49 protein-coding genes (1 of these 49 running past the window's edge) are annotated in these 57,671 nt (G+C 56.1%); 26 read left to right on the plus strand and 23 right to left on the minus strand.

Annotated features, from left to right (window positions below; translation table 11 throughout):
- Positions 1 to 57: 57 nt before the first annotated feature.
- The 3 genes from J3351_RS09365 to J3351_RS09375 all read right to left on the minus strand — a co-directional run bounded on the left by J3351_RS09365 (position 58) and on the right by J3351_RS09375 (position 2,818).
- Complete coding sequence (locus J3351_RS09365) at positions 58 to 1,395, minus strand: FMN-binding protein (RefSeq protein WP_156070467.1); 1,338 nt, start codon at positions 1,393 to 1,395, stop codon at positions 58 to 60.
- Positions 1,396 to 1,860: 465 nt separating this feature from the next.
- On the minus strand, positions 1,861 to 2,373 hold the full coding sequence (locus J3351_RS09370; protein ID WP_156070466.1) for a hypothetical protein: 513 nt from the start codon (positions 2,371 to 2,373) through the stop codon (positions 1,861 to 1,863).
- A 112-nt stretch (positions 2,374 to 2,485) separates the two neighbouring features.
- Complete coding sequence (locus tag J3351_RS09375; protein WP_005921759.1) at positions 2,486 to 2,818, minus strand: helix-turn-helix domain-containing protein; 333 nt, start codon at positions 2,816 to 2,818, stop codon at positions 2,486 to 2,488.
- Between the two features lie 232 nt (positions 2,819 to 3,050).
- Between J3351_RS09375 and J3351_RS09380 the strand changes: the two genes are divergently transcribed.
- Positions 3,051 to 3,245: a DUF3873 family protein gene (locus tag J3351_RS09380; protein ID WP_044959886.1), complete on the plus strand. Its 195-nt coding sequence runs from the start codon at positions 3,051 to 3,053 to the stop codon at positions 3,243 to 3,245.
- A gap of 52 nt (positions 3,246 to 3,297) precedes the next feature.
- Here J3351_RS09380 and J3351_RS09385 read toward each other — a convergent pair whose 3' ends face one another.
- The 11 genes from J3351_RS09385 to J3351_RS14315 all read right to left on the minus strand — a co-directional run bounded on the left by J3351_RS09385 (position 3,298) and on the right by J3351_RS14315 (position 12,588).
- Positions 3,298 to 4,680, minus strand: coding sequence for a relaxase/mobilization nuclease domain-containing protein (locus J3351_RS09385; protein ID WP_207697622.1), 1,383 nt, complete (start codon positions 4,678 to 4,680; stop codon positions 3,298 to 3,300).
- A gap of 53 nt (positions 4,681 to 4,733) precedes the next feature.
- Positions 4,734 to 4,991: a hypothetical protein gene (locus J3351_RS09390; protein ID WP_113993230.1), complete on the minus strand. Its 258-nt coding sequence runs from the start codon at positions 4,989 to 4,991 to the stop codon at positions 4,734 to 4,736.
- An 8-nt stretch (positions 4,992 to 4,999) separates the two neighbouring features.
- Positions 5,000 to 5,278 carry a hypothetical protein gene (locus tag J3351_RS09395; protein WP_055187087.1) on the minus strand — a complete coding sequence of 93 codons (279 nt, stop codon included), beginning with the start codon at positions 5,276 to 5,278 and terminating at the stop codon, positions 5,000 to 5,002.
- A 108-nt stretch (positions 5,279 to 5,386) separates the two neighbouring features.
- Positions 5,387 to 5,719 (minus strand): plasmid mobilization relaxosome protein MobC, encoded by a 333-nt coding sequence (mobC, locus tag J3351_RS09400; protein ID WP_207697591.1) that lies wholly within the window; start codon positions 5,717 to 5,719, stop codon positions 5,387 to 5,389.
- Entirely contained in the window at positions 5,716 to 6,570 is an 855-nt protein-coding gene (locus J3351_RS09405) for a hypothetical protein (RefSeq protein WP_227622980.1), read from the minus strand. Before J3351_RS09405 ends, mobC begins: the two co-directional genes overlap by 4 nt.
- A gap of 139 nt (positions 6,571 to 6,709) precedes the next feature.
- The gene (ltrA, locus tag J3351_RS09410) at positions 6,710 to 8,404 is read right to left on the minus strand and encodes a group II intron reverse transcriptase/maturase (protein WP_207697592.1); all 1,695 of its coding nucleotides are present in this window, start codon (positions 8,402 to 8,404) and stop codon (positions 6,710 to 6,712) included.
- Between the two features lie 589 nt (positions 8,405 to 8,993).
- Positions 8,994 to 9,362: a hypothetical protein gene (locus J3351_RS09415; RefSeq protein WP_207697593.1), complete on the minus strand. Its 369-nt coding sequence runs from the start codon at positions 9,360 to 9,362 to the stop codon at positions 8,994 to 8,996.
- A gap of 68 nt (positions 9,363 to 9,430) precedes the next feature.
- Positions 9,431 to 10,375, minus strand: coding sequence for a ParB/RepB/Spo0J family partition protein (locus J3351_RS09420; protein ID WP_207697594.1), 945 nt, complete (start codon positions 10,373 to 10,375; stop codon positions 9,431 to 9,433).
- Positions 10,332 to 11,165 carry a ParA family protein gene (locus J3351_RS09425; RefSeq protein WP_207697595.1) on the minus strand — a complete coding sequence of 278 codons (834 nt, stop codon included), beginning with the start codon at positions 11,163 to 11,165 and terminating at the stop codon, positions 10,332 to 10,334. Before J3351_RS09425 ends, J3351_RS09420 begins: the two co-directional genes overlap by 44 nt.
- A complete protein-coding gene (locus J3351_RS09430; RefSeq protein ID WP_207697596.1) occupies positions 11,165 to 12,034 on the minus strand; it encodes a DUF6017 domain-containing protein in 870 nt (289 codons plus the stop codon). Before J3351_RS09430 ends, J3351_RS09425 begins: the two co-directional genes overlap by 1 nt.
- A gap of 125 nt (positions 12,035 to 12,159) precedes the next feature.
- On the minus strand, positions 12,160 to 12,588 hold the full coding sequence (locus J3351_RS14315; RefSeq protein ID WP_207697597.1) for a helix-turn-helix domain-containing protein: 429 nt from the start codon (positions 12,586 to 12,588) through the stop codon (positions 12,160 to 12,162).
- Positions 12,589 to 12,851: 263 nt separating this feature from the next.
- On the opposite strand from J3351_RS14315, the gene J3351_RS09440 reads away from it, so the two are divergent.
- Together J3351_RS09440 and J3351_RS09445 are read left to right on the plus strand one after the other, a co-directional pair.
- Positions 12,852 to 13,121: a transposase gene (locus J3351_RS09440; protein ID WP_263286040.1), complete on the plus strand. Its 270-nt coding sequence runs from the start codon at positions 12,852 to 12,854 to the stop codon at positions 13,119 to 13,121.
- A gap of 159 nt (positions 13,122 to 13,280) precedes the next feature.
- Complete coding sequence (locus J3351_RS09445; RefSeq protein ID WP_156060499.1) at positions 13,281 to 16,310, plus strand: glycoside hydrolase family 2 TIM barrel-domain containing protein; 3,030 nt, start codon at positions 13,281 to 13,283, stop codon at positions 16,308 to 16,310.
- A 125-nt stretch (positions 16,311 to 16,435) separates the two neighbouring features.
- Here J3351_RS09445 and J3351_RS09450 read toward each other — a convergent pair whose 3' ends face one another.
- The 7 genes from J3351_RS09450 to J3351_RS09480 form a co-directional block, all read right to left on the minus strand.
- Positions 16,436 to 17,818 (minus strand): leucine-rich repeat domain-containing protein, encoded by a 1,383-nt coding sequence (locus J3351_RS09450; protein WP_242699367.1) that lies wholly within the window; start codon positions 17,816 to 17,818, stop codon positions 16,436 to 16,438.
- 1 nt (position 17,819) lies between these two features.
- Positions 17,820 to 19,295: an ATP-binding protein gene (locus J3351_RS09455; protein WP_156075883.1), complete on the minus strand. Its 1,476-nt coding sequence runs from the start codon at positions 19,293 to 19,295 to the stop codon at positions 17,820 to 17,822.
- Positions 19,286 to 20,764: a VWA-like domain-containing protein gene (locus J3351_RS09460; RefSeq protein ID WP_207697598.1), complete on the minus strand. Its 1,479-nt coding sequence runs from the start codon at positions 20,762 to 20,764 to the stop codon at positions 19,286 to 19,288. The genes J3351_RS09455 and J3351_RS09460 overlap by 10 nt, the downstream gene beginning before the upstream one ends.
- A 206-nt stretch (positions 20,765 to 20,970) precedes the next feature.
- Complete coding sequence (locus J3351_RS09465) at positions 20,971 to 22,404, minus strand: CitMHS family transporter (protein ID WP_207697599.1); 1,434 nt, start codon at positions 22,402 to 22,404, stop codon at positions 20,971 to 20,973.
- A gap of 40 nt (positions 22,405 to 22,444) precedes the next feature.
- Entirely contained in the window at positions 22,445 to 23,659 is a 1,215-nt protein-coding gene (locus J3351_RS09470) for a CaiB/BaiF CoA-transferase family protein (RefSeq protein WP_197036424.1), read from the minus strand.
- A 1-nt stretch (position 23,660) separates the two neighbouring features.
- A complete protein-coding gene (locus J3351_RS09475; protein WP_005931688.1) occupies positions 23,661 to 23,990 on the minus strand; it encodes a hypothetical protein in 330 nt (109 codons plus the stop codon).
- A 1-nt stretch (position 23,991) separates the two neighbouring features.
- Positions 23,992 to 25,362: an acyclic terpene utilization AtuA family protein gene (locus J3351_RS09480; RefSeq protein WP_005931685.1), complete on the minus strand. Its 1,371-nt coding sequence runs from the start codon at positions 25,360 to 25,362 to the stop codon at positions 23,992 to 23,994.
- A gap of 287 nt (positions 25,363 to 25,649) precedes the next feature.
- On the opposite strand from J3351_RS09480, the gene J3351_RS09485 reads away from it, so the two are divergent.
- Positions 25,650 to 26,690: a LacI family DNA-binding transcriptional regulator gene (locus J3351_RS09485; protein WP_156071060.1), complete on the plus strand. Its 1,041-nt coding sequence runs from the start codon at positions 25,650 to 25,652 to the stop codon at positions 26,688 to 26,690.
- Between the two features lie 54 nt (positions 26,691 to 26,744).
- Here J3351_RS09485 and J3351_RS09490 read toward each other — a convergent pair whose 3' ends face one another.
- A complete protein-coding gene (locus J3351_RS09490) occupies positions 26,745 to 27,140 on the minus strand; it encodes a PaaI family thioesterase (protein WP_005931675.1) in 396 nt (131 codons plus the stop codon).
- Between the two features lie 111 nt (positions 27,141 to 27,251).
- Between J3351_RS09490 and J3351_RS09495 the strand changes: the two genes are divergently transcribed.
- The 20 genes from J3351_RS09495 (at position 27,252) to J3351_RS09585 (ending at position 53,497) form a co-directional block, all read left to right on the plus strand.
- Positions 27,252 to 28,973, plus strand: coding sequence for a sensor histidine kinase (locus J3351_RS09495; protein ID WP_242699368.1), 1,722 nt, complete (start codon positions 27,252 to 27,254; stop codon positions 28,971 to 28,973).
- Complete coding sequence (locus J3351_RS09500) at positions 28,970 to 30,541, plus strand: response regulator (protein ID WP_207697600.1); 1,572 nt, start codon at positions 28,970 to 28,972, stop codon at positions 30,539 to 30,541. The genes J3351_RS09495 and J3351_RS09500 overlap by 4 nt, the downstream gene beginning before the upstream one ends.
- The gene (locus J3351_RS09505; RefSeq protein WP_207697601.1) at positions 30,538 to 31,917 is read left to right on the plus strand and encodes an ABC transporter substrate-binding protein; all 1,380 of its coding nucleotides are present in this window, start codon (positions 30,538 to 30,540) and stop codon (positions 31,915 to 31,917) included. Before J3351_RS09500 ends, J3351_RS09505 begins: the two co-directional genes overlap by 4 nt.
- A 257-nt stretch (positions 31,918 to 32,174) precedes the next feature.
- Positions 32,175 to 33,785 carry an ABC transporter substrate-binding protein gene (locus J3351_RS09510; RefSeq protein ID WP_207697602.1) on the plus strand — a complete coding sequence of 537 codons (1,611 nt, stop codon included), beginning with the start codon at positions 32,175 to 32,177 and terminating at the stop codon, positions 33,783 to 33,785.
- 126 nt (positions 33,786 to 33,911) lie between these two features.
- Positions 33,912 to 34,865, plus strand: a complete 954-nt coding sequence (locus J3351_RS09515) for an ABC transporter permease (RefSeq protein WP_238077394.1) — start codon at positions 33,912 to 33,914, stop codon at positions 34,863 to 34,865.
- A 15-nt stretch (positions 34,866 to 34,880) separates the two neighbouring features.
- Entirely contained in the window at positions 34,881 to 35,819 is a 939-nt protein-coding gene (locus J3351_RS09520) for an ABC transporter permease (RefSeq protein ID WP_005931660.1), read from the plus strand.
- A 1-nt stretch (position 35,820) separates the two neighbouring features.
- On the plus strand, positions 35,821 to 36,804 hold the full coding sequence (locus tag J3351_RS09525) for an ABC transporter ATP-binding protein (protein WP_005931657.1): 984 nt from the start codon (positions 35,821 to 35,823) through the stop codon (positions 36,802 to 36,804).
- Positions 36,805 to 36,821: 17 nt separating this feature from the next.
- A complete protein-coding gene (locus J3351_RS09530; RefSeq protein ID WP_015565765.1) occupies positions 36,822 to 37,778 on the plus strand; it encodes an ABC transporter ATP-binding protein in 957 nt (318 codons plus the stop codon).
- A gap of 24 nt (positions 37,779 to 37,802) precedes the next feature.
- Positions 37,803 to 39,503, plus strand: a complete 1,701-nt coding sequence (locus J3351_RS09535) for a CocE/NonD family hydrolase (RefSeq protein WP_156060513.1) — start codon at positions 37,803 to 37,805, stop codon at positions 39,501 to 39,503.
- 18 nt (positions 39,504 to 39,521) lie between these two features.
- Positions 39,522 to 40,229: a GDSL-type esterase/lipase family protein gene (locus J3351_RS09540; protein ID WP_207697603.1), complete on the plus strand. Its 708-nt coding sequence runs from the start codon at positions 39,522 to 39,524 to the stop codon at positions 40,227 to 40,229.
- Positions 40,226 to 41,146 (plus strand): AEC family transporter, encoded by a 921-nt coding sequence (locus J3351_RS09545; protein ID WP_207697604.1) that lies wholly within the window; start codon positions 40,226 to 40,228, stop codon positions 41,144 to 41,146. The genes J3351_RS09540 and J3351_RS09545 overlap by 4 nt, the downstream gene beginning before the upstream one ends.
- Before the next feature lie 34 nt (positions 41,147 to 41,180).
- Positions 41,181 to 42,128, plus strand: coding sequence for an ROK family protein (locus tag J3351_RS09550; protein ID WP_207697605.1), 948 nt, complete (start codon positions 41,181 to 41,183; stop codon positions 42,126 to 42,128).
- A 32-nt stretch (positions 42,129 to 42,160) separates the two neighbouring features.
- Positions 42,161 to 43,600, plus strand: a complete 1,440-nt coding sequence (locus tag J3351_RS09555; protein ID WP_207697606.1) for a glycoside hydrolase family 1 protein — start codon at positions 42,161 to 42,163, stop codon at positions 43,598 to 43,600.
- A gap of 70 nt (positions 43,601 to 43,670) precedes the next feature.
- Positions 43,671 to 45,182, plus strand: coding sequence for a carboxylesterase/lipase family protein (locus J3351_RS09560; protein WP_207697607.1), 1,512 nt, complete (start codon positions 43,671 to 43,673; stop codon positions 45,180 to 45,182).
- Positions 45,183 to 45,195: 13 nt separating this feature from the next.
- Positions 45,196 to 45,321 (plus strand): hypothetical protein, encoded by a 126-nt coding sequence (locus J3351_RS14265; RefSeq protein ID WP_256466565.1) that lies wholly within the window; start codon positions 45,196 to 45,198, stop codon positions 45,319 to 45,321.
- Between the two features lie 216 nt (positions 45,322 to 45,537).
- Complete coding sequence (locus J3351_RS09565; protein WP_207697608.1) at positions 45,538 to 48,453, plus strand: DNA translocase FtsK; 2,916 nt, start codon at positions 45,538 to 45,540, stop codon at positions 48,451 to 48,453.
- Positions 48,454 to 48,479: 26 nt separating this feature from the next.
- Positions 48,480 to 49,427: a DNA cytosine methyltransferase gene (locus J3351_RS09570; RefSeq protein ID WP_156060527.1), complete on the plus strand. Its 948-nt coding sequence runs from the start codon at positions 48,480 to 48,482 to the stop codon at positions 49,425 to 49,427.
- Positions 49,414 to 50,280 (plus strand): NgoMIV family type II restriction endonuclease, encoded by an 867-nt coding sequence (locus J3351_RS09575; RefSeq protein ID WP_005931608.1) that lies wholly within the window; start codon positions 49,414 to 49,416, stop codon positions 50,278 to 50,280. The genes J3351_RS09570 and J3351_RS09575 overlap by 14 nt, the downstream gene beginning before the upstream one ends.
- Positions 50,281 to 50,336: 56 nt before the next feature.
- Positions 50,337 to 52,403, plus strand: coding sequence for a YgiQ family radical SAM protein (locus J3351_RS09580; protein ID WP_156060529.1), 2,067 nt, complete (start codon positions 50,337 to 50,339; stop codon positions 52,401 to 52,403).
- Positions 52,376 to 53,497, plus strand: coding sequence for an MBL fold metallo-hydrolase (locus J3351_RS09585; RefSeq protein WP_207697609.1), 1,122 nt, complete (start codon positions 52,376 to 52,378; stop codon positions 53,495 to 53,497). Before J3351_RS09580 ends, J3351_RS09585 begins: the two co-directional genes overlap by 28 nt.
- Before the next feature lie 63 nt (positions 53,498 to 53,560).
- On the opposite strand, the gene uidA is transcribed toward J3351_RS09585, so the two are convergent.
- Positions 53,561 to 55,387: a beta-glucuronidase gene (gene uidA / locus J3351_RS09590; RefSeq protein ID WP_207697610.1), complete on the minus strand. Its 1,827-nt coding sequence runs from the start codon at positions 55,385 to 55,387 to the stop codon at positions 53,561 to 53,563.
- A 415-nt stretch (positions 55,388 to 55,802) separates the two neighbouring features.
- On the opposite strand from uidA, the gene J3351_RS09595 reads away from it, so the two are divergent.
- Positions 55,803 to 57,191 carry an MFS transporter gene (locus J3351_RS09595; RefSeq protein WP_207697611.1) on the plus strand — a complete coding sequence of 463 codons (1,389 nt, stop codon included), beginning with the start codon at positions 55,803 to 55,805 and terminating at the stop codon, positions 57,189 to 57,191.
- A gap of 131 nt (positions 57,192 to 57,322) precedes the next feature.
- Positions 57,323 to 57,671, plus strand: the 5' portion of a protein-coding gene (locus tag J3351_RS09600; RefSeq protein WP_156058488.1) for an AraC family transcriptional regulator. It continues 854 nt past the right edge of the window; 349 of the gene's 1,203 nt are visible here — the first part of the coding sequence; its start codon is at positions 57,323 to 57,325; its stop codon lies beyond the right edge, outside the window.

The raw sequence follows: 57,671 nt of genomic DNA on the forward strand, positions 1-57,671 counted from the left end.
GCCGGGAAATCTCCCGGCGGGCGCTGCTGTGTTCAGAGGAACGTTATTTTTCTTGCCTTACTTTGCGGCATCCACCAGCACACCAACGTAGCCGGCAGTATCCACCAGCGTGGCACCGGAAACGGCGTCCACAGCCTTTTCATCTTTGCTCAGAGCCTCGGCGTCGGCAATGCTCATGCCGTTCACGTGGTTCTGGATGGCGTCGTAGTTGGCATCCAGCGAAACGGTGGAACCAGCCTTTTCGGCCATCATCTTGCTGTAGTAATCGGCGTTGACCCGCTTGGACATCAGCACCTTGCCCTCGGCGTAGCCTGCGCCGAAGTCAGAATCGGAGTTGGGCACACCGACGACCCCGGCGTCCGAACCGGCAAACTGGAACTCGTCAATGTAGCTCAGCACGATGGTGTCCCCGGCGGTGGCGACAGCGCCGGAGGTGAAGCACTTGGTGCCGTGTGCGGCCCCATAGACCACATTCAGCTTCAGGTCCTCGGAGCTGCCGTTGAACTCCACGGCCTGCGTGGTCTGGGCGTTTTTGGCGGCATCCACGATGGCAGAGAGATAACCGGCGGTATCCACCAGCGTTGCGCCGGAGACGGCGTCCACAGCCTCGGCACCCTTGGCGGCCACATCCTCCAGCTCGGAGATGGTCTTGCCGACGGCAAAGTTCTGGATGGCGTCGAAGTTTGCATCCAGAGCGACCGTGGAGCCGCCCTTTTCAGCCATCATCTTGCTGTAATAATCGGCGTTGGCCCGCTTGGACATCAGCACCTTGCCCTCGGCGTAGCCTGCGGCAAAGTCGGAGTCGGAGTTGGGCACGGCGGTCACGCCTGCATCGGTGCTGGCGAACTGGAAATCGTCGAGGTAGGCGGCGAGGATGACGTCATCCTTCACCACAGCCACCGCTTCGGTGAAGCACTTGGTGCCGTGGGCGGCAGCATAGGCCTGACCGATCTGGATGCCGCCTTCCACCGGGACGATGGCGGTGGGCTCAGCGGGGGCTGCGGCAGCAGAGTCGGCGGGGGTTTCTTCGGCCAGCTCCACACCCAGTGCGGCGGCAACGGCCTTCCGGACGGCCTTGGTGGTCACCGTGGCACCGGCAACGCCGTCGATGGCGGGGCCGTTGGCGGCCACGACCTGCTTGGACAGCTCTTCCAGTGCAGCGCCGCCGATGCTCTCGGTCTCCTGTGCGCCTTCCAGCTTGCAGTCGGTAACGGTGCCGTTGGCATCCACGGTCAGGGTGGCGGTGACAGCACCGCCAAAGCCTTCGGCAGAGCCGGTCTTAGTCACACCGGCAGCGGTGGAGCTGCTGCTGCCGCCGCAGGCGGCCAGAGAGACGCCAACAACGAGGCTCATGGCCACGGCAGCGCTCAGTTTGCGGATGATCTCCTGTTTCATGGGTCTTTCCTCCAGAGAAAAATCGGTTTGTGTTCGGCCCCCAGAAAAGGTCATACCTTTTCAAGGATGTTTACAAAAGATAACATATTTTGTGAGGTGCTGTCAAGAGATTTTGTCACATACTTCGTGAAGAATGATAAATTGGTGTCAATTGTGACGCTGACGATATACGAAGCGAACGGACGGTCTACGCTGTTAGTAATTCCTGAATGGAAACCAAGCAAGCAGTTTTGCCACTTTCAGCCCCAGTTAGTACTTCAATATTACTATGTTTTGGAAATCGGCACAACCATATAACCGTCCTTGATGAAACTATTTTTGTTTCATCGATGACATTGTACCAGCAAGCAGTGCAGACGTATATACATCTGCTTATTTTGCGTTGCAAAACGCTGTTGGGGAATGCCCCAAGCCCCTTTAATCTGCATTTTCCAATGCAGGCTGCGCATCCCTTCGGGACGCTTTTTACCCGGTGATGTGCTCTGGGTCGTTCAAAACTTGCATGAGGTGAGAAGCGGCTTCTGCAAGAGAATCGTACTTCATCTGTTCAGGAACAGGCGCATCCAGAAGCGAAACGCCCCACACCTGCATACAGTCCGCAAGTTCTTTCTGTGCCTGCAATGCCGCCACCTTACGCACATCCGGGGTGGTTTCTGTATCCAGAACGTAGGCTGCGGAGTATTTTCCGTTGCGATCTTCCGTCAACTGCACCATGGAGTAGTGCTCATCCCAAAAGTGACAGAAGCGAACCCTGCCACCGATGTTCTCCATTTCGATACACAGTTCTTCTTCGCTGCTCCATTGTGGAGTCTCGGACAAAATGCAATTCAGTTCCGAAAGAGCCGGCCGTTCTTCATCCGATAACTTCCTATGCAGGCATTCACGTTTGAGATCGTTCTGCCAATACGGACTCAGCTTTCCATTCCGGGCATCTTCCATTGCTTCTTCGATATTGGGTAGGATTGTCATGTCGTTCACCTCAAATACTCCCTATTAGTGTTATATGCACGCTTATAGTGTTGATTATAGACTATTTGAGGGCAAAAAGAAAGAGCGTCAGCACGTTTGCTGGCGTTCTTTGACATAGGTGTTATTTTGTAATATAGGGAATGTTGTCGGTGTATGCATTCAGAATGTCAATGGCAGCTTTCTTCTGCCCCGGTGTGAGCTGGCTCAGCTTTCTGCTCAGTTCGTCATCTGCCACATGGGATGCGGATGGAACGGAATCCCGGATCAGCACATCAGCAGATACGTCCAACACCTCTACGATTCGGATAAAGGTTTCCAGTTTGGGGATTTTTACTCCGCGCTCTAAATCTCCAACATAATTTGCTGACAAATCGACCCGTTCTGCAAACTGTTCAATCGTCCAGCCTTTTTCCTTGCGCTGCTCTCGTATTCGTTGACCCAAAAGCGTATTCATAGAGACCTCACACTCTAATTGTGTTTGTTGCACACCAATAGCATACCTGTCGCAATTTTTGTTATACACAATCCAATAGCGTTTGTTCAACGCCAGTTGGACGCTTTTGGAACGAAAAATTTTTGTGCGTATCTTTGGTCAAAAAAGCAATGGTCTTTTGGGACGGTACATGGTACAATAGCAAACGTTGTGCCCCTTGGCACATGAACGAAGGTAAAAGGAGCTGCTGAACGTGGATACGATCTATCTGCTGCCCGGTGAGGAACGCTGCGTTGATTTTCGAGATGCCAATGGAGTCCCGAAGGTACACTACACTTACTGTTCCATCCGTGGCAAACTTTTCAACTGCACCTGCTGCACAAAGGACGAAGCCCAGCGGCTGTGTGAAGATTGGCTTATAAAACAGGACCGCTGCTACATAAACTAAAAAAGCCGCCGAGGACGCTTCCCAAGTAGGAAAGCACCTCGGCGGTATTCGTTTATCGAGTCTGGGTTTTCTCGGCGGGGTCCTTTTCCTCTGCAAAAAAGCGTTCTACGTTTTTCTGCGCACGAACCAGTTCTTGCATCTCGTTCCGTGCCTTGCGGTAGTCCGGGTAAGCGGCTTTCTTCTTGGTCAGCAGTTCTGAGAACTCCGCATCCAACTCCTTGACCTTCGGCAGCTTTTGCAATCCTGCCTCGTCAAAGACAGCCTTCGCCGCCTTGTGCAGGGTGATCTCCTCCCGGTGAGCTTCCAAAAACTTTTTACTGTACCCCGACTTGCGATAGGCATCATAGACCGGGCGAGTCTTGGCATAGTTGATAATGTGGGTTTTCAGGACGGCGATTTCGGCCAACCTCGTTTCCGCCGCCTTGATGGAATCGCCCATGGCATGATACCGTTCCGTTGCCGCCGCTGCACGTTCCCGCAGTTCCTCGGCGCTGCCGATTTTCTGCTCCTGTAAAAATAGCAGCGTCTTGGACATCTCCTTCAGGTTGAATTTGGTTGCCCACTTTTTGTAGCCAACGCTTTTACCCTCTGCCATTTTCCCCTGAATGTCCACCAGCAACTGGAAGGGCTGCTCTTTGGGCTGCTTTTTCTGGTACGGCTGGTGCTTCGCCTTTCCCTCCAGCACCGCCTTGATTTCATCCTCACTGTACCCGTTGCCCAGCGTTCGGAACCGAATAAAGCGTTTCTGCCCCTTGCCCTTCACCGCTGTATGCTTGTCACGCTTCACCTCGTAGCCCTGCTGCTCCAGCTTTTGCAAAAATGCTTCGTAGTCCCCCGGCTTTTCTGCAAGGATGGTGTCGATGATTCCGCACAGGCGGTCACGGTTGCTCTCCTTAGGCGGGTAGACGATGCGCTTCTGCCGTTCCCGGTAGGGCTTCTTTTCAATGACGGACAACTGGTGTTCTAAGCAAATCAGGTCGCTCAACCGCTGCACTGCCAACGCCGAAAAGAAAAAATCCCGGAACTTTCTGCTGCCATCCAGTGCTGTAGAGTTGAAAATCACATGGTTGTGGATGTGCTGCCGGTCCGTGTGCGTTGCCACTACAAAGGCGTACTTGCCCTTGGTAAAGCGCATGGCCAGTTCGTAGCCCACCTTGTTAGCCTCCTCTGCGGTGATTTCCCCCGGACGGAAGGACTGCCGTATCTGATAAGCGATTACATCACTTTTCTGCCTGCGTCCGTTTACGAGATCGTACTGCCGCTTGGTAAGCATAAATTCTTCATCTGCTGTCAGGGCGCTGCAAGCATAGCTGCTGACAAACTGCCCCTGCTCGGTCTTGTCCGGGTTTTCAATATAGTCCGTGCGATTTTTCAGACAGGCCGCAACGGTCATGCCCTTGTTTTTGTGCAGCGCAATCAACCGTGTTGCTGCCAGCATCATCACCCCCTATTGCAAAGAAAAAATGCCGCCCGGAGGCGGCATTGAGATCATTTGGATATTTTTTCGTAATCGGCAGCACCCGCCAGATACATTGCCTTGTATCTGGCGCATTCCAACTCGTTGCAGATCTCATCTAAGGCGAGATATTGCTTCCACGCTTCTTTGCTGATAACGCTCTGCAAGGCTTCCTCAGCTGCTCTTTTGGCTTTTTTCAGTCGCAGATACTCTTCATCCTCACCCAGCATCTCAGAAAAAATCGTGCTGTTGTGTTCAAAATAACAATCCTCTATCCTCTGTTTGCTCATAGCATCCCTCACAGTTCTGCAAGCCACTCACTGAAACGCCCGATGCCCTCGGTGATGGCAGTTGCACCGAAAAAGAGGATGAAGCAGATGAACTCGGCCACCAGCAGGATGAAGAACTGGTTCCAAGTCTGACGGTAAGCAGTGTAGATGCCGCAGCCGAAGATGTAGAGCATCAGCGGAGCAACCACATAGCTGGACAGGGTTAGCAGCCACCTTGCCATCAGAGCTAGAAACGCCACAAAGAGAGAAATCGGGAAAAGAACAATTTTCTTCAGCATAGACATCATATCAAGCACTTCCTTTCTGTTCGCCCTTATTATAAAGGTATCGACTACTACGTTGCAAGGATGTCAAGCATTATATGTACACCCGCAGTCCTCCAACTGCGGGAATTTTTATAGCTCTGCTAGCTTGGAAAGAATTTGCTTGCCAATGTCGATCAGTTCATCCAGACGCTGCCGCAGATCTTCCATGTCGGCGGCGTAGACCTTGCCGCACTCGTTGGCACGCTTGGCGTACTGATTCAGATTGTTGCTGCACATCTGCAAGAGATATGCCATGCGTTGCAGTTCTTTCAAGTCGAGGTGCAGGCAATAGCCGTCCAGTGCCATCTTGCGGATATAGGCACTCAGGCTTCGGATGCCCATGCTGAACATCTTTTCATAGATGCGGTTCTTTTCTGTTTTGGTCAGGCGCAGGATGATGATTTCATCCCGCTTCTCTTTCATCGTGCATCACTATCCTTATCATAGTAGCTGCGGAACGGTTTGACAGGCTCCGGCTGATTGGTCTTTTCCACCAGTGCAGCCAGCACAGACGGACGAGTTGCGGGTGCTTCGGTTTCCTCGGATTCTTCGGGAACATCCTGTGAGGAACTGCGGTCACGGTCGATGTTCAGCAAGGCGTTCAATTCAGCAAGGCGGGCAGACTTTTCGGCCAGTTCTTCCTCCTGTGCAAAGGGCTTTGCCACTTCGACCTCTGCGGCCTGCTTCTGCTGTTCAAGGTTTTGCAGAGCATTTTCAGCGTCTGCAATTCGGTCAGCGAAATTGTCGATGGCATTGTCCAGACGAGTGATATTGCCGCGCGCATCATCGCCCAGCGATACCGGATAGCTCAACTCTGCCCGGAGAACGGCTTGATGCTCATTCTTGAAGCTGTCGAATCGAATGTTCAGTTCAAAGCCACGGTAGGTGCCCAGCAGCATCATATCGGCATTGGGCATCTCCTGCCGAGCCAGCAGCAGCCGTTCGCCCGCAGCCTTTTTGTCATCGTACACCATGCCCTTGATGGTCATGCCGCAGAAGTTTTCTTTGTCCTGCGGGTGTGCTGCTGCAATCTGTGAATCCTGCTGCAAAGCAGCAATGCGGGTTTTCTGTTTCTGGATTTCTTCTGGGAATGTTTTGAGCAGCTTATCTTCCAGACGATATTTCTGATTCTGGAAGTCACCGCGCAGAACTTTCAATTTTGCCACCTGCACGTCCAAATCCATCTTTTCCCGGATACGAGGGTCGCCTGCACACAGAGCCTTGATTTCTGCGTAAGATAAAGCCTGTTCGTCAATATCATCGCAAGATCGCATAGGCGATTTGCTCGTCATGATCTGCGAGATAAACTTCTGTTTATTCTCAAGGGTCTGATCGGGTAAGAGGATGGCATTACTGCCAGCCCCTCCCCTAAGAACCGTACGTGAGAGTTTCCCCTCATACGGCTCAAGCCTTTCAGAAAGTTCCCGTTAGGGAACCCGGCGCAACAAAACAAGCATCGTTTTTGTGCAATACGGTATGGCATTCGGGATGCACCATTTCCAGCCATGGTGACTTTCCATGTCGGAACACCTTGTGAACCTTGAAACCTGTGTCAGAAGTTATCGGTTCTCCACACACAGGGCAGCAGCGGTGCTGATTTCTCCATACTTTCAAGAGCTTTTCGCGTCCGTTGGTGCTGTTCAGCGTTTTCTCACCATCACGCTCTTCATAATAACCATTCCACCGCGCATCGAACGGATTTGCTTCGGCAACGATTTTCTTAAAGCAGATGATTTTGGTGTCCGTTGCATATTCGAGGGCAAAATAGGAAAGCTCTTTGTTTTTCTTCTTGGAGCGTTCTTCTGCGGCAAAAGTCCAGTTCCGAGAGCCGATGCAGTGCCAATATTTTTTGGCAATCCACCGTCTGCTCTTTTTCTTGTGCCTGCGCTTTGCCCATTGCCAGAGACAATTATAAATCTGATAGTCGATTTTGCTGAATGCTTCAGCGGATACAACAAATCGCTGGTTATTGACCCAGCCACGGATAATCGGGTTGAGCTGGCGAATCAGGGAATCCTGCTTTGCCGATTTGTTACTCTTGACGATTTCGCGCACCTCTTTCAGCAGAGAACTGACTGATTGCTTCGAGGGTTTGATAAGGAGTTTTCCGTTGTATTTTCGGATATTCTTGCCCAAGAAGTCAAATCCATCTTCGATGTGGGTGATAACCGTCTTTTCTTCGGACAACTGCAATCCACGTTCAGCCATAAACTCTCTAATAATAGGAAGGACTTCTTCGCGCAGAAATTCCGGGCTTTCTCCGGTTACGATAAAGTCGTCAGCATAGCGCACGAAGTTCATCTTATTAAAGTGAGTCTTTCCATTGAAGTGCTGTCTGGTCGGCAGTCGTTCTTTTAAGAGCCGTTCCAGCCCATCCAGTGTCATATTCATCAGAGTGGGCGAGATAGCCCCGCCCTGCGGCGTACCTTCTTCGGTGGGGAACAGCCGTTTCATATCGACAAATCCACACTTTAGCCATTTCTGTAAAACCTGTGTGTCCATCGGAATGTTTTCCATGAGCCATTCGTGGCTGATATGGTCGAAGCATCCCTTGATGTCACCTTCAAGAATCCATTCGGGTGATTTTCCTTTGTTCAGGTCGGTAAAGCACTGCTCGATTGCATCGTGCGTACTTCTACCGATTCGGAATCCATAGGAGTTCGGGTCACCGTAGGTTTCAGCAAGCGGTTCCAGTGCAAACTTGTACAAAGTCTGCATGGCTCGGTCTGTCATTGTCGGAATACTCAATGGCCGCAGTTTGCCGTTTTTCTTCGGAATATAAACACGTTTCAGAGGCTGAGGACGGTATCCTCGCCGTTTCAGTTTATTGATTGCCTTGAATTTTGCCTCTGGGGTCAGCCACAGTTCATGGTCAACCCCAGCCGTATTTTTACCACGATTGCTTGTTACTCGCTTCACAGCTAAGGCTTTGGCGTAAAACGAGTGAGTTAACAGCCATTGCAGCGTTTTCACTTTGCTGTAATGACCTTCTTGTTGAGCCTTTACGATACGCATTTGCAGCTTTTTAACATAAGCGCGAGCCTTGTTCCAGTCGATGCTGGCCCAATCTTCCGCTTTGCAAGTCGGTGCACACGATTTCTCGTTCATTTGCAATTCCTCCTTTTTGAAAAGTTCTGTAAATTCTCTCGTAAAGAAAGACCATAGATGGAAGTCTGCCTGCTTTCGCATGAGGTGATGTTACAACCTCTATCCATCCCCATTACAGGGTCGGCATTCGCTTTTTCCATCGTTCTTCTACCCGCATTTCATAAAGTCTCCTTACGGTTTCCGTCCGATTGCTCGGAGAAATACGGGCTTACCACGTTCCGCTTATTCAACAGTATGGGTTAGGTCTCACTTCTCCGCCGGCAGCTTTGTGTCCATGTATTCCCACTATACAGGGGAATAACCAGCTGCATTACCATTTTGGTTCAGGCTTGTCAGCAACTTTAGCCTGTTCGGCCTTAACGACGTTTATCAGTGATTCACATTACATTAACCATACCATACAAGTCAGGCTCCCCAACCGCATTGTTGCTTGCAGCTTATCGCTTTCACCTCGCAGTTTCAGCTTGAACCCTTTCGGGTGGGGCTACCCTTGTCCTGTCACGCTTCCTCACAGCCGTTACCAGCCGCTTTGTTGACAGTAGACTACTGCTAATGGAATAACAGGTCCGGTCATTGCCAGACAGTTGAATTAAGCGACTTCGTGTCGCACGAACAGGTAGACCTCATCAATGGTCAGCGAGATGACCTCGCCATCCATGTTGGTGCGAACAAGAATCACCGGGCCGGTCAGGTAGTGCTTTCCGCCCATCTTCAGCGCCTGCGCCGGGTTGTAGCAGAGCAGCAGCGAGGTGTTGGGAAGGTTCAGGCAGGCATCATCCTCCTCAAAGCAGGGCAGGATGCCGGGAGCCTCGTCCAGCGTGATGATGGTCAGCTCCATATCCGGGGCAATGGCAGCGAGATAGACTTCACCAGGCTTTTTTCTGCCGTTCAGAATCGTGTAGATGCGAGTATCAATGGTGACTTTCTCGGAACGGATGTGAGTGGTAGTAAAGTTCATAGACGTTTCCTCCAAAATTTTTGCAAAAATAAAAGACCCGGAACTGGGTCTTTTGGTTCAGTCTGCGATCAGCGCGCTTCTTCCTGCTTCTTCTGTTTTGCCTGTTGCTTTTTTAGTTGCCACTGGTCGAGCAGCTTGATGATGATGCTTTCCATCTGCCGGGGCGTGTAATTGCGTGGAAAGTATTTCCGCAGGGTTTCGTTTTTGATGGTCACGGTGTCTAGTTCGCTTTTCTTTTCCTCATTCATAATGTTGTAGACTGCATCATAGTCAAACTCACCCTGCTGCGCCAGCTTTTTTATCCGAATGGCTTGTGAAAGAGATGGCGCGTTCTGGGAAGCATCCATTGCTTCTAAAAAATCCTGTTGCTGTTTTTCGTCCAGATAGGACAGTTCTACCGCAGGGTTAAAAGAGATTTTTTTCTCGTCCACCATGTCGAGCAATTCAGGGACAAGGTTCGTCAGGCGCACAAAACGCTGGACTTGATTGCGACTTTCGCCTGAATCTTTTGCTACTTTTTCATCGGCTCTCAACTTTGTCCCAACTTGGGACGAAGTTAAATCTGACCTAGCACCTTGATTTTTTATTGCATCCAGCTTCATCTTGTACGCAAATGCCCGCTCGCTGGGCAGGATGTGTTCTCTCTGCAAATTGGAATCGACCATCAATATCGTGGCGGCATCATCCTCCATATTTCGCACAATGACAGGCACGGTGTCCAGATTTGCAAGCTCTGCGGCGTGTTTCCGACGGTGCCCGGAGATGATTTCATAGCCACCCTCCGGGCGTGGGCGGGCGATCAGCGGAGACAACACGCCGTACTGCTCTACGCTTTCCACCGTGCGCTGCATGGACTCATCATCCAAAACCTTAAAGGGGTGGTTCTTAAAAGGGAACAGCTCCCCGATGGGGATTTGCTGAACCTGTTCCCGCTGCTGTTCCTGTCGGGATTCTTCGGTGGAGAAGATGTCATCTGCCCCTTTCAGCGACACGTTTAAGCTGTTTTTCGGCATTCGCCATCACCTCCCTAGTCAGAGATTTATAGGCTTCTGCCACCTTGCCTTTGGGGTCATGCTGGTAGATGCTCTTGCCTACGGCACTGATCTCCGCAGCACGGACAGACCGGGGAATGGTCTGGTCGAACACTTTGATCTTGCTGCCGTAAGCACCCCGAATCAGATTGTCGATCTGCTGCCCATAGTTGGTGCGGCTGTCGGTCATGGTGAGCAGGATGCCCTCGATTTTCAGTTTGGGGTTGATCTGCCGTCGGACCTTCTGCACGGTCTGCAAAAGCTGTTCCAGGCCCTTTGCAGACAGGTACTGCGCCTGTACGGGAATCAGGGTGGTGTCTGCCGCTGCCAGTGCATTCACGGTCAGCATCCCAAGGGAAGGGGTGCAGTCCAACAGAATGAAATCGTATTCATGCTTTGCACCTTCCAACACCTGTTTGAGCATCTTTTCCCGGTTCAGGCAATTGACAAGGGAAACTTCCAGCCCTGCCAGTTCGATGTTTGCCGGAATCAGATCAACGCCCTCTGCATGGTGCAGGATGCCTTCACCGGGCGGAATACTCTGATCGTTCATGGCTTTTGCCATCAAGGTGGAAAGGGTCGTGGGCAGTTCATCGGGCTGCTGCCAACCCATGCTGATGGTCAAGCTGCCCTGTGGGTCAGCGTCCACCAACAGGACTTTTTTGCCCTCCATCGCCAGCCCGATGCCCAGATTTTCACAGGTGGTGGTTTTGCCGGTACCGCCTTTCTGGTTGACGATGGCAATCGTGGCTGCTTTCTTTGAAATTCTCATCACCTCCGATTCGCTAAGTCGTGGTTGGTTTGGTTCTGGTAGGAAAGCTGCATGGTGGTGGGTGCGTTGTACAGAGAAGCCAGCAGGTATTGTTTCATGTTACGGATCGGATTGCTGTTCTCTGCAAGGCACTTCAGCACAAAGCGGATATGGTCGGCGTTCAGCTTCATAAAGCGGCTGCGTACCACCTCGGCGGGCTTATCGTCCCCGGCAATATGCAGCAGCTTGCGGTTGGTGGCGCAGGTGTCCACCAGCAAATCTACGATTTGGTAGATGGTGTCCTCATCGTCCGGGCAGAGCCGGAGCAGAAGGTCTATCTCCAAAGACTGAGAAAAATATTCTTCCAGTTGGGTGCGTTTGCTCATCCCATCCGCTTCTTCAGAATAGAATGAATCAGTCTCACTCATTTCAGTATCATTCTCTTTAGTCTTATTACATCGTGATTTTGAAGGGTCTTGACTTGCGTTTTTGAAGCCTCCAGAATCGTGAAAATCACGATTCTGGAATATTGATTTTGACGATTCTGCTGAAAAGTTCTTCACATACACCAAACTTGGCTTTCCCAGACCTCTGCGTTTTCGTTCAATCAGACCAAACTTTTCGAGTTCCCGGAGCAGCTTGGTCGCTTTGTTGTCTGCGCAACACAACGCCCTCTTGACATCCTCTATCGTGAAGATAATGAACACTCGGTTCTGCTCATCCAGCCAGCCGTTTTTCACGGACAGGCTCATGCGGTCCAGCAGGATACCGTACAGGGTCTTGGCATCGGTTGACAGGCTCTGGAACCGTGGCTCCTGAAACAGAGCCTTTGGAATGCGGTAGAAGGAGAACGGCTCTCCGGCTTGTCCGTAAAAGTAGTCAAGGGTCATGTGGCTTTTTCAACGTTTTGCTCCAGCTTGTGTTCAAAAAATCGACCGCCTTTCGTTTGAAAATAAAAAGCGCACTCTTTTCTTATTGAAAAGTGGTGCGCTATGTAATATAATGGCTGTATAATTTAGCTATCCAAAAGATAGTCGATGAGATATTCTTTCGGAATCATGAAAGATCGTCCGACTTTCAGGCAGCGAATTCTATGTTGATGGATTCTTCTGATGATGGCAGTCTGGCTTTTGAAACCGAGTAAAGTTGTTGCTTCTTCGACAGACAGCACATCAGGATAGTTCACAAATAATTTTTCATAATACTCTTTTGCTTGATTTTGATTCATTATCCTTGACTTTCCTTTCGTTTTGTGCCTAAGCAGAGGAGCGTTTTGCCCTGCATCCCTCCTGAACATCCCTCCAATTTCCATTTGGGCGGTCCAAACCGAAAAAACAGAGTAGAGGAAAAACGCATCGAAAAATCGTGGATATTTCAAATTATTATTCGTTGAGGCGTGAATTTTGCCTTTGCACAGTGGGAACCAGATATCACTAGATATCACTGGATGACACCAGATGGAAGATGCGGATAAAAACTCAAAATCCCTTGTGCTAATAACACGTGTGGGTTCGACCCCCACCACCGGCATTGAAAAGTAGCTTAGAATCGTAAGATTTTAGGCTGTTTTCTTCATATAGAAAACCACAAGCTATGCTTGTGGAAGAATAGAGCCGTAGCGTTGAAACGGTAGAAAAAGAACCTCCTTTTGCTATAATTAGAAGCGGGTAACGCCAACCGCATACTAAAGCAAAAGGAGGTTCATCCATATGGACGAGAAAAGTTTATCACATACGAGCTGGAATTGCAAACCTAAAATACAAATACGGAAGGAGAGTGTTCTGGGCGAAAGGATATTACGTAAATACAGTAGGTGGAAATGAAACCAAGATCCGCAAATACATTCAGGAACAAGAGTTCAACGATCAGATGTGCGACCAGTTGAGCTTCAAGGAATACGAAGATCCATTCAAGAATGTAGCTGACTTCGATGACGACGATTCGCCAGAAGTGCCTGCAGATAGTATGAGAAAGTAAAAGCGACGTCAGTGTGCGGTTGACATCGCTCATTGTGCGCCTTTAGGCGCGGCTGGTATTATGGCCCCTATGGGGCCGTTCTGCAAACCCCGCGTTTTCACGCGGGGTTATGATATCCTGTGTTATAATGAAAGCAGAAAATGCTGCGAGGTGACATTTATGCCTTTGAACGATCCCATTACCCCGGCCCTTCTGGCCGACCCAGAAATTTTTCAGCAGAACCGCCTGCCTTTCCATGCCCATTTTGCGGACCAGACAAGCCCGGAAATGCCCTTGACTGTCAGCTTGGACGGCAAATGGGCTTTCCGCTATGCGGAGAACCTGACTGCACCCTTTACGGATTGGGATACCCTGACTGTGCCCGGCTTCATCCAGATGCAGAGCCTGCAAAAGCCCGGCCATCCCTATGGCACGCCCCATTATGTCAACACCCAGTACCCGTGGGACGGCCACGAAAAGCTGCACCCCGGCGAGATTCCGCAGGACTATAACCCCATCGGGGAGTATCAGCGCAATTTTACCCTGCCGGAAAACTGGGCAAGCTGCTACCTGCGCCTGAACGGTGCCGACAGTGCCGCCGCCGTCTGGTGCAACGGCGTTTACATCGGCTACACCGAGGATACCTTTACCCCGGCGGAATTTGATATGACCGCCGCTGTCCATCCCGGCGAAAATACCCTGACCGTGCAGGTGTACCGCTTTTCCTCCGGCAGCTGGCTGGAAGATCAGGATTTCTGGCGCATGAGCGGCTTATTCCGCTCGGTGGAGCTGTTTACGAAGCCTGAACTGCATCTGGAAGATGCCTTTGTGAAGCAGGAGTTTGCCCCGGACTTTTCCAGCGCTACTGTCACCTTTGATTGCAGGGTCAGCGGCGCGGGCACCATCTCGGTGGTGTTTGACGGGCAGCAGCAGTCTGCTGAGGTGGGCGAGCCTGCCGAGTACGACAGCGGCGTGGTGTTCGGCAAGGGCGAGGCTGACCCGGACGTGGAAGAGGACGTGCAGGATGTCTCCTTCACCTTTACGGTGGAGCATCCCGCTCTGTGGAGCGCCGAGCAGCCGAACCTGTACGAGGCAGAAATTGCCCTGCTGCGCGAGGGTGATTTGGCAGAGCGCACCAGCCTGAAAGTCGGTCTGCGCAAATTTGAACTGAAGGATCGCCAGATGCTTTTGAACGGCAAGCGCATCGTGTTCAAGGGCGTCAACCGCCACGAGTGGAGCTGCCGCACCGGCCGCACCGTTAGCCGGGAAGAGATGCTGTGGGACGTGAAAAACCTGAAAGCCCACAACGTGAACGCCGTGCGCACCAGCCACTACCCGGACGACCCGTATTTTTTGCAGCTCTGCGATGAATACGGCCTGTATGTCATCGGGGAGACCAATCTGGAGACCCACGGCACATGGCAGAAGCTGGGCGCAGATGGCTCGGACGAGTGGACCCTGCCCGGTGCCCGCCCGGAGTGGCGGGAGAATGTGCTGGCCCGTGCCGAAGCCATGCTGGAGCGGGACAAAAATCATCCTGCCATCCTGATTTGGTCTTGCGGCAACGAGAGCTACGGCGGCAAGACCCTGTGGGAGATGAGCGAATATTTCCGCCGCACCGACCCCAGCCGCCTTGTGCACTATGAGGGCATTTTCTGGAACCGGGAATACCCCGCCACCTCCGATATGGAAAGCCAGATGTACACCCCGGTGGCAGATATCAAAAAGTTTCTGGCAGAGCACCCGGAAAAGCCTTTTATTATGTGTGAGTACAGCCACGCTATGGGTAACTCCAACGGCGGCATTACCGACTACACCGAGTATGCCTACGAAGAGCCGCTGTATCAGGGCGGGTTTATCTGGGAGTACATGGACCACGGCATCGCGGTGACTGACCCGGATGGCAAGCCCGGCTTTGCCTACGGCGGTGACTTTGGCGACCGCCCCACCGACCGGGAATTCTGCGTGGACGGCCTTGTGCTGCCCGACCGCCGCAACACCCCCAAAATGGACGCAGTCAAGGCGGCCTACGCACCCCTGAAGATCACCCTGACCGACACCGAAGCCGTCATCGAGAACCGGAACCTCTTTACCGACCTGAACGCCTATGACCTTGTGTTTGCGTCCTCGGTCAACGGCAAACCGGAACGCCGTGCGGTGCTGCGGGCAGACTGCAAGCCGGGTGAGACGGTGCACATCGCGTTCCCGTTTGCTCTGCCGGAAGCAGGGCTTGCCTGCATGACTGTTGCCGCTGTGCAGCGGGCTGTGCTGCCCGGCATCCCGGCGGGCTATGAAGCCGCTTTTGGGCAGGTATGGCACAACCACGTCGCCGCCCAGCTGACCCTGCCCGCTCCGCAGCTGGTAGAGATGGACTGCAACATCGGCGTAAAGGGCAAAGGCTTCGAGTATATTTTCGGCCGCGGCAAGGGGCTTGTGTCCATCCGGTATAATGGTGTGCAGCTGCTGGATGATACCGTGCGCCCCAACTTCTGGCGTGCTCCCACCAACAACGACGAGGGCTGCGCAGAACCTTTTGCATTTGCCTTCTGGAAAACCGCCGGACTGTATGCCCGCTGTGATCACCTGACCGCCGAAACCAGGGGAGAATTTGTCACAGTTCGTGCCGTCTACACCCTGCCGGACGGGCAGACGCTGCCCATTGATTTTGCCATCGACTGCGCAGGCCGCTGCGACATCACCATGACATGGCAGGGCGAAAGGGCAGAAGTACCGGAGTTCGGGTTGCTCTTCCCGCTGCGCCGGGAGCTGACCGAGGTCTCCTATCAGGGTCTTGGCCCCCGGGAGACCACCGCCGACCGCACCGCAGGCGGCAAGATGGGGGTGTGGAACTACAATGTCCGGCAGGATTTTGCCCAGAACAGCCCGGTCTACCCGCAGGAATGCGGCAGCCGCACCGGCGTGTACCGCGCAGCGCTCACCGGCCGGGATACTGAGGTGCCCGGCATCCGCTTTGCCAGCGATGACGGTATGACCTTCTCGGCCCTGCCCTACACGCCCCATGAGCTGGAAAATGCCCGCCATCTCTACGAACTGCCCCGCGATGACAATAAGACCATCGTGCGCTGCGCTGCCTTCCAGCGCGGCGTGGGCGGCGACAACAGCTGGGGCGCAAAGCCCCATGCGGATGCCTGCTTTGCGGTGGAGAAGGGCATGACGTTCTCGTTCTCCATCCAAAAGCAGAATGGATAATTTATAAAGACCAGAGTGGAGGCGCTTATCAACGTCTCCACTCTGGTCTTTCTTTTTCCGTTGGCGCTGTTTTGCAACAGCCTGTACTAACTGAGCATCTTTCTACGCAATGTCTGTTGTTCTGATCAATCCAACTCCAGATCCTCAAAGCCGGTGACTGTTTCAAACCAACGGGTGCGCACCTCCATCATCTCGCTGATGAGTTCGGCGGGAAGGGCGAGTGCTCCGGCCATCCGAAGCAGAGTGCTGACATCAGATGCAGTGAGCAGGTCTGTGCGGCAGAGAAAACGGAACAATGCTGCATACGCCTGCTCTGCCGGGCAGGGCATGAACTGTGGAGCCCGGTCGAAATACTGCACCAATACCGCACAATACCACTGGCGGTCGGCGGGGGAAAGCCCCGCAGAGGCTTCCAGCCGGGCCAGCGCCATGCGAGCTGAAAAATCCAGCCGGAACGCGTCCCGGGCCAGTTGGTCAAAGTAAGGCATCGGCTGGGTGAAGAACAGCACCGGTACCCGTAGGATGGCTCCGAATCTGGCATCGCCTGCCAGAATTTTATCCCGGGCCACGGGTAGACCCAGCCGTGCCGCCACATGGCCGGAAACGTCAGCCTTTTCCAGCCAGAGCAGTGCGGCAGTGTGGTCAAATGCAGACACAGCCACAGTGACAGTACGGCTCCAATTTTCACACCCAGCATCCCGGGCGGTCAGGCTCGTCAGACCGGAACTGTTGAAGCTGTGAGCGCCCAGCATTTTAAGCTGTGGAGGCAGCGTCAGCTGTTTCAGGGCATGACACCCGGCAAACGTGCCCACATCCGGCATGACCTGATCCGTGGGGCGGGGCAGATAGCCCAGAGCCTGCAGCTGCTCTGGCAGATGGACGCTGGTAAGGCGGCTGCAGTCACCGAATACACCGGCAGGCAGGGCGGAAATGGCATCCGGCAGGGTGATGGAAGTCAGATTTGTGCAGTGGTAGAACGCGTAGGGACCAATGTGAGTGATGCTGTCCGGCAGTGTGACGGAAGTCGGCCCGCCTTCGTCCAGCGTTTCGGTGGTGACTGCGCGGCCCATTCGCATACAAAATATGCTGAAACTGATAGGCGATTGCCCGAACTGCGCAAAGCAGCTCTCATCCAGATGGCTGGCAGCAAAGGCGGTAGCGGCAATGGCGGTGACAGTGCGGCCTTCTACAGTGTCGGGTACCACAGCGGGCCGTGCCAGCCGGGGCCAGCGCACCAGCGCCAAAGAGCTGTCCGGCAGAGGGGCAAAATCGGCTGTCAGGGGCAGGGCATCGGTGTCGGACTCTTCGTTCAGATGGCCGAGCCGTGCAAACTCTGCGCTCATGTCGGGAGCATCGCCGCCCCAATCATCCTCGTCATCCTCCTCCTGCAAGAGAGCTGCCAGCGCGGCTCCGGGCAGGGAAGAGGCCTTTTTTGTTTCCGGGGCGGGGGGTGTCCAGCGGCCGCCCAGCGTTCCGGCGTTGGTTATTTCAAATTGCAGCAGTTCCATTTTACACCAGTCCTGTCAGATCGATCTGGTGCAGCAGCTGCTCCGACTGCCGGTGCAGCAGCAGATCCCGGCTGGCTGCAAAGTAATCGGTGCTGAGAAACTGCCCCAGAAATGCGGTGGCTACGGGGGCTACGGTCAGATCATTTACCGCCATGCTCAGCTCCGTTCCCTTACCGAAGGCTTCCTGTAAAAAACGGAGCAGATCGCCAAGCTTCTTCTGCGTTTCAGCGACCTCAGCCTGCAGGTCGGCGACCGAGCGCTGATAGCAGGCCTTGAGGGCGGAAAAAGGGGTGGAGCCGGAAAGTTCTCCGTGCCATTGGGCAGTCAGCGACAGCAGATCGAGATAGACCTTCTGCCGGGCAGAGGGGGCTTTGTTGGCTTCGGCGCGCCAGCTGTCCTCCAGCCCGGCGAGGGCGGTCAGGGCATCGCCGGGAACATCCAGCGTCCCGCGCTGGGCTTTGAGGGCGGCCACGATAAGACGCAGCGCATCGTGGCGCAGGGTACAGCGTTCCATCTGCAGGAACACGGCTTCCAGCAGCAGGCTGACAAGGCTCATCCGCTCGTCCATCTTGGCGCTGCGTGCCTGCGTGAGGACATCCTCATCCCACACACCCTGCAGGATGGCATCAATATTGTAGGCCTGACGATACTTCTGATAGAGTTCGTAGTAGATGGCAAAATCCCGGGCGACCTGCTTGTTTTGCAGATACTGGGTAGTCAGCTCCTCGCCGACTGCAAGGCCCAGCTCCTCGTGATACTGCAGGATCTCGGAAAGGTCCTCCCAGGCACGGGGCGTTACCACGGTCAGACCGTCCACAGTGGTCTCGACCTTGTAAAAATCTTCGGGACGGATATCCAGATAGCTGATGACGCTGCGGCTGACACCGTGTTCCAGCGCATAGGCCTTCCATGCTTCATAACTTGGCTCAACTTCGATCACCTTCAGGCGATCACGGGTGGCAGCGTCGAACTCCCGGACGCTTTTGTTGAAGCGGGGCGGGTTGCCGGCGGTGACCACCACCCAGCCCTCGGGGATCTGATGCCCACCAAAGACTTTGTATTGCAGGAACAGCAGCATGGCAGGGGAGAGGGTCTCGGAGACACAGTTGATCTCGTCCAGAAACAGGATGCCCTGCGTTTTGCCGGTGGTGCGCATACAGTCGTAGACGCTGGCGATGATCTCGCTCATGGTGTATTCGCTGACCTGATAGTGCTTGCCGCCGTATTCCTTTTCTACGATCACAGGCAGACCCAGTGCGCTCTGGCGGGTGTGGTGGGTCATGGAATAGCTCACAAGGCCAAGCCCCATCTCATCAGCGACCTGCTGCATAATGGCAGTCTTGCCCAGGCCCGGCGCGCCCAGCAGGAAGATGGGCCGCTGGTGCACCAGCGGAAGTCGGTAGCGGCCCAGAGCGTCCTTCTGCAGGTAGATCTGCACGGTGTTTTTGATCTGTTGCTTTGCACTTGCTATATCCATGATTCGGTGTCCTCCTCGGTTCGGGTCTTCTGCGGTTCAAGCAGGCGGATGTTGTCAGTGGTAAGTACAGCCCGGATGGCCCAGCTGGGAACGTGAGGGCTGATGTGGTCGTCACGGTTAAAGATGAAGGCAGTCTTGTAGGCAGGGGATTTTTCCGGGTAGGTGCCCACGCCGTCGGTAAAATAGAGCAGGCCGTTGAGGTTCGTCAGCTTTTTCTCTTCCAGCAGCCTGTCTACATAGGCGAACACCGGCCGGAAGTCGGTACCGCCGAAGCCCCGGAGCTTCAGCCGGGGGATCAGCTCATGCAGCTGGTCCAGACTGGTCAGCCGCTCCACGCTCTGCACCTCGGCATCGCATTGGATGAGATAGATCTCTACCCGCTCGGTGAAGGAACCGCTCTGCCGCAGAACATCGCAGGTGCGCTGCAAAAAGCTCTGAACGATATCGCCCTGAACACTGCCGGAGGTATCGATGGCAATCACGAATTCCCGGATGCGCTTGTCGTCCCGGTATTCCAGCGGCTCGACCAGGGGAACGTTGCCGTAGGTGCGCAGACCGTAAGTGTAATAGATGAGATCAAATTCGTCCTCGGAAAGCTGCAGCACCTCGTTTTGTGCCCCGAACCGGCGAAGAAAGTCGGTATAGTCGCATTCCTCAAAGGTCACGGGCTCTAACCCATCCATCAATGCTCCGGCACGCTTGCCGTGACGGCGGCTGAAGGTCTCCAGATCAGTCTTGGCCTGGCGGGCCAGCTGCTTCCATTGTCTGCGCAGGGCTTCCTTCTGCCGCTGCTGCATCTGCTGCAGCGTTTCGTCCCGGGTGTCGGTTTTGCGCAGTTCGGTCTCGTTGGTGATATCCTCATCCTCCCCGGCGGGCAGCAGCTGTCCGTTGGGGGCCGGACGAGAGCCGGGCCGTGGTGCAGCATACCAGAGTGCATGGCTGTCCCGGGCAAACAGCCGGGTCAATTCCGCCAGAACATCGGCGGGGTACTGCCGTTCCAGCAGAAAATTATAGATGGCTTCTGCCGTCAGGTGAGGGCAGGCATCCCGCAGGCGGCTGCGCCAGCTGTCCTGCATAGCATCATCCGGCAGGGCGCAGGAGGGAATCTCCAGTTCCCGGATGACTTCCTCTGCGGCAATGTCGCAGGCAAGGTTCCATAGGCGGTGATCCATTTCCTGCCGTTGAAAGGGATGCCCCAGAAGAAAGTGCAGGGTGACATGCAGCAGGGCACGGGTGGGCACAGACTGCTGTGCCCGGAATGTGCGGAGCAGCGTTTCGGGGCAATAGTATAAGCAGCGGCCATCCCCGGCAAACAGGGTGTCCAGCGCAGGGACGGGGATCGGCTTCAGCTGTTCCAGAGCGGAGGATAAAAAACGCAGGTCGGCAGTCAACCGACTCTGTGCCAGCAGCAGCACCTGTGCGGCCAGTTCGTCCGCCGCAGGAACAGGAGTCTGGATGGGCTCGGGCATAAGAGAAAACTCCTTTCTGCCCCAAGGGCAGGGTGGTATCCTTCAAAAACGGCAAAACCAGCCGACACCACCCGGAGCACCGGGTGGAAGTCTGCTGGTTTGCACGCATTCCGTGGCGTGCTGCGGGTACTCCGCCCGGCAGACGTTTCGGAATCAGAATGAAGAAATGGGTGAAAAAGGAGGAAGGTGTTTCTTTTGGTGAGACCTCAGAACAGCAGCCCACAGGCTACGCAGCCCACAGCGACCATAATGGCAGATGCAACCCATGCGTAGGGGAGAGTGTGCTTCTGGTGGTCGCCCAGGTCCTGGCCGGAAAGGCCCAGCAGCAGGAAGGTGGCACCTGTCAGGGGACTGAGCGGGAAGCCCAGGGTCATCTGACCCATGATGGAAGCCTTTGCCACAGCCAGTGCATTGCCGCCCATGGCGGAAACAGCGTTGGCGATGACCGGCATAACGCCGTAGTAGTAGGAGTCCGGGTCAAACAGCAGGCTCAGCGGAACGCTGAACAGACCGACGATGGGGGCAATGAAGGTGCCCATGCTGGTGGGGATGATGGAGACCAGAGCGTCGGTCATGGCAGCCAGCATACCGGAATTTTTGACCACACCGGTGAATGCGCCTGCGGCAAAGACGATGGAGACCATCAGGAATGCGGCCTGTGCGTGACTGTTGATGATCTTGTGCTGCAGATCCACACTGGGGTAGTTGACGATGAGCAGGACGCAGTAGCCGATCATAAAGGTGACAGCCGGGCTGAGGCGGTTGGTAACGAGAATGTACAGGATGACCAGGATCAGTGCCACATTGAAGTACCAGCGCCAGCCGGAGCGGGCCAGTTCGTTGGAGGTGTTGACGGTCTTTGCTTCGGTCAGACCAGTGACCTCCTGCGCGGGGATGCCTGCAGCAATGCGCTTGGCTTCCTTTTTGCCCAGGAAAGCCGCGACGAGCAGACAGGTCACCAAGCCTGCGATCCAGGCAGGCATGATGCCCACCCACAGCTCGCTGCCGGTGACTTCATAGCCCAGGCCGGACATGGCTGCTGCTGCACGGACTGTGGGGCCGCCCCAGGGCATAACATTCATGATACCGGCGGCCAGCGCCACGATGGTAGCCTCTACCCAAAGGTTCATTTTCAGCTTCTGGAACAGGGGCATACAGGCGGGGATGGCAATCAGGAAGGTGGTGGCACCGGAGCCATCCAGATGGCAGATGCAGCCGATGAGGAAGGTGCCGATACAGACCTTGACGGGGTCTTCGCCGGTAAACTTCAGGATGCGGTTGATGATAGGATCAAAGACACCGGCATCCGAGCAGGTACTGAAAAACAGGATGGCAAAGATGAACATGACACCTGTGGCAACGATGCTGCTCAGGCCCTTGCCCATATAATCTGCGCTGAGGATGGAAAGTGCTTTGGTAAAACGGGTGCCGAACGTGATGACCGGCTCAACATAAGCAGTTCCGGCCTTTTCGGCAGCAGCCTGTGCGGCTTGGATGATGACATTGGGGGCGTTGATGAATGCTGCGATGAAGCCGGTGATGGCGGGAACAAAGATCAGAGCTACAAGGGTAGAGACCTTCTTGCTCATGATCAGTGCCAGCACCAGCAGAATGGTGACGAATCCTAATACTGCCAGCATGTGGTTTCTCCTCAATAATGTGTGTAAAGGTGGTCAGAGATCAGAACACCTGCTTCTCGTGCAGAGCGTTGAACTGCTCTTCGGTCATGCCCAGAACACCCTCAAAGATATCCCGGTTGTTCTGCCCCAGCTGGGGAGCGGGAGTGCGCACAGAGGGCTTGGTATCCATCAGTTTGATGGCACAGCCGTTCACGGTGACCTTGCCCAGGGTGGGATGATCCATCTCCACGAACATCTCGCGCTCCTTGACATGGGGATCGTCCAGGATCTCCTTGATGTTCATAATGGGGCCTGCGGGGATGCCGTGGGCCAGTACCAGCTCGGCGGCCTCGTTGGGGGTCAGATCCTTGATCCGTTCCTCAATGACCTCGGCAATGGCATCCTGATTGGCCAGACGGCCCGGCATATCCACGAACCGGGGATCGGTGATCATGTCCGGGCGTTCCAGCACCTCATTGCAGAGCTTCTCGTACAGCTTCTGGTTTCCGGCAGCAATGATGACCTTGCCGCCCTTGCAGGTGAAGCTGTCGTAGGGGGAAACAGCGGCATAACGGTTGCCCATGGGGGCCGGGATGTTGCCGGTCTCGATGTACTTCAGGGCAGTGTTCTCAGTGGCAGCGATCATGCTGTCCATCAGACTCACGTCCACCCGCTGCCCTTTGCCGGTAATGGTGCGGGCGTTGACTGCGGCAAGGATGCCGATGGTTACATGAAGTCCGCCCAGAATATCACCCAGCGCCGAACCGGCACGGGTGGGCTCTCCGCCCTTGGAACCGGTGATGGACATCATACCGCCCATGGCCTGAGCCAGAATATCATAGCCCGGGCGCAGGTGGTAGGGACCGTAGCAGCCAAAGCCGGAGACCGCCGCATAGATGATGCGGGGATTGATCTCCTTCAGGACATCATAGCCCAGTCCCAGCTTGTCCATCACGCCGGGGCGGTAGTTTTCCACCACGATATCCGCTTTTTTGACAAGCTCCTTGAAGATCTCCTTGCCCTCAGGGGCCTTCAGGTTCAGGGTGATTCCCTTTTTGTTGCGGTTGATGTTGGCAAAATAGACGCTTTCCCGCTCACCATTCAGATTTTTGGCACGGAAAGGGGGATAGCTGCGGGTGTCGTCACCGCCTTTGGGAACCTCGATCTTGATGACGTTTGCACCCATGTCAGCCAGCATCATGGTGCAGAAGGGGCCGGCAAGCACACGGGTCAGGTCGAGAACCGTCAGGTTCTCCAATGCCATATGTTCACTCATGTTACAGCTCTCCATCCTCAACGTGGATCTTCATGCGCATCACGGCACTGCCCATGGATTTGCCCAGGCTGTCCAGACGCAGGCTCATGGTGGCACCGCCGCCCAGAGCGTGCTTCATAACAAAGTTGAAGCCGTTCAGGCTGGGCACGTCGTAGCGGGTAATCTCGCCCTTGACCATGTCGCCAAAGTAGGCTTTGAGTTTTTCGGGGGTCACCTCGCGCTCAATGATCTTATAGTATTCTGGTTTGCGTGCATACACACAGACATTGCTGGTATCACCCTTGTCGCCGGAGCGGCCGTGAGCAATATCGTTCAGATAGATCTCTGCCATCTTACTTCACCTCCAGAATGTGACTTTCGACCTGTACGGCATCGCGGGGCACGGTGGTGGGCCACAGTGCCATCACTTCCTGCACGCGGGCACGGCCGCCGAAGAAGGAGGCACCCGGAGGGCCGTTCAGCTGCAGGGGGCTGATCTCGGGAATGATCTTGGCGCACTCGCTCTTGTCCTCGCTGAACACAGCAATGCGCAGCACGCACTCGTTCAGGTTCTTCAGTGCCTCTTCGCTCATATCGGCCACGCCCAGATGCAGGCTGTTCAGGCCGATGTAGCTGATGTGGATGTCGTCGGCCTTCATGCCGCGGCGCTGCATCTTCTTCATGATGACCTCGGCGCAGTACTGAGCCTTTTCGTAGGCATCAGGCCATGCAAAGCTCAGCATGGAAACAGTCTTCCAGCCCTTGTGGTAACCCACGCAGAGCTTGAGCGTGTCGGGGCGGGGCTTGCCCTTGACACCGCCGATGCGGACACGGTTGTCACCCACCTGGGTGATGGTAGCATGGCTGATATCCACGTTGACATCCGGGGTCAGGTAGTTGGCAGGATCGTGGACCTCGTACAGGAACTGCTCCTTGCAGCTCTGTTCGCAGATGATACCGCCGCAGTCGGGAGCCTTGGTGATCTCAAAGGTATCATCGGTCAGCTCTGCGATGGGGAAGCCCAGCTCGTCCATGCGGGGGACATTGCGCCAGTCGTACATATAGTTGCCGCCGGCACCCTGACCGCCGCACTCCAGCAGATGGCCTGCCATGATGCCGCGGGCCAGATTGTCCCAATCGTCAGCAGCCCAGCCAAACTCGTACTTCAGCGGAGCCAGGAACAGGGCGCTGTCAGCCGCACGGCCGGTGATGACCACATCGGCACCCTCTGCCAGGCATCCCTCAATGCCCTCATGGCCGATGTAGACATTGCAGTTGTAGATCTTGTCCAGAATATCGTTGAAATTGCCGTCGTAGTCGAAGTTGGGGAAGGTCCAGCCATCCTTCAGCAGCTGCGGGATCTTATCCTTGATGTTATCGCCGGTCACATAACCGATCTTATAGCCGCTCATGCTGTTGCCTTCTGCCCACTGGCGGATGCCGTCCACGCAGCCATTGATGTTCATGCCGCCTGCGTTGGTGCAGATCTTGATGTGCTTGTCCCAGGCTTCCTTGCCGGCCTCCTTCAGGATGCGGGTGGTGAAGTCGGGCGCAAAGCCCTTGGTGGGGTCCTTGAGCTGCTGCTTTGCCATGATGGAAAGGGTCAGCTCTGCCAGATAATCACAGCCCATATACTGGATATCGGCATTGCGGATCATGTGGATGGCCGCGTCCGGGCTGTCGCCCCAGAAGCCCTGGCCACCGCCGATTGCAACTTTCTTCATTCGATAGCCTCCTTATAGATGAAAAGGTGATATCAGCGTCAAACATAAGTATAACGTTTGACTAAATCGTTGTACTGAGTGTAGTACAACGATTTACTAATGTCAAGAAAAAAACGAAGTTTGGAGGAAAAGAAATGCAACTTTGTTGAAACGGCCAAAAAGAAAAAAGAAAAGTATACAGAGTGCACAAAAACGGCTGGTTTGAGATTGGAGAGGCTTTTTTGGCTTGTCAAGATACAGGGAAACGGGTACAATAAACCTGATATCAGAAAAAGGTGGGGAAGAGCATGGTTACGATCAAGCAGATCGCGCAGGAGGTCGGGATCTCGTCCAGTACGGTCAGCATTGTTTTGGGCGGCAAGGCGGCAGAGCGGAAGATCAGCACGGCCACGCAGGAAAAAATTTTTGCGGCGGCAGCACGGCTTGGCTACCAGCCCAATATGGCTGCCCGGAGTCTGCGGGGCGGCAGCGGTGCCAATGAGCTGGTGGTGGCCATGTTCTGGGCACAGGATTTCCGGGCCAGCATGATGCTCCGCTTCTGGGATGGTCTGCGGGCCGAGATCGAAAAAACGGCACGTCCGGTGCGGCTGGTCATCTACCCGTATGTCAACGACCACCTGAAGGAAAGCGAGGCACTGACCAGTGGCGCAAACTGCCATGCGGCCATCATCTGCAATGCGTCCTATGCGGACCTGCAGTTTTTGGAGGACACGCAGCTGCCGATCCCGGTGGTGCTGTACAACCGTGTTTGCAATGGGTATTGCAGCGTCAATGTGGATGATCTGAAGATGGGTGCTCTGGCGGCGCGGGCTTTTGCCGATCAGGGATGCAGGACGGCGGCAGTTCTGACGAGCAGCCCGGTCTTTGAGGGGATGGAAAACCGGATGCATGGGTTCCGGCTGGAAGGGGAGCACCACGGGTTGACGATCCTGGCCAACCGGTATTGTGAAAACAGCATACGAGGCGGTTACGAGGCGGTTTCGCATCGGCTGCGGCATGAGTGGAAGCAGCAGCTGCCGGACGCAGTGTTCTGCGGTTCCTCGGCCATTGCGCATGGTGCGTTGCGGGCTTTTTGTGAGGCTGGATATATCGGCGAAAAACTGCCCCGGCTGATCGCTGTAGGCAACGGCCCGGAGGAATCCGATGCGTTTTCGATCCCGAGCCTGAGCGTGGTCTATCTGCCCATGGAGGATATGGCGCGGGAGTGCATCCAACTGGTGCTAGGGCAGCTGGACGGTCGGATTGCCGCGCCGGAAAGCCGACTGCTGCCGATCGAGTATGTTCCCAGGGAGAGCTGCGGGCCGCTGACAGAATACGCTGCACAATAAAAAAAGCCCCGCACCGGCACGCAAAACGTGCGCAGTGCGGGGAAGAAAGAGCAGTCAGCCCTCGGCGCTGATACAGTACATGGAAAAGGTGCTGGAAAATAACAGGGTGTCGGTCTCGTCTGTGATCTCCACAGCCACCACACAGATGTGCCGGCGGCGGCTGACCGTCCGGCCGCGGGCTGTCAGGTGACCGGCTTTGACGTTGTGGATGAAATTGACCGAAGCATTCTGGGTGACATACTGCCGTCCGTCAGAGCGGGCAGTCAGCCCGGCACAGCAGTCGGCCATGGTGAAAAATGCGCCGCCGTGCACATAACCGTAGATGTTGGTGGTGTCCCGCCGGATGTCCAGCGACATGACGGCGCTGTCCGACGTTACCGATACGATCTCGATGTGATTGTACTGCATGAATGGATTTTCAAGCATTTGTGCAATGTTCTGTTCCTGCATAAGGAGCCTCTTCTTTTTGATTGTGGTACAACGTTGTACGGAATGACTTGGACGGTTTTTATTATAATCGCATTTTCCGCAGGATGCAAGCAGCAGGAGGTTTGAAAATAAATGGAACGGCCATCATTACGCAGGCAGCTTGTAATGATCTTTCTGGGGATCGCCATTCCCATTGGGATTCTGCTGGGGCTGCTGCTCTTTTTTTCAGGGCTTTATAGCCGCAACCGGCTGGCAGCTGCGGCATCCGGCGGCCTTGATATGTTTACCACAAATTTTGAGAATCAGCTGGATTCGGTGGAAAACTACCTGCTCAATCTGTCACTGAACGATGCGACCTTTCGCAGCCTGAGCGAACAGACCGACCGCACCCGCGCCTACCTGGATGCCTATGAGATCGTACAGGGGTTCCCGGCGGTATTGGCTGCCAATGATACTCTGATGGGTGTGGTGTTGCGCAGCGGCTCGGGCAACCTGTATGTGGGGCGCTACGGTGCAGCTGCCCAGCAGCTCAAGCAGAAACTGAATCTGGAAGCGTATCTCGGCCAGCCGGGCCAGACCAATAAAATGATGACAAAGGGATGGTATCTGCGCACCATCGGCCAGCGGCTATACCTGCTGCGCAGTGTTTTCTACCAGAAAGCCAGCCTGACCGCAGCGGTGGATCTGCGGCTGGTGTTTGAAGAACTGGTGGAGGACTATGGGCTGGACGGCCGGGTCATTGTGATGAACGACAGCGGCAATGTGTTGGTAGGGGATGCCAACCTTCTGCCCACAAAGATGGAATGGAACAGTGAGGGGTATTGCCTGACAAAGGTGGGCAGGGACAGCCGACTGGTGGTGCGCAAACAGGTCAAAACGCTGACGGTATTGTATCTGGTTCCCTACCAGCATTTCGGGGTGGACTTTGCGCCGTATCAGATCTTGCTGGTGATGGGCGCTGTTTTTGTTCTGCTGGCGATCCCGTTTCTCCTGTTTTATATGAAGCACGAGATCTTTGCCCCTATGACGGCGTTGGTGAGCACGATGGACAGGATTGGCCGTGGTGAACTTTCGGTGCGCTCCAGTGTGGATTATCGCAACGCTGAGTTTACGCAGGTGAACGAGACCTTTAACCGGATGATCGACCAGATCACCCAGCTGAAGATCGACGGTTACGAAAAGGAGCTGGAAGCCCGCCGCAACGAGATGACCGCCCTTAAGCTGCAGATCCGGCCTCACTTTGTGCTCAACTGCCTGAAAAGTGTCTATGCCATGGTGCAGACCGGCAGCCGCGAGGATGCCCAGCAGCTGATCCTGCTGCTGAGCCGGTATCTGCGCTATATCCTCTCCTTTACAGCGACCACAACGCCTCTGCACACCGAGATCGAGCAGTGCTGCAACTACGCGGATCTTTCCAGCGTGGGGCAGAACGATCCCGTGGAGGTAGTATGCGAGATCGACCCGGAACTCAGCGAATTGCCCTTGCCGCCGGTCTCACTGCTGACGCTGGTGGAGAACAGCGTCAAGCACGGCAAGATGATCGGCAAAACGCTGAAGATCACGATCGCTGCAAAGCTCCTCGAAACGGAAGAGGGCTGCATGGCGGATCTTTCGGTGGCGGACAATGGCACAGGCTTTACGGCAGGGGATCTGAAGCAGCTGAACAGTGCAGCCCCGCAGGAGGAGAATGGACAGCACGTCGGGCTGTTCAATGTGGTACGGCGGCTGCAGCTGCTCTATGGGGAGCAGGCAGCCATCGCCTTTACCAATAACCGCCGGGGCGGCGGTGCCAGGGTGGAGCTGTTCCTGCCGATAGATCCCGTCTTACAGAAGAAGGAAGGAGAAACAGCATGAAGCTGCTGATCGTAGACGATCAAAGCACCGTGGTGCAGGGGCTTTTGCACTGCACCAACTGGGCAGCAATGGGATTTACTGTGGTGGATACGGCTTTGAACGCTGTGGATGCCAAGGCCAGCCTGCTGCGGCAGGAGGCTGAGGTCATGCTTTGCGATATTGAAATGCCCATGGAAAGCGGGCTGGATCTGTTGGACTGGCTCCGGCAGCGGGGGATGACCACCCGCTGTATCTTCCTGACAGCCCATGCTGAGTTCCGATATGCACAGGAGGCACTGCGGCTGGGCGGTTTTGACTATATCATGCAGCCCGCCCCTTACGAGCAGGTGGCGGATGCAGTGAGCCGTGCGCTGGAAGATGTAAAGGAGGAACGGGCGGCGCTGGAATTGCAGAGCAGGGGAGCTGTTTTTGACGACCAGAAAAAGGAGATCGTGGAGACTATGCTGCGAGGCTTCCTGTTAGGCAACGCCCCGGGAAGCAGCCTGACCGCGTTTGAAGAACTGAGCCTTGTGCCCCGGCAGGAGCGGGAATGCTGGGTTGCCCTGATGCAGCCGCTGCGCTGGAAGCAAGGCGAGGAGCCGTGGGAGCTGAGCCTGCTGAGCACGGCAGTGGGGAATATGAGCAGCGAGGTGTTCACGCCGCTGCAGGTGCTTAGTGTGACGGTGGCGATCCCTGCGGAGCAGTGTCTCGTTCTGGTGCTGCAAAGCCGGGTGGGGGAGCCGCTGGAGGCAGACTATATCACCCGGCAGCTGAATTATCTGCAAAGTGCGTGCGCGCAGTATATCCACTGTGAAGCGGCCTTTTATCCGGAGGGGCCGCAGCCCTTTGAACAGGCACCGGAGATCTACCAGAAGCTGCTGCAGCAACGGAGCGAGAACGTGGCTCTGAAAAGCGGTGTTCTGCTGGGCCGCCCGGCGGAAAAAGCGCCGGAAGTGTTCCGTATCCCGCAGATCGGTGCATGGCAGAAGCTGCTGCAGGCGGGATGTGCGCAGGCAATGGAGCAGGAAGCCTGCCAGCTGCTGGATAAGCTGACGGTCAACAATCAGCTGAACAGCCAGACTTTGCGGTATTTTTATCAGGATTTTATGCAGATGCTCTTCTCCTTGCCGGAAAAGAAACGGCAGGACGATATGTTCCGGGAGCCGGAAGCGTTGGAACTTTACCGCAACGGCATGAAGACTGTACCGGATATGAAGGCCTTGGTTCATTATGTGGCCTCGGTCTGGGATAGCGAAACGGAAGAAAGCAGCCAGAGTACCGTGGAGATCATTATGGCTTACATTGCCGAGCATCTGGAAAATGAGCTGCGCCGGGAAGAACTGGCCGAGGCTGTCCACCTGAATCCGGATTACATGGCCCGGCTTTTTAAGAAAGAGACTGGCATGAACCTGAAGGATTATATCATTCAGCAGAAAATGCAGGAGGCCCAGAGCCTGCTCTGCACCACCAATCTGCCTATCAGCCTGGTTGCAGCCAAGGTCGGGTATACGAATTTCGGGCATTTCTCCACTTCGTATAAGAAGTTCTATCACAAGACCCCACAGGAGGAGCGCAGCGCAGCATTATGAGAGAAACAAGGATGGCTCGCAGGATATTTTTACAGCTGACCGGTGCTGCAGCTGGGGCGGCTCTGCTTGCTGGCTGCGGGGAGCGGGCGGCATCGACGGCAGAAAGTGGAACAGAGCCTATGGTCACAGTGCTGATGCCGGGCCAATCGGATGAAACTGCCTGTGTCCGCATTTCGGCGGCGCTGAGCGAAGTCACAAAGCAGAAGCTGGGCTTCGGCGTTTCCATCGAGCAGGTGGCACCCACCAGTTACTCGGCAGAGCTGTGGAAACGGATGGTCTGCCAGACTATGCCGGATCTGTTTTTCCTCACAGTGGATCAGCCGCTGGATGTTTACCTGAATCAGAACTGCATCCTGCCCCTGAGTGCGCTTCTGGAAGAACAACCCGGTCTGAAAGCACTGTTCTCAGAGCAGCAGTGGGCGAGTAGAACCTATTACCGCCGTATCTATGCGGTCCCGGCACGGGCGGTCTCGATGTATCAGATCGGCTTTCTGGCCCGGGCCGACTGGATGCGGGAGCTGGATGCCAAGCCGGAGAAGATCACGGATATGGATGCTCTGCACGACCTGCTGATGCAGGTCAGGCAGCGTCGGCCAAATGCAGAGGGGGTCCTGCCGGATAATGGACAGGTTTTTCCTTTTCCGGAACTGGATCCTCTGGGAGATACCTTTGGTGTTCTGACCGAAGAAAGCGGCACCACCGTTGTCAACTGGTATGCCGCGGATGCTTACAGCAGGCTTTGCAGAACGATGCATCAGTGGTATCAGGAAGGATTGATCCTGCGGAATGCCAGCCTGCGGGATGAACCGGCCACCGATCGGATGCGGCTGGGCAACAGCTTTGGCTTTTTTGCACGGCTCAACCGGGATTCACTGGACTGCTGCACCCGAGCCTGTGGCACAGAGCTGACTGCCATCCCGCTGGGGCCGACCATTCAGAACAGCTCCATCCCGGTGGAGAGCTGGTGCCTGCCTGTGACCAACAGCCACCGCAGGGAGGCTTTGGATCTTCTTGAACTGTTGTACACGGATGCATCCTGCTATGATCTCTTTGCGAACGGAGATGGGAAAGAGGAGCAGTTCCATCCGTGGCAGAATCTGTATCTCAACGCCAGCGGACTGCTGCCGGAAACAGACGAGCAGCCGCAATGGGTCTCTCCGGCCTATGGGTTCAGCTTCAACAACAGTGCAGTTGCCGCAAAGCTGGATGCCTGCCGGGCACTGAAGAACAGCTATCACAATGGGCTGATGTGCGGCTATCTGGATTCGGAAGAGGCACTCCCGGAGTTTTTGGAAAAACTGGAACAGGCCGGAATACAGGAGATCCTTCAGGCAAAACAAAGCGCATTGGATAACTGGCTGAACGCATCGCACTGAAACAGGCAGGGCTGGGAGACCGGCCCTGTTTTCTTTTTTCGGACAGAAGAAACCTCTGAAAATGAAAAACAGAGGTCGGAAACTTGAAAAAATGCTGAAGCTCTCGGAACAGGAACACGGAAAATGAAAAATTAGTTTCGTTTTTTTGGTAGCTGGAAAAGCTCCCGGTGCGTTAAACTAAATACAACAAAAGCACGGCAGACACAGAACCGTGCAGACGAACGCAAGAATAAGAAGGACAAGAAGGAGAAACCACTATGAAACGTATCTCTCGTCGAAACTTCCTCAAGGCTATGGGCATTTCTGCAACGGCCCTGACACTGGCCGCATGCGGCGGCTCTTCCAGTTCCACCGCAGCCGGCACCGCCGGTTCTTCCGCTGCCAGCGCAGCAGCAACCGGGGAACCCAAGGCAGGCGGAACCCTTCGCCTGTGCTACGGCAACCCCATTGCAACTCCTGGCTATACCCCCCGTGCAACCGGTAATGCACTGCTGTTCTATCTGAATCTGGCTTATGAGAACCTGCTGACCTATGACAATGACGGCAATATGGTTCCCAAGTTGGCTACCGAGTGGGACGTGAACAATGATGAAAACAGCATCACCTGGACCCTGAGGGAGAACGTCAAATTTGCCGACGGTGAGCCGTTCAATGCCGAGGCAGTCAAGCGCAATATTGAAGAGTATCAGGCCAATAACCGTACCGAGACCGCAAACATTGCCGAGTGCCAGATCATTGACGACACCCACATCAAGATGATGATGGCAGAGCCCAACTCCTCTACGCTGGAATCCGTTGGCTTCTTCGTTTACTACATGAGCCCCAAGGCACTTGAGAACCCCAGCAGCCTGGATGCCGCTACCTGCGGCACCGGCCCCTTCCAGTTGAGCGAGTTCGAGAACAACGCCTACGCTATCTATACCAAGAACGAGAATTACTGGAAGGAAGGCCTGCCCTATCTGGATTCCGTCGAGATCACCGTGGTCACCGAGTCCAGCACTGCTGAGACCGCATTCCGTGCCAATGAGTACGATATGCTTCAGGTACTTGATATGTCTCCGCTAGTCAAACAGGATCTGGACAATGATGGCATCTATGTGGCTGAACGTAATGAAAACGGTATGGGCGTTGGTACACTGGGTCTGATCCCCAACAGTGCCATTGACGGCCCCTGGGCCGATGCTCGCGTCCGTCGTGCAATGTGCTACGCCATTGATGTGGATGCACTGAATGCTGCTTTCCTGATGGGTACGGCACAGATGACTGATCAGTGGGCAGTTCCCGGTGCAGTTACCTACAATGATGATATCAACCACTACAAGTTCGATCCCGACCGTGCAAAAGAACTGCTGGCCGAAGCTGGTTATGCAGATGGCTTCAACACCAACATCGTAACGGTGAGTACTATTTCTGATATGTTCACGGCCATTGCCAACATGCTGGACGAGGTGGGCATCCACTGCAACATCCAGCAGGTCGATGGTGCTACCCAGAACCAGCTGTACATGGATGGCACCTGGGAAGGCCTGATGCCCCATTGGACGACCGTTTCTCCCGATCTGGGCCTGTACATGGGCCGTCATCTGGATTACAACGGCGCTTACTACGCCAAGGGCATCCAGCATCCCGACAAGGAAATGCAGCTGCTGGAGGAGATCCGCCGCTGCATGGATCCCGACGAGAAGCACAAGCTGGAAAAGGAAATGCAGGCAGCAATTTACGATGCTGAGACCGGTTCCTGCCTGTTTGGCCGTCCGCTGATGGTCAACGGTTCTACGATGTACAAGTATGATTACGTCATCGACGACCACGCTACCGAGGCATTTACCTCCGCATGGGATCTGTCCGCCTGCTGGCTGAACAAGTAAGCGACCAACCTTAGTGTATCACGACCGGAATACGTTTCTCCTTATTTCGGCAGATTCCGGCGCGGGTAACTGCGCCGGAATTTGTTTTAGAGGGGGAGAAAGGTTCCGCAGGAAATGGAGCGAACTATGAAATCGAACAACCTTGCCAAAATGATCGGCAAGCGTGTGGTGCAATCCTGCATCACCATCCTGCTTGTCACTCTGTTCGTCTTTGCCCTCATTCAGATGGTTCCGGGCGATCCCGTAGCCAACTATCTGGGTGCAACCGCCACCGAAGAGCAGATCGCCTATTACCGCCACCTTTATGGTTTCGATCGTCCGGTCATCGTCCAGTATCTCAGCTGGATCGGCGGCCTGTTCCGGGGCACCATGGGCCAGTCCATCAGCTATCAGTCTGAGATCGCTGACATCATCCTGCCCCGTCTGGGAACAACCCTGACCATGGTGATTCCCGCCTTTATCATTGGTACGATCACCGGTATCCTGTTCGGCATCATTGCTGCCAAGAACCGCGGCAAGACCATTGACAGTGTGATCTCCTTCTTTGCGAACATCGGTGTCTCGATGCCCATGTTCTGGCTGGGTATGATGGGGATGCTGGTGTTTGCCCTCAAACTGCGGGTCCTGCCCAGTTCCGGCTATGTTCCCATCACCCGTGATTTTGGCGGCTGGCTCAGCCACATGATCATGCCCATCATTGTGCTGAGTCTGGGTGTCAACGCTGGTTTTGTCCGTCTGACCCGCTCCTCCATGCTGGAAGTCATGCGGCAGGATTATGTGACCACCGCCCGTGCCAAAGGCGTTTCCAAGAAGGATGTTACCTTCAGGCATCAGTTGCGCAATTCCATGATTCCCATCGTCACCACCATGGGAATGCGCCTGGGTTCCATGGTGGGCTCCACCGTCCTGATCGAGAGCCTGTTCGTCATCCCGGGCCTTGGCAGCGTGATGATGAACGGCATCAGCAACCGTGACTTCATGCTGGTGGCGAACGGTGTGCTCATCATCTCCATCTTTGTTGCCATCTGCAACCTCGTGGTCGATATCCTGTACGGCATCATCGATCCCCGCACCCGCTAAAAGGAGGAATGAACTGTGGAAAACAAGACAAAAAAGAAGGGTCTGCTGGAGCGTATCACGTCCTCCCGCGTGTTCCGGGTCATGTTCAGCCGCAAGATCATCGTGGTCTGCGCAATTTTGCTTCTCATCATGGTGCTCATCGCCATCTTTGCTCCGGTGATTGCTCCCTATGATCCCAACAAGGATGATCTTTACAATGTTCTGAAGGGCTGCTCTGCCGAGCACTGGCTGGGCACTGACTCCAATGGACGTGATGTTCTGAGCCGCATCATCTATGGTGCCCGCATCTCCTTTACGGTCGGTATCGTGGCCGTGGTCATTTCCAGCGTCATCGGCATGGCACTGGGCCTGATTGCCGGTATGGCGGGCGGCGTGGTGGATGCCTTCATCATGCGTGTCATGGATGCCATGATGGCTGTGCCCATGCTGATCCTGGCTATGTTTCTGGGCGCGATCCTGGGTCAGGGCCTGGGCAATGTCTGCCTGGCCATCGGCATCTCGATGGTGCCCGGCTACGCCCGTGTCACCCGCGGTCAGGTGCTGAGCGTCCGCAATGCCGATTATGTCACCGCCGGTACCCTGTGCGGTGCATCCCGGATCCGCAACACGCTGGTGCATGTGTTCCCCAACTGCCTGTCCGTCAACATCGTCAGCATGACCGCCAGCCTGGGCGGTGCCATTCTGGCCGAAGCGAACCTGAGCTTCCTGGGCATGGGCATCACGCCCCCGACTCCCAGCTGGGGCGCAATGGTCAGTGGCGGCTATAAGTACCTGTCCACCCAGCCCATCATTGCCATTGCTCCCGGCATTGCGATCATCATCGTGGTGCTCTGCTTCAATATGTGCGGCGACGCTCTGCGCGATGCCCTCGACCCGAAGCTGCGCGGCACATTGGGCAGTGGCAAAAAGACCAAGCGCGCAAAGCGCACCAAGAATGTGAAAGAGGTGGCCTGAAATGAGCGACAAGCTGCTGGAAGTCAAAAACCTGAGCGTTGAATATGATACCGAAATTTCCACCGTCTACGCCGTCAATGGTCTGGACTTGGATCTGAACTACGGCGAGACGCTGGGTCTGGTGGGTGAGACCGGTGCCGGTAAGACCACCACGGCCCTGAGCGTTATCCAGCTTCTGCCGGAAGGCATCGGTTTTGTGACCGATGGCTCCATCAAGCTGGATGGTGTGGATATGCTGAATGCTCCCGAGGAAAAGATCCGTGCCATGCGCGGCAGTGTAGTATCCATGATCTTCCAGGATCCTATGTCTGCCCTGAACCCGGTGATGACCGTGGGAGCCCAGATCATGGAGGTACTGAAGATCCATCATCCGGAGCAGAGCACTGCTCAACTGGAAGCCCGTGTGGACGAGATGATGGAGTTGGTGGGCATCCCTGCAAAGCGCAAGGTGGAGTACCCCCATCAGTTCTCCGGCGGCATGAAGCAGCGCATCGTCATTGCCATTGCGCTGGCCTGTGAGCCGAAGCTGATCCTTGCCGACGAACCCACCACTGCACTGGATGTGACCATTCAGGCCCAGATGCTGGGCCTGATCAACGAACTGCAGAAGCGGCTGAACACCGCCATGATCCTCATCACCCACGATCTGGGTGTTGTGGCCCAGACCTGCGAAAAGGTCATGGTCATGTACGCCGGTGAGGCCATCGAGTACGGCACAGCGGAGGATATCTTTGAGACCACGCAGCGCCACCCTTACACCCAGGGACTGTTCAACGCCATTCCCAAGCTGGATGAGAACACCAAGCGTCTGGAGGCCATTGAGGGGATGATGGCTGACCCCACCCAGAAGATCGAGGGCTGCCGCTTTGCTGACCGCTGCAAATATGCCACTGCAGCCTGCAAAAAGGCCCAGAAGATGCGGGAGGTCACACCGGGCCACTTCATCCGCTGCTGCCGGTTTGATCCGCCGCAGTCCAACACCTGAGCCGGGAGGAAATGACAATGGAAGAAAAGGTTTTGATCGAGGCAAAGAACCTCAAAAAATACTTCAAAGTCGGCGCAAACAGCCAGCTCCATGCGGTGGACGGCGTGAACTTCAAAATCAAGCGCGGCACCACGCTGGGCGTGGTGGGCGAGTCCGGCTGCGGCAAGTCCACGCTGGGCCGCCTGCTGCTGCGGCTCTATGATGTTACCGATGGTCAGATCATCTACGACGGCACCGACATCACCAAACTGAATGCCAAGGAACTCAAGCCCATCCGTGCTCGGATGCAGATGATCTTCCAGGATCCGTCCGGTTCGCTGGATCCCCGCAAGAGCGTGAAGGAACTGATCGGAGAACCGCTGAAGATCTATAAAGCCTGCAAAAACCGTGACGAATACGATGCCCGCATCGCCGAGATCATGGAGACCGTTGGTCTGGATGAGCGTTATGCAGAGAGTTTCAGCCACGAGCTGGACGGCGGCCGCCGCCAGCGCATCGGCATCGGCCGCGCATTGGCCATGGACCCGGAGTTCATCATCTGCGACGAGCCGGTCTCTGCACTGGACGTTTCCATTCAGGCACAGATCCTGAATCTGTTGATGGATCTGCAGGATGAGAAAAAGCTGACCTATGTCTTTATCACCCACGATCTGAGCGTGGTCAAGCACATCAGCCACGAGATCATGGTCATGTATCTGGGCCAGTGTGTGGAATATGCCAAGACCGAGGATCTGTTCAAGAATCCGCTCCACCCCTATACCAAGGGTCTGCTGGATGCTGTGCCCATCCCCAGCCTGAAGGCCAAAAAGCTTTCCACCGAGGTCATGCGCGGCGAACTGACAAGCCCTGTGGACCCGGCTCCCGGCTGCCGTTTTGCGGCCCGCTGTCCCTATGCAACAGATGCCTGCCGCGGCAGGGATATCCCCTTGAAGGAAGTGGAACCTGGCCACTTTGTCAGCTGCACACGCTTTTGAGAACACGGAAAGGCGGGAAAATCGATGACAGAGGAAGAAAAAAAGGCCGCTGCCGAGCAGAAGCAGCGTGAGATGGAAGAGATGATGCGGCAGGCGCAGGAGAGCTACCGGCAGGAATATGCCAGTATGCCCTACGACGGCCCGGTCTATGGCTGCCGTCGGGAGGAGCTGATGCTGCCCATGCAGGATGGAGTGAAGCTCTATACCGAGATCTTCAAACCGGAGGGGCTTGCACAGTTCCCTGTGCTGATCCAGCGCAGCTGCTATCCCAATCAGCAGCCGCTGTATGAGATCAACGGAGCAGAACTGACCCGCCGGGGCTACGGCTATGTGATCCAGACCTGCCGCGGCACGGGCAAGAGCGAGGGACATTGGGAACCCAACGTCAATGAGCGCCCGGATGGCCGCGATACCCTGCAGTGGCTCAACGACCAGCCTTGGGCAGAGAGCATCGGCTATTTCGGAGCCAGCTATCTGGCCCTGACCGGCTGGGCCATTGCAGATATCGTTCCACCCAAGGTCAAGGGAATGATGCTGACGGTCTATGGCACCGACCGTTTCAAATCGGCTTATGAAAAGGGGCTGTTCCGCCACGACGTGCTGACTGGCTGGGCAATGCAGAATGCAGGCCATCCGGTCACAGCGGACTATCTGGAAAGCTGCCGCTTCCGTCCCCACGACAAGGTGGACGGAGCGCTGTGGGGTGGAACGCTGGACTGGTATCAGGACTGGATCCACGCCACCCGCCGCACAGATGCCTACTGGCAGCAGGGCTGGTGGAAGCTGTTAGCCGATGTGCCCGGAAATACCAAGGTTCCGGTGTATATCATCGATGCATGGTACGATCACCATTTTGGCAGTGCCATCAACACTTATGCCTCTCTGGCCCCTGAGACCAAAGAGCACAGCTGGCTGGATATCGGTTGCTGGAATCATATGTCCCAGCCCTGCATTGCGTGGGGCGAACAGCACAATCTGGAAAACGGCGACATTCACCGGATGCTGGAATGGTTCGATCTGCTGCTGAAGCAGAAAAAGCAGCCGGAAAAGCGGGTGCGCACCTATGTAATGCGGGAGGACCGCTGGAAAACGCTGGAGGCATGGCCCGCCCCCGTGAGCCGGACTGAAAAGCTTTATCTGGGTGAAACAACTCTGAATGCCAAGCCGGCAGAAGGGGAGCGCACCTTTGTGTATGACCCGGAGACCCCCGTGCCCAGCCATGGCGCAGAAAGCGTTCTGACCACCATTGCCGAGGCGGGCAGCCTGCTGCAGCCGGAGCCGGACTATCGGCCCGATGTGGTCAGCTTCGTCAGCGCTCCGCTGGAAAAAGCACTGCCCATTTGTGGACAAATCAAGGTGCACCTGAATGTCTCGACCGATGTGGATGATACCGCCTTCACTGCCAAGCTGATGGAGGTGTTCCCGGACGGAAGGGCCTATAACATCCGGGGCGGCATCACCACCATTGCTGCCGACCTGCCGGAGGGTCAGACCTATACTTCCGGCCAGACAGCAAAGGTCTGTGTGGAGATGTGGGATATGAACTGGACAGTGCAGCCCGGCAGCTGCCTGCGGCTGGATGTCTCTTCTTCCGACTTCCCGCAGTACGCCGTTCACAGCAATTACGCAGGAGTCTGGTCCGAACAGGGAAAGACCCGCATCGCCCACCAGAAGATCTTGCTGGGGGAGGGCAGCTTTGTAGAACTGCCCCTGCACGAGAACTGAGAGAAAGGAACCAAGACCATGACGGAACAGGAACGAAATGTCCTTCTGAACGAACTGCGGCAGCAGGAGAGCCAGAGGGAAAAGCAGATCAAGCGGGAGCGGTTCCGCCGCCTGAATCCTTATGCAAAGAAAGGAGCGGTGGTGTTTGCCGGTTCCAGCCTGATGGAACAGTTTCCGCTGTATGAGTTTTTGCAGGACGATGATCTGCACTGCACCTTGTACAACCGGGGCATCGGCGGCTTTACCACCACCGAGCTGCTGGAGGCCATGGACGAGTGCATCCTTGAGCTGCAGCCTGCGCACCTGTTCCTGAACATCGGCACCAATGACCTGAACGGCCCGGACTACGACCGCGCCGCCATGCTGGGCCGGTATGAGGAGATCGTGCAGCAGATCCGGAAAAAACTGCCCGAAACAAAGCTCTACCTGCTGGCCTATTATCCGGTAAACCCCACCGTGGCCGAAGATCCGGGCCTGATCGAATGCTTCCGCTGGCGCACCAATGAGCGTATCCGGGAGGCAAGCGAGGGCGTGCAGGCGTTGGCCCGGAAATACGGAGCGGAATTCCTCGACCTGAACAAGAACTTGTACGATGCTGTCGGAAATCTGAAAGCGGAGTACACCATTGAGGGAATGCACCTGTATGCCAACGGCTACCGCCCTGTGATGGATGCTCTGCTGCCGCTGCTGCGCAAAATCGGAGAAGAACAGGGAGGAAAGCAATGACCGGAGTCTTTGGTGTTGTTCTGGGTCAGATCCTTCTGATGTTCCTCTATCTCATCATAGGTTATGTGCTTTATCGTACCGGACTGATCACCCAGGAGGGCAGCAAGGCACTGGCTCACCTGCTGTTATATTGCGTGCTGCCCTGTGTTGTGCTAAAATCATTTTGTATTGAGTATTCGGCAAAGGGAGCTGTGGAATTGGCTGTCAGCATTGCGGCAGGTGCCGGGGTGCTGCTGCTCTCCATGGCGGTGTCGTGGCTCTTTTTCCGCAAAGACCCCATGGCGCAGATCGGTGTGGCTTTTTCCAACGCCGGGTTCATGGGATTTCCGCTGGTCACAGCAGTGCTGGGTGGAGAAGCCGTGTTCTACGCAGCAGGCTTTGTGGCCCTGCTGAATGCTTTGCAGTGGACCTACGGCCAGGCAAATCTTTCCGGGGACAAAAAGTACATCCAACTGGGGGCAGTGCTCAAAAATCCGTTGGTACTCTCCCTGCTGGGCGGTGTGATGATCTACTTCTGCCGCATCCCGGTGCCGCAGTTCCTCCGCACCCCCATGGGGGCCATTGCAGGCATGAACGCTCCGCTTGCCATGATCGTGCTGGGTGTCTATCTGGCCAGGACCGACCTCAAAGCCATCTTTACCCGCCCCCGGCTCTACGCCCTTTCGGCAGTACGGCTGGTGGTGATCCCACTGCTGACGATCGTCTGTCTGATGCTTCTTCCAGCCGGATGGCGGCAGATCGGCACGGTGCTCATCATTGTGAATGCGGCCCCCATCGGCAGCAACATCGCGGTATATGCCCAGCGTCTGGGGCTGGATTCTTCCTACGCTGTGCAGATGGTCTGTCTGAGCACTCTGCTGTCACTGATCACGCTGCCAGTGATGCTCAGCCTGGCTGCCGCGTTGGGCTTTGCATGAGTCTGAAAACAACCAACAGAAAGCAGGAGATAAGATGAAACAGTATCTTTTGATCGACATCGGCGGAACCTTCATCAAGTACAGCCTGGCCGATGAACAGGCCCGGAAAATCTCTGGTGGAAAAGTTCCGACACCGCTGACGAATATGGATGACCTTCTGGCGGCCATCGAGGGCTTTGCCGCTCCCCTTCAGGGGCAGTTCGTGGGCTGCGCCATCTCTATGCCGGGCCGCATCGATACCAGAAACGGCATCGCCCATACCGGTGGAATGCTCAGTGCCTTTATGTGGGAGCAGCCCTTTGCTGCGCAGGTAGAGGCACGGCTGGGCGTGCCGGTGACCATCGCCAACGATGGCAAGTGTGCCGCAGCAGCGGAGGGCTGGACCGGTGCGCTGGCCGGTGTGGAAAATGGCCTTGTGCTGGTGCTGGGCACCGGCATCGGCGGCGGCATCATCCTGAACGGGAAGGTGCTGATGGGCGCTCACGCTGCCGCAGGCGAGGTTAGCGGCCTTGTTTCCAATATGGCAGCCATGGAGACAGAAACCTTTGAGATGAACAAGGTGGAAACTTTCTCGGATGCACCCCTGTGGGCAGGTGCCGCTTCGGCGACAGGTTTGATCCGGGAATATGCCCGGCAGAAGAAACTGTCGCTGCAGGGCCCGCTACCCACCGGCGAGGAGATCTTTGCGGCTTACAATGCCGGGGAGCCGGAAGCGCAGAAGGCTCTCAAGATCTTTGCCCGGCGGGTGGCCGTTGGCATCCTGAGCCTGCAGCATGTGCTGGATGTGGAAAAGGTGGCCATCGGCGGCGGTATCAGCGCAGCGGAGGCTCTGCTGCCTGCGATTCAGGCCGAGTTGGATTGGCTGTTTGAGCGCTGCACAGTCATGCCGGCGGTCAAGCCGGAGCTGGTGCGCTGCCGCTATGGCAACGATGCCAACCTGATCGGTGCCCTGAAGCTGTTCTTTGAACAGAACCCCGCCTGAACCAGAACAAAATAGAATAGGAGTAGAAACTTATGAGCGTTTTCCGTGATGATTTCCTGTGGGGCGGTGCCTGTGCAGCCAACCAGTTCGAGGGCGCATGGGACGTGGATGGCAAAGGCCCCAGTGTCCCTGACCTGTGCACCAATGGCTCTCACACCAGCCCGAAATGGGTGACAACTGCTATCCGCTCCGACCGGCTGTATCCCAGCCATGAGGCCATCGACTTCTACCACCACTACGAGGAGGACATCGCTCTCTTCGCCGAGATGGGCTTCAAGACCTTCCGCACCTCCATCAACTGGACCCGCATTTTCCCCACCGGCATGGAGAACGAGCCGAACGAGAAGGGCCTTGAATTCTATGACAAGGTCTTTGACTGCTGCAAGAAGCACGGCATCGAGCCGCTGGTCACCATCAGTCACTATGAACTGCCCTATGCGCTGGTGGAAAAGTACAACGGCTGGGCCAGCCGGGAACTCATCGAGTTCTATATGAATTACTGCAAGGCTATTTTTGAGCGGTACAAGGATAAGGTCAAGTATTGGCTGACCTTCAATGAGATCAACTGCGGCACCATGCCGATGGGCGCGATCCTGGAAACAGGCACCATCCGGGGCTTTGAAGGCCCTACTGACAAGGTGCCAGACAACAAGCAGGAGCGCTTTCAGGCGCTGCATCACCAGTTTGTGGCCAGTGCAGAGGCTGTTCGGTATGCCCACGACCACTACCCTCAGTTCAAGATGGGCTGCATGATCTGCTTTATCACCAGCTACGCACTGACCTGCGACCCGGCCGACGAGATCGCCAACCAGAAGGCCATGCAGATCAGCAACTGGTTCTGCTCTGATATGCATGTCCGCGGCGAGTATCCTTCTTACATGAAGCGCTATTTTGCCGAGAATAACATCACCATCCGGCAGGAGCCGGAGGATGCTGCCATCCTGAAGGCCGGTACTGTCGATTTCTACACCTTCAGCTACTATATGTCCAACTGCATCACCACCCACAAGGATGCCGATGATGTGGGCGGCAACATCATTGCTGGTAAGAAGAATCCTTACCTGAAAGCCTCCGACTGGGGCTGGCAGATCGATCCCGTTGGTCTGCGCTACACCCTCAACGCGATCTACGACCGCTACCGCATTCCCCTGATGGTGGTGGAAAATGGCCTGGGCGCTTACGACAAGAAGGATGCCGACGGAAAGATCCACGACAGCTACCGCATCGACTACCTGCGCGCCCACATCGAGCAGATGGCTGAGGCTGTAAAGGACGGCGTGGATCTGATGGGCTACACCCCCTGGGGCTGCATCGATCTGGTGAGTGCCTCCACCGGTGAGATGGCAAAGCGCTACGGCTTCATCTACGTCAACAAGTTTGACGACGGCACGGGTGATCTGAGCCGCGAAAAGAAGGACAGCTTCTACTGGTATCAGAAGGTCATTGCCACCAACGGCGAAGATTTAGGATAACAAAAACAGACCTCCGGGTGCCATGTTTGCAGTACCGGGGGTCTGTCTTTTTGAAAGAAGGAGGTTATTTATGGAAAAGGCATTTTGCTGTGCGCCGGATTTTCCGGTGGTTCAGACAAATTATGGTCCGGTGCGGGGATATCGCTTCCGGGAGATCAGCAGCTTCAAGGGCATCCCGTATGGACGGGCGGTGCGCTTCCATGCACCCCAGCCGCCCCAGCCTTGGGCAGAGCCGCTGGACGCTTCCAGTTACGGCTGCGTCTGCCCTCTGCTGAGCATCGATAAGCCCAGCGGCGAACTGCGTGTGCCCCACCGCTACTGGGTGCAGGATGAGGACTGCCTGAACCTGAACATCTGGACCCCGGCCTGCGATGCCCAAAAGCGGCCGGTGATGGTCTGGCTCCATGGCGGCGGATTTTTTGCCGGCTCGTCCATTGAGCAGGTGGCCTACGAGGGCGGAAACATGGCGCGGGAAGGGGACTGCGTGGTGGTGTCACTGAACCACCGGCTGAACATCCTGGGCTATTTGGATCTCTCCGATTTTGGGGAGGAGTACGCAAACTCCGGCAATGCGGGTGGGGATGATATCATCCTGGCACTGCAGTGGGTGCGGGACAATATTGCAGCGTTTGGCGGCGATCCCGGCTGCGTGACGGTATTCGGCCAGTCCGGCGGCGGTGCCAAAGTGACAACGCTGCTGCAGACCCCGGCAGCAGATGGCCTGTACCACAGGGCGATGATAATGAGTGGCGTGCTGGAAGGCTTGCTGAACGACAGTGTCGGCAGCGGCAGGGACTGTGTGCAGGCGCTGATGCAGGAGCTTGGCGTGCAGACAGCACAGCAGCTGGAAACCGTGCCCTACCACCAACTGGCGCAGGCTTACCGGAACGTCAGCCCGGCTCTGAAAGCAAAAGGCGCGAACGTGGGCCAAAGTCCCCACCCGAACCGCTTCTATCTTGGAGATCCGCTCCATAACGGCAGTGGGTTTCGGCCCGGGACCGCAGACGTTCCGGTGCTGATCGGTACGGTTTATTCGGAGTTCTACGGTTTCTTTGATAGTCTGAAAGGAGTCGGCCCGGAGGAAGCAGTGGGTCTGTCTGCCGCAGAGACCCTGCGGGAGCAGTTCCGCACTGCCTACCCGCACCGCCCGGAGGAAGACCTGCTGCTGGCAGATACCAGCTTCCGCGCCCCCACGATCAAATATGTCCGGGAGCGTGCCAAGGCAGGCGGAAAGGTGTACAGTTATCTGTTTGATCAGGACTTCCCTCTGATGGGAAAAAGCACCCCGTGGCACTGTGCGGATATCCCATTTGTGTTCCACAACACAGAGCTTGTACCAGTGTGTGCCTTTGAGGGAGCAAAGCAGCTGGAAGCGGAAATTTTTGGCGCTATGATGCAGTTTGCCCGTACCGGTGCGCCGGGCTGGGCTGCCAGTACGGAGGATGTGGAACAGACCATGCTTTTCGGCCCCCAAAGCCGTCTGGTGCAGAATCACGATCACGCACTGATCGAAGCATTGGCACCCTTCACAGATTTACGGATGAAAAAAGCGACCCGGGCAGGCGGACAGATCCAGCATTAAAAAGCGCTGTTCAATGTATTTTGCCGTGGAAAACAACAAGGGGCTTTTCAAGGGCAGCGGCAGTGACGATGTCCTGCAGGAAAAGTTTGCCCGGCAGCTGAAGTGGTGTACCGATGTCATGGATGTTTTTGCACCCTGAATGGGGCTGAAATAAAAAATGCAGTACCTTCTCTGCGCTTTCTCGCATGGAAGGTACTGCATTTTTGCTTGCTGCCTTATCTGTGCGGAATGGATGCTGCACGAGGCATTCAAGGGTCAAACCGGTCTGCATTCTATAATTGCTACTTGACCCAACCCGTGGTATAATGAAAGAATCGAATACTATGGGAACAAAGGACAGGGGTCAGAACAGAAAATGGCAAAACGAAAGCGAAAAACAACTGCAAAGCGCGCGTCTGCACGCAGAAAAAGCCGGGCCGAGGAGCGGATGCCGGCGGGGCTGGGCACCCTGTTTGTGGGGCTGCTGCTCATCGTGCTGGCGTTCGTGGAGGGGGACTCCGTCTGGAAGAGCGCCCACCAGATCCTATTCGGGCTGTTCGGCTGCGGCAGCTTTGTGCTGGGCGCGGCGGTGTGCTATCTGGCCATCCTCTACACCCGGGGGCAGGACCTGCTGATGCAGGTGTTCAAGCTGCTGCTGGGGCTGATCTTTGCCAGCGGCACGGTCATCGTGTTTTCGGATATCCCCGCCAACCTGACCGCTGCTCAGATGATCGCTGCCTGCTACCAGAACGGCGCGAACGCCTGGCTGGGCGGCGGCGTGCTGGGCACTCTGCTGGGCGGCAACCTGCTCCTGCTCTGCGGGCGGCCTGCGGCCAATCTGGTCATGGCGGTGCTGGCCCTGTGCGCCAGCCTGTATATTTTTGATATCACCCCTGCCGAGTGCTGGCAGTGGCTCTGCAATGTGGGCGGCGGCGTGCATGAAAAAGGCGTGGCGGTCTATGAACAGAACGCCGCCCGCCGTGCTGAGCGCCTTGCGGCCCGGCAGGCGGAAGAGGAGTACTGCGCCGAGGAGCCTGCGGACGATTACGATGACAGCTCCGATGAGGAAGACGTGCCCGGCGGCATTCCGGTGCCCGGGTGGCTGTCCGGCGTGTTCAGCTGGGGCCACAAGGTGACCAAGGAGATGGAAGGCGAAGCGGAACCTGCTCCCGTGGACGATTCTCTGGGTTACGAGCCGCCTGCGCCGGTGGAGCCGGAACCGGCTCCCGCCCAGCCTGCCCCAGCCTTTGAGCCGGTCAAGGTGACCTCCAACCATCCCCGCGCGGCGTTTGATATCGACCTTGGGCCGGATACCTCTGTTTCCGAGGGCGGCAGCGAGCCCATTGAGCCCATCATCATCGGGCCGGGCGGCACCTTTGGGCAGGACCCGCTCCAAAAGGCCCCGCCCCGGGCCATCGTCAAACCGGTGGTGCCGGATGCCGTGGAGACTGCCGCCGAGGATTTCTTCGCGCCCGCCGGATCGCCTGCTCCGGCCCCGGTGGTGAACCCCACCGTGCCGCCTGCGGCCCCGGAAGCCCCTGCGGCTGCACCGGCAGAGCCCGTGCAGCCTGAGATGCCGGTGTTCCAGACCCCCACCCTGCCCACTACGGATGAGCCGGTGGTGCCGGTGCGGGTCAGCGCGGAAAACGCGGTGGCCATGCGCAGTGAACCGGACGAGGACGGCTGGATCAGCATTACCAGCGAACCGGTGGAGGAAAAAGACCTGAACACGCTGGTGGCGGCTGCCATGGAAAAACCCGCCGCAGGCGAGCAGGCTGCCGCCACCGCCCCGGCCGAGGAGCCGGAGGTGGTGGAGACCTTCCAGTATCAGTACCCCAGCATCGAGCTGTTTGAAAAGTCTGCCGAGGAGAGTGACCCCGGTGCCCAGGACGAGCTGAAGGCCAACGCCCAGAAGCTGGTGGACACGCTGGAAAGCTTCGGCGTGCGCACCCGGGTGCTGGATATCTCGCGGGGACCCTCCGTTACCCGGTACGAGGTCCAGCCCATGGCGGGCGTGAAGATCAGCCGCATCACCTCGCTGGCCGATGATATCGCCCTGAACCTTGCCGTGGCCGATGTCCGCATGGAAGCGCCCATCCCCGGCAAGCCTGCCGTGGGCATCGAGGTGCCCAACCACAAAAAGACCCCCGTTTTTATCCGCAGTGTCTTTGAGAGCCAGGCCTTCCTGCGGATGACTTCGCCCTTGGGCGTGGCGCTGGGCAAGGACATTGCCGGTGTGGCCCAGGTGGCCGACCTGTGCAAGATGCCCCATCTGCTCATCGCGGGCAGCACCGGCAGCGGTAAATCTGTCTGTGTGAACAGCATCATCATCAGCATTCTGTTCCGCTCCAGCCCCGAGGACGTGAAGCTCATGCTCATCGACCCCAAGGTGGTGGAGCTGGCTGAATACAACGGCATCCCCCACCTGCTGATGCCCGTCATCACCGAGCCGAAAAAGGCAGCGGGCGCTCTGAGCAGCGCGGTGCAGGAGATGGAGCGCCGCTACCACCTGTTTGCGGAAAACAATGTCCGTGACATCAAATCCTTCAACAAGCTGGCGGCCACCGACCCCATGCTGGAAAAGATGCCCTATATCGCCATCATCATCGACGAGCTGGCCGATCTGATGATGGTCGTGGGCAAGGACGTGGAGGATTCCATCTGCCGGATCGCCCAGAAGGCCCGTGCCGCCGGAATGCACCTCATCGTTGCCACCCAGCGCCCCAGCGTGGATGTCATCACTGGCCTGATCAAGGCCAACATCCCCAGCCGCATTGCCTTTGCTGTGTCCAGCCAGGTGGACAGCCGCACCATTCTGGATGGTGCCGGTGCCGAGAAGCTGCTGGGCCAGGGCGATATGCTCTTTATGCCTGTGGGCGCGCCCAAGCCGGTGCGTATCCAGGGCACCTTTGTGCGGGATGAGGAGATCAGCCGCGTGCTGGACTTCATCAAGCAGAGCGCCACCGTCCAGTACGACGAGGCCATGATCGAAGCCATGGAAAAGCACGCCATTCAGGATGGCAAGAAGGGCGCATCCTCTGCAGATGCGGATGAGGAGACCGGCAGCGACCCGATGCTCAAGCAGGCCGTTGAGGTGGTCATTGATGCCGGGCAGGCATCCACCAGCCTGCTGCAGCGCCGCTGTAAGCTGGGTTATGCCCGCGCCGCCCGCATCATGGATGAGATGGAGCAGAAGGGCATCATCGGCCCCTATGAGGGTGCCAAACCCCGCGCAGTTCTCATCAGCCGCCAGCAGTGGCTGGAAATGCAGATGAATCAGCCGGATGAATGAACAAATTTTGAGGAGCAAGGAGAAAAATGCAGCGACCTCTGACTTGTGTTGAAATATGTGCGGGCGCAGGAGGACAGGCTTTAGGCTTGGCAATGGCTGGTTTTGTCCATGTGGCGCTTGTAGAATATGAACGGGATTATTGTAAAGTTCTGAAAGATAATCGCCCGGAATGGAATGTGATCTGTGCGGACGTTCACAGTTTTGATGGACGGCCATACAAAGGTGTGGATTTGCTGGCTGGTGGTGTTCCGTGTCCGCCGTTTTCTGTTGCAGGAAAGCAATTAGGTAAGGATGATGAGCGTGACCTGTTTCCGGAAGCAATTCGTTTGATTCGAGAGATTCGTCCAAGAGCTGTTATGCTGGAAAATGTTCGAGGTTTTCTGGACTCTGGCTTCGAGGAATACCGAGACCATATTTTTACAGAGATAAAGAAGCTAGGGTATGTTACACACATTAAATTATTGAATGCCTCAGATTATGGGGTACCCCAGCTTCGTCCAAGGGTTGTTATAGTTGGAATCCGAAAAGATCAGGCAGGGGCATTTGAATATCCACAAGAGCATCCAGGAGAATCTCCTACGGTTGGAGAGACACTGTGCGATCTGATGTCACAAAATGGATGGAAAGGTGCAAAAAAATGGGCTGAAGGAGCTGATAGGATTGCACCTACACTGGTTGGAGGCTCTAAAAAGCATGGCGGACCGGACCTTGGCCCGACAAGAGCAAAAAATGCATGGGCAGAGCTTGGCGTTGACGGAAAGGGAATTGCAAATGAGGCACCGGAACCGGATTTTGACGGGATGCCTCGACTGACGAGCCGGATGATGGCAAGAATTCAGGGGTTCCCTGACACATGGACTTTTGGAAATAAAAAAACTGTTGCGTGCAGAATGATTGGCAATGCTTTTCCGCCACCGGTGGCGCAGGCTGTTGGAATTGAAATCAGGAGGTGCTTAGAAAATGCCGAAAGATGAAGTCTTGATTGCAATGGAACGCAAGAGATACCATGAGAGACTGCTGCAGACTGGTACATTGGCAATCAATGCAAATGGTGTTGCCACAAATGCAGACAAAGACAGTGTGATATCTGTAATGATTGCTAAAGGAATTGCCGAGCAACTGATGGCAGAAACCAATGAGCGTGTTGCAGGTCAAACAGCAGGAGCGTCATTTGAAATGCTTACGATGGAGTTTGTAAAGAGAACGTTCCCACAGCTGCAACATCTTAGACCGGGCAATTGGGAAGTCCTTAAACTTGGAAATAGAAGCAGGACGAAAACATCAACATTCGCTCAATATGAACATTTGGCGTATTTGACCGAACTGACAAAAGCTAACAGAAAATTGTCAGCTATGATTGGAAATGACTATATGGTAGCACCTGATATCGTTGTTTACCGAAACCTTTGTTCTGATGAGGAAATAAACGCAACAGAACCTATCGTAAATGATACTGTGTGTCGGTATGCTGATTTGAGAGAAAAGAATGGTGGCAAAGCAATCTTACATGCTTCTGTTTCGGCAAAATGGACAATGAGATCGGATCGAGCACAAAACAGTCGTACGGAAGCATTAAATCTGATTCGTAATAGAAAAGGGCATCTTCCGCATATTGTTGTTGTCACGGGAGAACCTCTTCCATCCAGAATTGCATCACTTGCACTTGGGACAGGGGACATTGATTGTGTATATCACTTTGCTTTGCCGGAATTGATTGCATCAGTTAACTCAACAGAACGGGCAGATGTGATAGAAACACTTAAAACATTGGTGGAAGGAAAAAGATTGAAAGATATTTCGGATTTGCCGTTAGACCTTTCCGTATAATGAGATGAATTGCGTTCTAAAAGACTTCATAAGTGTGAAGTGAGGATATAAAGGATATGCAGGAAAATACTTCCCCGATCTACACCGAATTTCTTCCCATCAGCCGGGCGGACATGGAAGCCCGGGGGTGGGATCAGCTGGACTTTGTGGTGGTGGGCGGCGATGCCTACGTTGACCACCCCAGCTTTGGCACCGCCATCATCAGCCGCCTGCTGGAGGCCGAGGGCTATAAGGTCGGCGTGCTGGCCCAGCCCCGCTATTCCGACTGCGAGGACTTCAAGCGGTTCGGCAGGCCGAAGTACGGCTTTTTCATCGGCGGCGGCAACGTGGACAGCATGGTGAGCCACTACTCTGTGGCAAAAATTCCGCGTGCCGAGGACGAATACTCTCCCGGCGGCATCGGCGGCGCGCGGCCTGACCGCAGCGCCACCGTTTACACCAGGCTGGCCAAGGAGGCCTACCCCGACCTGCCTGTGATCCTGGGCGGTCTGGAGGCTTCTCTGCGCCGGTTTGCCCACTACGATTACTGGCTGGACACCGTTCTGCCCAGCATTGCAGAGGACTCCGGAGCCGATCTCATCAGCTTTGGCATGGGCGAGCACCAGACCGTGGAGATCGCCCGGCGGCTGGCGGCAGGGGAGCCGGTGGAGTCCATCACCGATGTGGACGGCACCTGCTACCTGACCGACTTCGACCACCTGCCCGAAAAGTATGTGGAGTGCGCCGGTTTCCGGAAAGTGGCCTCCGATAAGGTGGCCTACGCCAGAGCCTGCCGCATCCAGATGGACAATCAGGATGTGGTCAGCGGCCAGATCATTGTCCAGAAGCAGAGTGAAAAGTACCTTGTGCAGAACATCCCGGCAAAGCCGCTGGTGCGCTGGGAGTTGGACAAGGTGTATGCGCTGCCCTACACCCGCCGCTACCACCCCATCTACGAGAGCATGGGCGGCGTGCCTGCCATCCGGGAGGTGCAGTTCTCCATCATCCAGAACCGCGGCTGCTTCGGCGGCTGCAACTTCTGCGCCATCCAGCTGCATCAGGGCCGCCGGGTCACCAGCCGCAGTGCCGACAGCATCGTGGCCGAGGCCGAGCGGATGACCCACGAGCCTGATTTCAAGGGCTACATCCACGATATCGGCGGCCCCACCGCCAACTTCCGGTTCCCATCCTGCCGGGAGCAGATGCTGCGGGGCATGTGCAATGGCGGCAAGCACTGCCTGGCCCCCACCACCTGCTCCCACATGATCGTGGATCACAGCGATTACCTCAAGATCCTGCGCCGTGTCCGGGAACTGCCCGGCGTAAAAAAGGTGTTCATCCGCAGCGGCATCCGGTTCGATTACCTGATGGCCGACCCGGACGACACCTTCTTCAAGGAGCTGGTGGAATACCACGTTTCCGGCCAGCTGAAGGTGGCCCCGGAGCACTGCGCCCCCAATACACTGGCCTACATGGGCAAGCCGCCCATCCAGACCTTCAACAAGTTCAAGGATAAGTTCTACGAGCTGAGCAAGAAGGCGGGCAAAAAGCAGTATCTCGTGCCCTACCTGATGTCCAGCCACCCGGGCAGCACCCTGAGCGATGCCGTCTATCTGGCCGAGTATCTCTACAAAAACCACATGCGCCCCGAGCAGGTGCAGGATTTCTATCCCACCCCCGGCACGGTGAGTACCTGCATGTTCTACACCGGCCTTGACCCCTACACCCTCAAGCCTGTGTTCGTGGAAAAGACTGCGGAGGGAAAAGCGCTCCAGCGCGCCCTGCTCCAGTATTACGAGCCCCGCAATGCCGAAAAGGTCATCAAGGCGCTGAAAATGACCCACAGGGAGGACCTGATCCCGCTTCTGGTGCCCGCCGAGGGCCGCCGCGCGGTCCAGCGCTCTGCCCGCCGGGCCGAGCCTGCCGAGGTGACCATCCACAACGACGGCACCTATACCGTCCGCCCCAACAAGGGCAGGGGAGGCAGGAATCAGAGCCGCGGAACCGCTCCGGCCCGCACCGCAGGCGGCCGCCAGCCCAGCCCCGGCGCACGCTTTGCGCCCAACGGTACGGCACCCCGTAAGCCGAAGAATGATCAACAGAAAGAGAATACAGCGTGGAAAACTTCAAAAAAGAAAAAGTAAGCTTTTGGCGGCGCATTGCCGCTCTGGCCCTGGCGGCGGCGCTGGCCCTTGGTCTTGCCGCCTGTGATGCCTCGGCGGTGGTGCCGGGCAGCAGCACCCCTACGGTCAGCACTGCCCAGCCTGCCGGAGACGGCCAGACCGCCAACTTTGAGATGCACTTCCTGGATGTGGGGCAGGCCCTGAGCGTGCTGGTGGAATGTGACGGCCAGTATATGCTCTACGACGGCGGCAACGTGGACGATGGCAGCTATGTCGTCTCTTACCTGCAGAATCTCGGCGTGGAGGAGCTGCAGTATGTGTTCTGCTCCCACGCCCACGAGGATCATGTGGGCGGCCTGTCCGCTGCGCTGGCCTATTTCCCGGCAGACCATGTGTACAGCCCCGTGACGGAAGCCTCCACCAAATGCTTTCAGGATTTCGTCAAGTACACCCAGCAGCAGGGCCTGCAGGTGGAGGTGCCCGCCGTGGGCACGGTCTGGCCGCTGGGCAGCGCCACTGTGACCATGCTGGGCCCTGTGGCGCAGTATGATAATACCAACGATACCTCCATCGTTCTGCGGGTGGATTATGGCTCCACCAGCTTTCTGCTCACCGGCGATATGGAATCGGATGCGGAACGCGATCTTGTGAACAGCGGGGCCAACCTGAAGGCAGATGTTCTGCAGGTGGGCCACCACGGCTCCAGCACCAGCACGAGTTACATCTTCCTGAACGCCGTCCTGCCCGAGATGGGAATCATCTCCTGTGGTGTGAACAACAAGTACGGCCACCCCCACGAGGAGACCCTGAGCATCCTGCGGGATGCGGGCGTGGATGTTTACCGCACGGACCTGCTGGGGGCCATCGTGATCGGTTCCGATGGACAGAACTATACCATCCGCACCGAGAAAACGGCCACCGATGCCGAGCTTAACCCCACCGACCCGGCGGCAGCGTCCACCGCGCAGCAGGGGTATATCGGCAACGTGAACAGCAAAAAGTTCCACCTGCCCAGCTGTGCCAATCTCCCTGCGGAGAAGAACCAGATCCTCTTCTCCAGCTACGAGGAGGCCATTGCGGCAGGGTACAGCCCGTGCTCGAGCTGCATCAAGTAAACGCATATCAAACAAGCAGCGCCCTGCCGGGACAAACCGGCAGGGCGCTGCTGTTTTCTGGGATCATTTTTTTCGCTTCTTGAAATCGACCGGCAGCGTTGTCCACCGCTTCCGGAAGAGGTACGCCGCATCCTTGGGCTGGCGCTGGCGGGTGAAGATGCCTTTTTTGTTGCCGTCCACCCGCAGGATGCCCTCGGTGGTCTGGAAATCGGCAAAATTCCACACCAGCTCACCCTGTACGAAATCGTAGTGGTCGAACACGGCGTGGGTCATCTCCAGATATTCATTCTGGTACTCGGCACTCCACATCACACTGGGGAGCTTGTGCGCACCGCTCAGGTTGTCGGTGCCGTACTCAGTGAAGATGAGCGGGCGACCATGCAGGACTTTTGCCCAGCCGTCCATCTCATGGTGGAAGGCGGCTTCGGCATCCGCCAGCCCGGCCCCGCCCAGTACATACCAGCCATAGTAGCGGTTCAGGCTGACGAAATCGGCAAAACGCTGGCCCTTGCTGGTGTCTGGCAGGCTGGTCATCAGGACCGTATAAGTACGGGGGCGCTTCTGAGGGTCGAGGCGGCGGGCCAGCTCGAACAGGGGCTTGAAGTATTCCTCAGTGCCCGCGCTGGTGCACTGAGGCTCGTTGAGCAGGCTCCATGCGATGACCGAGGGGTGGTTTTTGTCCCGGTCGATCATATCGGTCAGGGCTGCCTTGTGGTTCTTGAGCAGCACAGGCGTGGTCTCCTTCTCAAAAAAGCCCTGCTGCCTGCCGTTGCCCTGATTGGCGGCCAGGAAGTTGGCCGTGCTCTGCATAAAGCCCACGGCGGGGACTTCGTCAATGATGAGGAAGCCCTCTTCATCGGCCATCTGGTAGATCTCCTCAGCGTAGGGGTAGTGGCTGGTGCGGAAGCAGTTTGCGCCGATCCACTTCATCAGCTCGAAATCCCGCTTGACGGTGGGCAGGTCGAGCCCACGGCCCCGGATGTCGGCATCCTCGTGCCGGCCGAAGCCCCGCAGATAGACCGGGCTGCCGTTGAGCAGGAAACGCCCGTGCCGGATCTCAAAGGTGCGGATGCCGATCCGGTCCAGATACTCGTCCACCACCGCGCTGCCCTCGTGGATGCGGATGACCAGATCGTAGAGATAGGCGGCGTGGACATTCCACAGCTTGGCGTTTTTGACCACCAGCGTACCGGTGGTGCCGGAGCTTTCGGCCACCCGGGTGGTGCCGTCGTAAAGCTCCACAGTCACGGGGTGGGGGCCGTTGGTGGACACGGTATAGTCGATCTCGGCCCCGGTCTCGGTCAGGCGGTATCGGGTGGAATAGTCCAGCACCCGCTCCTTGGGCAGGGCCATCAGCCAGACGGGCCGGTGGATGCCGGCGTAGTTGTAAAAATCAAAGTAGGGTGCGGCGATCTTTCTGCCGTCCGCAAGGGTGCGGGTGGTGCCTGCGGGCAGCATCGTCTCGCTGAGCTCGTTATTCGCCAGAACACTGAGCTTGTTGAACTGGTTGTAGCGCACGATGTTGGTCACGGTGGCATCAAAGGGCAGGAAGCCGCCCTCGTGCTGGGCCACCTCCACGCCATTGACGAAGACCCGGGCCCGGTGGGTGACCGAGCCAAACCGGAGAACGATGTCCCAGCCGCTCCATTCCGCAGGGACAAAAAAACTGGTCTCGTACCAGAAATCACCGCAGTATTCGCGGGAGGCCTTATCGGTGAACAGGTCGCAGAAGGAGGCGGGCACCGGCATGGAAAGAGAGGAGGGCAGGTCCAGCGCCCATCCGTCCTCCACACCCTTGCTCTCGGGGTCGAAGCTGAAACGCCACATCCCGTCCAGGCCGATGAGACGGCGGGTGGTGGTAGCGCGGGGATACAGCAGGGAGCGGTTCATCAGGATGACCTCACATTCATCAGCCCGGCGGCATTTTGCGTGCCACAGGGGCGTTTATTGTCTTTATACCCAGTATGACAGAAATTTTATAAAAGGGATAGAAAGATTTTTGAATAAATCCAGACTTTTTTCAGGAAAACAGGCGCTGCTCTGGGCAGAATACCTATTATCTCCGGCTGGATTTAAAAACTTCCGTAAAGAGTGCCACAAAAAGTGAATGCTGGGAAAAAGAGGGAAAAACAGAATGTGAACGAACTGTGAAAATGTACAAAAACAATACCTTAAAATTGTACGAATTCACCTAAAAAATATTCTAACATTTTTTGATAAAAGTTTGTCATAATATTGGGGTACAAACTTGGATACAGCAGAAGGGACGCTGTGCCGTTTGAATTGACCACCGAAGGAGAATACAATGGCAAATGAAATGCAAAAGACCACCCCGTTTGGGATGCGGGACAAGGTCGGCTATATGTTCGGCGATTTCGCCAACGATTTTACTTTTATCCTGTCGTCCAGCTTCCTGATGAAGTTTTATACCGACGTGATGGGCGTGAGCGCCGGTGTTGTGGGCATGATCATGATGATCGCCCGCTTTGTGGATGCTTTCACCGATGTGACCATGGGCCAGATCGTGGACCGCTCCAACCCCACCAGGGACGGCAAATTCCGCCCCTGGCTCAAGCGGATGTGCGGCCCTGTGGCCATCGCATCCTTCCTCATCTTCCAGTCCGGTCTGGCTGGGATGTCCTACGGCTTCAAGGTGGTATGGCTCTTTGTGACCTATATCCTGTGGGGCTCCATCTTCTACACCTCCGTCAACATCCCTTACGGCTCCATGGCCTCCGCCATCTCTGCTGACCCCAAGGACCGCGCAGAGCTGTCCACCTGGCGTACCATCGGCAGCACCCTGGCCAGCCTTGTGATCGGCGTTGGCACCCCCATGGTGGCTTACGTCACCGTCAATGGTCAGACGGTCCTCTCTGGCAGCCGCATGACCATCATTGCAGGCGTTTTCTCTGTCTGCGCCATCCTCTGCTACCTGCTCTGCTTCAACCTGGTGCGTGAGCGTGTGGACGTGCCTGCCAACAACAGCAAGATGGACATTGGCAAGATGCTCAAGAGCGTGTTCACCAACCGTGCCCTGCTGGGTATCATTGCTGCCGCCCTCTTCCTGCTGCTGGCCATGCTGACCATGCAGGGCATGGCTGGCTATGTGTTCCCCAACTTCTACGGCAGCGCCGCCGCCCAGTCTACCGCTTCTCTGCTGAGCAGCGTGCTGATCCTGCTCGTCTGCGCACCCTTTGCCTCCAAGCTGGCCAGCCGGTTCGGTAAAAAGGAGCTGGCCACTGTATCCTGCATCGTGGCCACGGTGCTGGAGGTCATCTGCTTTGTTCTCAAGCCCGCCAATGTCTGGGTCTATGTCGGCTTCTTCTGCGCCGCCTTCATCTGCCTGGGCTTCTTCAACACCATCATCTGGGCAATGATCACCGATGTCATCGATGATTCCGAGGTCCGCAACGGCATCCGTGAGGACGGCACCATCTATGCGGTCTACTCCTTTGCCCGCAAGCTGGGTCAGGCGTTCTCTTCCGGCCTGACCGGCGGCCTGCTGACCATGATCGGCTACAGCGCCGCCACTGCCTTTGACCCGGAGGTCACCATGGGCATCTTCAACATCTCCTGTATTGCCCCCGCCATCGGCTTTGTGGCCGTGGCCCTGAGCCTGTTCTTCATCTACCCCCTGACCAAACAGAAGGTGGAGGAGAACGTGGCCGCACTGGCACAGCGCCATAATAAGTAAGGAAACGGATCAAGCCGCCCACGGGAAATTCCTGTGGGCGGCTTGTTTCTGCTTCAAAATTGATGTATACTAATATATCAGGAATGCCACAATGGCACGAGCGGAACAACAGGAAAAAGGAGCGGTGTACGATGCGGGTGGATCCTTTGCAGATCCTTACAAAGCTGGCAGCGGTGCAGAATATCCCGACCCGGCGGGTCACCCCGCCCTTTGAGGGGCTGGAAGAGTTTGACTACGGCCTGCGGCGATCACTGGACCCCCAGTTCGACTGGCAGGAGTTCGGCCAGCTGCTGCTGGACAGCACCCCTGAAAATACCCTGCTGCTGGTGGAGGGCACCTTTGAGCTGCACTTTGCCCTGTTCCGCATCCCCGATGAAAAAAACACGGTCTTTCTCATTGGACCCTGGACGGTGGGCCCCCGCACCCCGAGCGCCCGCAAATGGGTCAGGCGCTATCTGGGGGAAGCCGGAGAGGCCGCTG

Source organism: Faecalibacterium sp. Marseille-Q0746, from assembly GCF_017377595.1.
GTDB lineage: Bacteria > Bacillota > Clostridia > Oscillospirales > Ruminococcaceae > Faecalibacterium > Faecalibacterium duncaniae.

Coding starts and splice junctions, on each gene's coding strand:
- J3351_RS09365 (WP_156070467.1), bottom strand. CDS start 1,395: ATGAAACAGGAGATCATCCGCAAACTGAGCGCTGCCGTGGCCATGAGC.
- J3351_RS09375 (WP_005921759.1), bottom strand. CDS start 2,818: ATGAATACGCTTTTGGGTCAACGAATACGAGAGCAGCGCAAGGAAAAA.
- J3351_RS09390 (WP_113993230.1), bottom strand. CDS start 4,991: ATGAGCAAACAGAGGATAGAGGATTGTTATTTTGAACACAACAGCACG.
- J3351_RS09395 (WP_055187087.1), bottom strand. CDS start 5,278: ATGATGTCTATGCTGAAGAAAATTGTTCTTTTCCCGATTTCTCTCTTT.
- mobC (WP_207697591.1), bottom strand. CDS start 5,719: ATGAAAGAGAAGCGGGATGAAATCATCATCCTGCGCCTGACCAAAACA.
- J3351_RS09405 (WP_227622980.1), bottom strand. CDS start 6,570: ATGCGATCTTGCGATGATATTGACGAACAGGCTTTATCTTACGCAGAA.
- ltrA (WP_207697592.1), bottom strand. CDS start 8,404: ATGAACGAGAAATCGTGTGCACCGACTTGCAAAGCGGAAGATTGGGCC.
- J3351_RS09415 (WP_207697593.1), bottom strand. CDS start 9,362: ATGAACTTTACTACCACTCACATCCGTTCCGAGAAAGTCACCATTGAT.
- J3351_RS09420 (WP_207697594.1), bottom strand. CDS start 10,375: ATGCCGAAAAACAGCTTAAACGTGTCGCTGAAAGGGGCAGATGACATC.
- J3351_RS09425 (WP_207697595.1), bottom strand. CDS start 11,165: ATGAGAATTTCAAAGAAAGCAGCCACGATTGCCATCGTCAACCAGAAA.
- J3351_RS09430 (WP_207697596.1), bottom strand. CDS start 12,034: ATGACCCTTGACTACTTTTACGGACAAGCCGGAGAGCCGTTCTCCTTC.
- J3351_RS09445 (WP_156060499.1), top strand. CDS start 13,281: ATGCCTTTGAACGATCCCATTACCCCGGCCCTTCTGGCCGACCCAGAA.
- J3351_RS09450 (WP_242699367.1), bottom strand. CDS start 17,818: ATGGAACTGCTGCAATTTGAAATAACCAACGCCGGAACGCTGGGCGGC.
- J3351_RS09455 (WP_156075883.1), bottom strand. CDS start 19,295: ATGGATATAGCAAGTGCAAAGCAACAGATCAAAAACACCGTGCAGATC.
- J3351_RS09460 (WP_207697598.1), bottom strand. CDS start 20,764: ATGCCCGAGCCCATCCAGACTCCTGTTCCTGCGGCGGACGAACTGGCC.
- J3351_RS09465 (WP_207697599.1), bottom strand. CDS start 22,404: ATGCTGGCAGTATTAGGATTCGTCACCATTCTGCTGGTGCTGGCACTG.
- J3351_RS09470 (WP_197036424.1), bottom strand. CDS start 23,659: ATGAGTGAACATATGGCATTGGAGAACCTGACGGTTCTCGACCTGACC.
- J3351_RS09475 (WP_005931688.1), bottom strand. CDS start 23,990: ATGGCAGAGATCTATCTGAACGATATTGCTCACGGCCGCTCCGGCGAC.
- J3351_RS09480 (WP_005931685.1), bottom strand. CDS start 25,362: ATGAAGAAAGTTGCAATCGGCGGTGGCCAGGGCTTCTGGGGCGACAGC.
- J3351_RS09485 (WP_156071060.1), top strand. CDS start 25,650: ATGGTTACGATCAAGCAGATCGCGCAGGAGGTCGGGATCTCGTCCAGT.
- J3351_RS09490 (WP_005931675.1), bottom strand. CDS start 27,140: ATGCAGGAACAGAACATTGCACAAATGCTTGAAAATCCATTCATGCAG.
- J3351_RS09495 (WP_242699368.1), top strand. CDS start 27,252: ATGGAACGGCCATCATTACGCAGGCAGCTTGTAATGATCTTTCTGGGG.
- J3351_RS09500 (WP_207697600.1), top strand. CDS start 28,970: ATGAAGCTGCTGATCGTAGACGATCAAAGCACCGTGGTGCAGGGGCTT.
- J3351_RS09505 (WP_207697601.1), top strand. CDS start 30,538: ATGAGAGAAACAAGGATGGCTCGCAGGATATTTTTACAGCTGACCGGT.
- J3351_RS09510 (WP_207697602.1), top strand. CDS start 32,175: ATGAAACGTATCTCTCGTCGAAACTTCCTCAAGGCTATGGGCATTTCT.
- J3351_RS09515 (WP_238077394.1), top strand. CDS start 33,912: ATGAAATCGAACAACCTTGCCAAAATGATCGGCAAGCGTGTGGTGCAA.
- J3351_RS09525 (WP_005931657.1), top strand. CDS start 35,821: ATGAGCGACAAGCTGCTGGAAGTCAAAAACCTGAGCGTTGAATATGAT.
- J3351_RS09530 (WP_015565765.1), top strand. CDS start 36,822: ATGGAAGAAAAGGTTTTGATCGAGGCAAAGAACCTCAAAAAATACTTC.
- J3351_RS09535 (WP_156060513.1), top strand. CDS start 37,803: ATGACAGAGGAAGAAAAAAAGGCCGCTGCCGAGCAGAAGCAGCGTGAG.
- J3351_RS09540 (WP_207697603.1), top strand. CDS start 39,522: ATGACGGAACAGGAACGAAATGTCCTTCTGAACGAACTGCGGCAGCAG.
- J3351_RS09545 (WP_207697604.1), top strand. CDS start 40,226: ATGACCGGAGTCTTTGGTGTTGTTCTGGGTCAGATCCTTCTGATGTTC.
- J3351_RS09550 (WP_207697605.1), top strand. CDS start 41,181: ATGAAACAGTATCTTTTGATCGACATCGGCGGAACCTTCATCAAGTAC.
- J3351_RS09555 (WP_207697606.1), top strand. CDS start 42,161: ATGAGCGTTTTCCGTGATGATTTCCTGTGGGGCGGTGCCTGTGCAGCC.
- J3351_RS09560 (WP_207697607.1), top strand. CDS start 43,671: ATGGAAAAGGCATTTTGCTGTGCGCCGGATTTTCCGGTGGTTCAGACA.
- J3351_RS14265 (WP_256466565.1), top strand. CDS start 45,196: ATGTATTTTGCCGTGGAAAACAACAAGGGGCTTTTCAAGGGCAGCGGC.
- J3351_RS09565 (WP_207697608.1), top strand. CDS start 45,538: ATGGCAAAACGAAAGCGAAAAACAACTGCAAAGCGCGCGTCTGCACGC.
- J3351_RS09570 (WP_156060527.1), top strand. CDS start 48,480: ATGCAGCGACCTCTGACTTGTGTTGAAATATGTGCGGGCGCAGGAGGA.
- J3351_RS09575 (WP_005931608.1), top strand. CDS start 49,414: ATGCCGAAAGATGAAGTCTTGATTGCAATGGAACGCAAGAGATACCAT.
- J3351_RS09580 (WP_156060529.1), top strand. CDS start 50,337: ATGCAGGAAAATACTTCCCCGATCTACACCGAATTTCTTCCCATCAGC.
- uidA (WP_207697610.1), bottom strand. CDS start 55,387: ATGAACCGCTCCCTGCTGTATCCCCGCGCTACCACCACCCGCCGTCTC.
- J3351_RS09595 (WP_207697611.1), top strand. CDS start 55,803: ATGGCAAATGAAATGCAAAAGACCACCCCGTTTGGGATGCGGGACAAG.